A 56,415-nucleotide genomic window follows, 5' to 3' on the forward strand; every position below is an offset into this window, starting at 1 on the left:
CTTAATTCCGACTATTTACAAGTTCAACTACTGCTGCGGGGTTTGCTCCTGTGCTGGCTGTGCCTGTGGGGTCGGTTCCACAATCGGTTCATCATACAGGGCTATGGAAATGCCAAAGGCAATGACCGTAAGTACCAATCCCACCATAAAGATCGAGTAGGAGATGCGCAGGATCTTGTACTTGCGGCTCAGTACTTCGCCCAGGTAGTAAATGTCGGTGATCATGTTGGTGTAAAGCGATTTCTTATCACGCATGATCTCGTGCATGCCATTTTGGAAATCCTCCAGCGGAATATTAGTGAAGTTACCGAAGAATAGCAGGTTCACCTTTTTGCTGTTGATTTTTTTTCGGTTGAAAGAGAAGCTCGTCACTTCCGGCTGCGCTGAGATAATGGCGAAGATGACAGAGCCAAGTGTGGTGAGCAGCAGCATACCGACAGGTATAAGCAGCGAGCGATGCTGGGCAAACTCAGCTCCTGTAATGGAGGTCTTGGTACTGAGGTACGTGATGATGACCGACATGATAATGGCGTTAAGGCTGATCATCATGTTGGCCTTGTTATCGGCAATGGCGCTCAGGTTAAGGTGAGTACGATAGGTGTTGCGAAACATCGTCTCGATACCGCGCTTCGGCTGGGCGAGTGTTTCGCGCTGCTCTTTCTCTTCCTTTTTTGTCTTTTTCGACTCTTTATGCAGCTGGTTGCGCTGCTCCTGTATGTTCAGGCCAAGCTGTGCGGCGTATTTATGCTGGGCTTTGGCGGTATAGAAGGTTGTGGAAAGCAGAAATTCCATCTGAAACTGTGCCCACTCCTGATCTGAGAAAAACTTTTCTTTAAAGATCTCCCACTCCACGCGCAGCAGCTCGGCTGTGGCAAAAAACGTTTCTTTGCCAATGTTGGCCATGTCCGCATCAATAATGATCTCCTGCAGCAGTGTTTCAGGTTTCGTGCCGTGCCTGGTAGCCATGATGCAATCGGTCACGCGGGTAATGCGCTCAGGCGGGTAGTTGTTTTCCTGCAGCCACGAGGTGGCGAAGTGCACGCTCTCCTCTTCGTGTCCGTCGTAAGCGGTTACATAGCCGGTGTCGTGAAACCAGGCCGCCAGTTCCAGGTCTTGCAGCTCTTCCGGGCTCAGATCATATAGCTCTCCCAACTGGCGTGCTTCGTTGGCAGTCTCGAAGGTGTGTTTATAATTGTGATAAACAAGCTTTTTAGACAGTTGTTCCTTAAAAAGCCTGAAAACGTACTCACTGGCTTGTTTGACGATATCTTGTTCTTCCATAACGGTGTTTGCCGCCATTGTCAGGTAGCTCTGCAGTAGATGCACAGTTGTGAGCGGCGGTTGAAGGTGGTGCTAGTATTCTTTTGCCGTTACGGTGAATAGCGCTTTTTGTTGAAAAGAGCAACTTCGGTGCACAAAACGCTCTATATAGTGAAGCAATAACTTAATGCCGCCGCCATACGTTATCTATTTCAGCCCGGTCGCAACCGTGGCGCACTTTCGGGCTCTGATACCAACCATGCACTACCAAACCCAAGCACCGCTTTCAGTCCTCTCCGTACGGCAGCAAACCCATCGCCAGTCGTTGTGTTTATACCGTCACACTTGCTTTTGTTAGACAGGACATCCCGTACACACAGAACCTTATGAAAAACCGTCTTCACCTTATTTCTGTTATCCTGCGCCCCCTGGCTGTGGGCTTCTTCTTAGTACTCCTGCAGGCCTGTGCCACCAAAAAGCCTTACTACAGCCGTGACGTGCTCAACTGGGAGCAGAATGAGCCCAAACCTGACAACAAAGTAAACTACACCGTGTTCCTGATCGGTGACGTGGGCGCTCCTGACTTAAAGGAACAGGAGCCTTCGCTGAAGCTCATGCAAAAGCAGATGAACGAAGTGGGGGCACAGAGCGCGACCATCTTTTTGGGTGATAATGTGTACCACAATGGCCTGCCTGAGCCAGGCCGTTATGACCGGGAGGTATCGGAGCAGCGCCTCAATGCGCAGCTCGATGTGCTGCGGGGCTATAAAGGAGAGAAGTACATGATCCCGGGCAACCACGACTGGAACCACAGCGGCCGCGGAGGTATAGAGTATGTGGTGCGCCAGCAAAACTACGTGAACGAGTACCTCACCGAAGAAGGTATAGTGGTAGGCGGTGATTTTTACGTGCCCGGTGATGCTTGCCCTGGCCCTTATGAGGTGAAGATAAGTGACGACGTGGTACTGATTGCGCTCGACTCTGAGTGGTGGTTGCACCCCTGGGAGCGCCCCTATGGTGCCGGCAGCAACTGCTGGGCCTCTACAGAGGCCGACTTGTTGGTGAAGCTTGAAGACATTATTGAGAAGCACCAGGGCTCTAACATCGTGGTTGTAGCGCACCACCCTTTGTTTACCCGTGGAAATCACGGCGGCTTTTTCACCCTGAAAGATCACGTTTTCCCCCTCACCATGCTACGCGACTGGATCTACCTGCCGCTGCCTGTGATCGGGTCCATCTATCCTTTCGCCCGAAAGTACGGTGGCATCCTGCAGGATATTCCGCACCCACGCTACACGGCTTATATCGAAGGGCTGCTCAACATATTTGACAAGTATGATAACATCGTGTACGCCGCAGGGCACGAGCACTCGTTGCAGCACTACAAGTACAATAACCTGACGCACATCGTAAGCGGCTCGGGCTGTAAGACGCAGCACGTAAAGCCGGGTGGCACAGCCATGTATACCCACGAAGTAAAAGGCTTTGCCAAGTTGCTGTACTATGAAAACGGAGAAGCTTGGGTAGAGTACTGGACGCCGGTGGGCGATGGCTCAGAGGGCACCATGACTTTCCGGACACCGCTCTATGCCAAGGAGCCCCGCCGCAAGAGAGGAGCTGTGGTCGATGAGACCAACTACGCCGACAGCACCATCGTAGTCGCTGCCAATGACGACTACACCGCCAGAGGACTGCGTCGCACGCTGCTGGGTGAACACTACCGCCGCGAATGGGCCACCCCTGTAGAGGTGCCTTTGCTGGACATGCGCAACGAAATGGGTGGACTCACCCCTTACCAGAAGGGCGGAGGCAAACAGACCGCCTCCCTGAAAGTGCGAAACCCGGATGCCCGGGAGTATACCCTGCGCACCGTTGACAAAGATCCGACGATGGCCTTGCCAGAGTACCTGCGCCAAACCGCCGCCAAGGCACTGCTACAGGACCAGGTATCAGCCCAGCACCCTTATGGTGCACTGGCTATACCTCCTCTGGCGGATGCCGCAGGTGTGTTTCATACCAATCCCAAGCTGGTATACATTCCCCAGACGCCCTACCTGCGCCAGTACATGGATGAGTTCAGCAATACGCTAGCCTTTCTGGAAGAAGACGCTGACGAAAACCACGAGGATGTCGAGAGTCTGGGCTTTGCCGAAAACCTGGTGGGTACCGATAAGGTGTTGAAAGAACTGCGGCAGGACAACGACAATCAGATAAATCAGCAGGAGTTCGTGCGGGCCCGCCTGTTCGACATGCTGGTAGGCGACTGGGACCGTCACGAGGGACAGTGGCGCTGGAAAGAGGAGAAGACCGACAGTGGCAAGGTATACATCCCGGTACCCGAAGACCGTGACCAGGTGTTTTTCAAAGCAGATGGCCTTATACCCTGGCTAGCCACCCGTAAGTGGGGCGTGCGCAACGTGCAGAACTTCGATCATGATTACCGCGACATAGTAGGTCTCAACCTGAGTGCCCTCACCATCGACCGCTCCTTTACCCCAGCCATCACACGACAGGACTGGATTCGCATTGCCGAGGAGATCAAAGCAGGCGTGACGGACCAGGTAATAGAAGAGGCCATCAACCAATGGCCGGCAGAGGTGCAGGCGATATCAGGTGATGAGATTAAAGCCAAACTAAGGTCACGGCGCGACAAGCTACCCCAAGCGGCAGAGGCCTACTACGAGCACATCTCTGAGATGGTGGATGTAGCCGGCAGCGACAAGCACGAGCACTTTGTGGTGAACCGCCTGAACGACGAGGAAACGCACCTGACGGTATACAAGATCAACAAAGAAGGTGAGCTGCGCGATACCCTTTACAAGCGTACTTTCTATACCTCCGAAACAAAGGAACTGCGTCTGTATGGGCAGCGTGGCAAAGATATGTTTGAGGTGAACGGGGATGTGAACAAAGGCATTGTGGTGCGCATTATCGGTGGTAACGACGAAGATGTAATCACTGATAATTCACGCGTGGCCGGTCTTAGACGGCACACAGTGGTGTATGACACGAAGGAGGGCAACGTGTTCAACTTCGGGCCAGAAACAAAAGACCAAACCAGCATCAGTCCGGATGTGAACTTCTATGACCGTGATAATCACAAACTGCCTTACCTGGGCCCTCGTTTGTCGCTGGAATATAACGTGGATGACGGGCTGTTTATAGGGGCAGGGGTACTGGCACGCACACATAAGTTCCGCAAATCGCCTTATGCTGCAGAGCATCTGCTGGAGGGAAATTACGCCTTTTACACCAACTCCTTTAACGTGCGCTATGCCGGTGATATCCGGCAGGTATTCGGCAACTGGAACATCGGGGTAAACGCCGCCATACAGGGGCCGCAGTACCAGCGCAACTTCTACGGCTACGGAAACGATACCCGACAGCAGGACGGGCTGGATGACTCCTTTTACCGGGTCCGGTTTAAGCGGGTGAACGTAGGGGCGACGCTCAACAACAACTTAGCGCCATTCTTCAAAATCGGTATAGGTCCGACTTACGACCGCTTCCGGGTGGTGAACTCTGAGCAAGACACTTACCTGGTGAACGAAGCAATGAATGGCCGTTTAGAACCGGGGACCTATGACTTTGAGCAGGACCGCTTTGAGTCGCAGCATTATGTGGGGCTGATGGCTTTTGCTGATCTGGACGTGCTGGGTGAGGGCAATCAGAAGAACCCGCGCATCGGTATGCGCCTGCACAACCGCCTGAGTTACAACAAGCAGACAGACGGCGAAGGACTCAGCTATACCCATGTAAGCTCTGAATTTGCCTTCTACCTGACGCCTAACTTCCCATTCCAGCTAACCTGGGCGGGACGCCTGGGGGCAGTGCATAACTTCGGCGACTTCCGCTTCTACCAGGCCAACACGCTGGGCGGCATGGACAACATGCGCGGTTACCGCCGTACCCGGTTTGCCGGCCGCAGTGCGATCTTTGCCAATGCCGAGGCCCGCCTGTCGCTTTTCGACTTCAACCTATACCTGACGCCGGGCCGACTGGGCGTATTGGGCTTGTATGATGTAGGCCGAGTGTATTACGACGGTGAGCGTGACTCTGCCTTCTTCCGCAGTTTGCACACGGGCATCGGCGGGGGCGTGTGGGCTGATATCATGCAGAAGAACGTGATTGTGCTGACCTATGCCAAGGGCGACGTAGAAAGGCTGTGGACATTAAGCTTCGGCTTCTTATTCTAAAAAAATCGAAAGACGTATAGCAGAAGGTGCCGCAATGCAGGCACTTTTTGCATTTAACGCTATGTAACTAGCCACAAACTATGAAACTGATACTTCCTAAGTTACTCCTTATACCTTTGCTCCTGATAGGAGAACAAGCACTAGCCCAGGAAACTGAACGGGACCTGAAGGATGTGCAGAAGCAAACGATAGATTACGCCAGCCCGGGGGTGCGGGGTATGGGCAGAAGCCGGGGCATTGTGATCGGCTATGAGCGCCTGCCGCAGTTCGATATGGAGTCGGAGTCAGATCACCCGGAGGTGGGCAACGGGCGTGCGCGGGTACGGCGGCACAATAAGTTTTTTGTGCGGGCACTGGCTCCTATCATGAACAAGCCCAACAACAAGCTGATCCTGGGTATAGACCACAAATTTGAGGAGTTCAACTTCGAGAATGTATCACCGGCTTCCTACAGCCTGTACCGCAACCTGGAGGATAGAAACTTAAAGAGCCTGGGACTGCAGCTGGCCTTCCTGCACTCGTTTGACGATGTGCGGTTTATGCTGGTGCGTGCAAAAGGTGAACTGAACGGGGACTATACCCGCGACAATGTCAATGTATCAGACTACCTGAAAACAACCGTGGACCTGGCCTATGGCTGGAAACGCAGCCCTGACTTTGCCTGGGGTGTGGGCCTGCAGCTTGGCTATACCTTCGGGCGGCAACGCATCTATCCGGGCATTATGTACAACCGTACCTTTAACGATCGCTGGGGCGTGGAGTCCATCTTCCCGGCTAACCTGCGGGTGCGCTACAATGTGTCCGAAAAAACACTGCTCTATACCGGCTACCGCATTGAGGGTGCCAGCTACAACCTCTACGCCAGCGAACCACCGCTCTCGCAGTTCAACGACATTGAGCTGCGCCGCACCGACATCAAGGCTCTGTTGCGACTGGAGCAGGAGATCTATGACTTCCTGTGGTTTGCCGTGGAAGGCGGATTTAGGCAGTACTACCGCCACCGGGCTTTTGACGTAGTAGGCTCTCGCGATGAGCTGATCACCAACACCCTGGCTGGCGCAGGCTACATCGGTATAGAACTCTATGCAGTGCCGCCCCGCAAGCTGCTGGAGCGTAGTCAGAACCGTTAAGAAACTCAGGTATAGGTATAGCAAAGCCCGACTTGCAGGTATAGCGAGTCGGGCTTTATTGCTTTGGGGGATGCCTACTTCTATTCGCTTGCCGGTTCCATACCTGCCGGGATCAGGCTGTGCAGATACTCGTAGGTAGCATACTGTGATCGGATATGGGTAGGGCTTGCCTGCTCTACATAGCTGTTGTCGATATCGCGGGCCTTGGTGTCGTCGGCCAGCTGAAAGTCGATGATCGTACGCAATTCCTGAATCAGATCTTTCTGCAGGATTGGGAAAGCCACTTCCACCCGGCGGCTTAGGTTTCGGACCATCCAGTCAGCGGAGGCCACATAGTACTCCTCTTTGCCATTGTTGTGGAAGATGTATACACGCGCATGCTCCAGGTAACGGTCCACGATGCTGCGTACCCGGATGTTCTCGCTCAGCCCCTCTACGCCCGGCACCAGGCAGCAAATGCCCCGCACCAACAGATCTATCTTCACACCGGCCTGGCTGGCGGCATACAGTTTTCTGATCATGCGCTCGTCCTGCAGGGCATTCATCTTGAGGATCATAGAGGCAGGCTTGCCTTTTCGGGCATTTTTGATTTCCCGGTTGATCATCTCCACAAAGCGGTCGCGCATGTTGATGGGCGCCATCAGCAGTTTCTTAAACTTTTTGTCGTGCTGGCGATCGATGAAGAAGTTGAATACCTGCTCCACATCCTGCGTGATATCTTTATGTGATGTAAAGAGGGCATGATCAGCGTAGATCTTAGAAGTGTCTTCATTGTAATTGCCAGTACTCAGGTAGGCGTAGTTTACCAGTTTGCCGTCTTCGTTGCGGGTGATCAGGCCCAGCTTGGTATGTACCTTGAGATCAGGCAAACCCAGTATTACATTAGCGCCGGCCTTCTGCAGCTTGCCTGCCCAGAAGATGTTAGACTCTTCATCAAATCGGGCTTTGAGTTCTACTACTACCGTCACCAGTTTTCCATTCTTGGCAGCTTTGACCAGCGACTTGGCAATGGCTGAGTTATCAGCTACACGGTATAAGGTAGCGCTCATGGCGGTAACTTTCGGGTCTTTGGCAGCTTCATCGAAGAGGCGCAGAACGTAGCCAAAGGATTGATACGGGTAGTGTACCAGGTAGTCCTGCTTTTTCATGGCCTCGATCAGGCTTTCTTCCTGCTCCAGGAGCGGATGCACCAGCGTAGGCTGTGGCGTGTACTTGAGGTCGGGCAGGTTGAAGTCCGGGAACTGAAAGAAGTCACGGAAGTTATGGTACTTGCTGCCTTCCACCAGTTCATCTTCTGATATGCCCGTGTGCGCCATAATGGCTTCGAGCATTGGCCTTGGTGTGACAGGGTCGTACAGGAGGCGGGCCGGATAACCCGTTTCACGCTTCTTCAGACTCTTCTGGATCTTAGCCATCAGGCTGCCTGACACTTCTTCCTCAATATCCAGTTCAGCATCGCGCGACACCTTCACGGCATGCGCCTCAAAGCGGGTATAGTTGGGGTACAGCTCGGGCAGACAGAAGCGAATCACATCGTCCAGGAACATCACATAGCGTTGCTTGCCCACAGTAGGCAACTTCACGAAACGGCTGCCGTGCTTCTTAGTAGGTATTTCGAGCATAGAGAAGCGCTCGGGCTTCAGATCTTTCTTTTTAGGGTCGAATAGATGCACACCCAAGTATACGGTCTGGTCCTTGAGAAAGAAGTGCGTCTCAGTATCGTCAAGCAATAGCGGCAGGATGTGTGGCTGTATGTGCTCGCCAAAGTACTCGCGGACCCACTTCTGCTGCGTTTTGTTCAGGTCGTTCTCGGTGAGGAGGTTGATATGATGCTGGCGCAGGTCGGCCAGTATGCCTTCTCTGAACACCTCCCCGAATTCCTCCTGCTGGCGCTTTACTTCCTGCATCACCTGATCGAATGTGTCGGCAGGGTCCTCGGAGAGTTTGTCACGTGTTTTCTTTTTGAGCTTGATCAGGCGCTTGAGTGTGGCGACACGCACCTTGAAGTACTCGTCGAGATTGGCCGAGAAGATAGCCATAAACTTGACACGCTCCAGCAATGGCACAGTGCGGTCTTTGGCCTCCTGCAGCACGCGGTAGTTGAACGCCAACCAGCTGAGTTCGCGGTTGATCAGCGGAGTGGTGGTCGGTTTTTTATCTTCGGTATTAGTTTCCATGGTTTTGAATGTTGCCCGGTGCGGAGCAATGTGATAAAGGTATAAGCATAGCTTACAGGTGTGGGGTTATACCTGTGAGTTATGCCGGTGTGCTGTGTTATTTGTGGTTTTTAGGTACATCGTAGAACAATAGCTCGGCATTGTCACGCTTGATGTCATACCAGCTGTCGCAGTTAAAGCGCAAGGCCACCACGCCGGCTGTTGGCATGCTGGCCACATGTTTAGGGGAGAGCATGTTGGCAAACTCTGAGATGGATTCATTGTGCCCCACCATCATCATGCTGTCTACATCGGCGGGTGCTTCGCGGGCTATCTCAAGCAGCTCTTCGGCACTTGCCCCATACATACGATCATTTACTGCAATATCATCGGCATCATAATCGAGCTCGCGGGCTACCAGCGTGGCGGTGGTAAGCGCCCGCACAGCAGGACTCGACAGGATGAGTTGTAGTTGGGCATTGTTGGCTGCCAGTTCCTGTCCCATGAGCGGTGCGTCAGTACGGCCGCGTTTGTTCAGTGGTCGGTCATGGTCGCTCAGCTCTTCGAACTTCCAGCTGGATTTGGCATGACGCATGATATATAAGGTTTTCATAAGGTAATTCTCTTTCAGAAAGGTATAGCAAGACGCCAGGTACATAGTACGGTTGCTATGCAAGGTGTTTACTGAAAGCAAAGGAAATTTGTTGTGAGGACGGAGCTTAGATTGTTTTTGGGGAAGGCTTGGCAGGTATAGCTGAAGGATAGACAGGTATAGCTGAAGGATAGACAGGTATAGCAGGCCCTTAAAAACAAAAAGGGAACAGCCCTTGCCGGACCATTCCCCCTTTCTGATGTTTCAAAAATGGCTTACACGTTGTTCGGGTAGCGCTCAAAATGAATCTCTGCTACACGGCGCTGCAGCTCGGCACGCAACTCATCGATGTTGATGCGGTTGGTAGCTGATATAAACAGAGCAGGAGCGTGGATCTTCGCCATGTAAGTAGCTTTCAAATCCTCGATAGAAGGCCGTACATGATGCTCTCCTTCTTCATCATTCCCGCTTTCTTCCTGCATCTCCTGCTCACGCTGCTCCAGGTACTGGTCTATTTTGTTGAATACCAGCAGCACCGGTTTGTCAGCCGATTTAATGTCCAGCAGGGTGTCGTTTACTACCGCGATATGGTCTTCAAAAGAAGGGTGCGACACATCCACTACATGCACCAGCAGGTCAGCTTCACGGATCTCGTCGAGCGTGGACTTAAAGGCCTCGATTAGCTTGGTAGGCAGCTTGCGGATGAACCCTACCGTGTCCGACAGCAGGAAAGGGATGTTGTCGAGCACGACTTTGCGCACCGTGGCGTCTACTGTCGCGAAGAGTTTGTTCTCGGCAAACACATCCGATTTGGAGAGCAGGTTCATCAGCGTGGACTTGCCTACGTTGGTATACCCAACTAATGCCACACGCACCATGCCGGCACGCGACTTACGCTGCTCAAAGTTTTGCTTCTCGAATTTCTCCAGTCTGTCACGCAGCAAGGAGATTTTGTCGCGCACAATACGACGGTCAGTCTCGATCTCGGTTTCACCAGGACCCTTCATGCCGATACCACCCTTTTGTTTGGAAAGGTGAGTCCAGAGGTTGGTCAGGCGGGGCAGCAGGTACTGGTACTGGGCCAGTTCTACTTGTGTGTGGGCCTGGGCCGTCTTGGCACGGAGCGCGAAAATGTCGAGAATCAGTAAGCTTCTATCCACGATCTTAACCTGCAGTTCGCGCTCAATGTTGCGCACCTGCGAAGGGCTCAGGTCATCGTCGAAGATCACCATGTCGATGTTATGCTCTTTTACATAAGCCTGTATTTCTTCGAGTTTGCCGCTACCCACAAAGGTGCGGGTGTCGGGCTTGTCGAGCTTCTGCACAAAGCGCTTCATGGTGACGGCGCCGGCTGTTTCGGTGAGGAAGGCCAGTTCGTCGAGGTACTCGTTGGTTTGTTCGTCGGTTTGCTTATAACCGGGCACAGCTACCAGTATGGCGGTCTCCTGTGGCTTGGCGGTTTCGTAGTATTTTTGTTTACCCATTGTCAGATGTTAAGCGTAGCGGTTTGGTAGCCTTAAATTCGGCTTGAGTCTGTGTACGTAATTGGTCCCGACCCCGGTTGGATGGCGACAGGTATAGCGCTGCAAGCGCATGCAGGACAGATGCAAGTTAGGTGAAAAATTTCAGAAGAAAGGGGAAAAAGCCTAACTTGCTACTCTTATAAGAGAGCCACAGCCTATCCACTAACACCAGCCATGGAGCACAAGACCTATCATATTGAGGGCCTGATCGAGTTTATACCGCGCGTGTTCCGCGACGAACGTGGCTGGTTTATGGAAACCTATAATACCAGCATGTTTAAGCCTTTCGGCATCGACCCGGTATTCGTGCAGGACAACGAATCTGTATCGAAGAAGGGTGTATTGCGTGGGCTGCATTTCCAGAAGCCGCCTTATGCGCAGGGTAAGCTGGTGCGCGTTGCTTCGGGCCGTGCGCTGGACGTGGCGCTCGACCTCCGCAAAAACTCTCCAACCTACGGACAGCACGCCACCTGCATACTCGATGCAGAGCAGCACAACATGCTCTATATCCCGGAGGGTTTTGCCCACGGCTTTATAGCTTTAGAGGACAATTCCAGCTTCCTTTACAAATGCACCAACCTGTATCACCAGCCATCAGAAAGTGGCATTCTCTGGAACGATCCGGCTCTTGGTATAGACTGGGGTATAGTCGAGCCGCTGGTGTCGCCAAAAGACGAAGTATTGCCGCTGTTGCAGGATTTTGATTCGCCGTTTTGAGTGCCTGGGCAAAAGAATTAAGATAGGGGTATTTCGTCTGAAATTTAGGTTGATGACGCGTCTGTATTTAGAAACAACAAGGCCCGCGATTGCAGTCAATTGCGGGCCTTGTTTGTTCAACCGGGTTGGTTACTTCTCTATTATCATTCTTTTGGTCGTGGATTTGCCGTTATGCTCCACCCGGAGCATGTACGTGCCAGCCGGTATGTCCTTGGTGCTCACCTTTGCCTTCTTGCCCTTGGCTTTGCCGGAAAGGCGCTGGTTTCCCTGCAAGTCATATAAGGTATAGCTGTAGCTCTCGTCAGAACTGCCAGAAAGTTCTAGGGTGAACTCGTCTTCTGTAACTGGATTCGGGCTAAACATAGGCTCTGCACCATTGTCGCAGTCGCGGATCTCGTAGAGCATCACAAACTGCTGTGTCCAACCGAGAGGAGTTTCAACCTCTAAGCCGATTGACATGCGGGAGCTAAAGTTAAACCCTGCTGCCGTTACAGTAAGTGTCGAACCTGTTAAGTCGCCATGGCTGCTCACATTACCAACTGTCCAACGGTAGCGCGTTGGCTGCCCCTGATATCCGTTACTGTAAACAGGAGCAAAAGTGTGTTGTTCGTAGGGGCAGGTAGGGTATTTGGCACTGCCAAAATAGCTGAAGTATAAAATTTCTGGTTGGCCTACCCAAACATTTTTGGTAACTGAACTACTACTGCACAGCGCACTATTGGCCGTTACCTTCACCCAGCCTGCACCGCTATGGCCGGGCCTTTGAGTGATTGCTACTGCCGTTGACGTGCTTTGTAGCGGCGAGAGTTGTCCATTGATTAAGATGTTGGGGCTTGCCTCCCAGGTATAGCCGGAAGCACCAGCCACTGGGGTTATGCTATAAGAAGACGCAGTATTGCCTATATCGTAAGGGGCGTTGCTGAACGTCAGCGCGGGCAGGTTGCTGTTGTAGTTGATGGTGATAGGTTTTGAGTTGACCGCCTTGGTTGGGGTGGTGCAGGTAATGTTAGCGGCTACCGATACCTGCCCGCCATTCGTGCCGCTTGGTATGGCTGAGATAGAGTTGCCGGAAGCAGATCCCGAAATCGTCCAGCCCTGCGGTAGCGACCAGGTGTAGGATGTCGCCCCCGTCACAGTCGGAACCGAGAGATTAACAGGGTCTCTGTCGCCGCAGTGCAAATTGGTTTTGGAGGCAATGATTGCGCCTACCTGAGGTTCGCGCGTAACAGTGAGTGTGCTGTAATTGCTGTAGAAGTTTACACGCGGCGAACTGTATATGCTACATTCCTGATTCAGGCCTCTCACCTTTACCTGGCCTCCGGACCCTGCTGCAGGTATAACAGAAATGGAGTAGGAAGAAGTGGTAAAGGTACCCGTCTTATTGTCATTAGTGCGCCACCCCGTCGGTAGTGTCCATTCATACATGTCTACATATAAAGTAGAGGAAAAGAAAGGATTAGAGCTGCTTGGGGTGTTGGGAATTGCAATTCTGTCTATGGCAAGTGTTATAGGGGCTGTGCTGCACCAGTCTATGCTGTGGCTTGATTTTGCTACGTTGTTTACCTTAACTTGTGAGGGGTTAACGCTGTTTATGGATTTTATTATGACGCCACCTGTAGTTGGCGTGCCATCATTAGATTTGTTGTTACAGGACGTGATCGTTACTTTTAATTCTCCTTTATTTGTTACATCGTTCCAGATTACTTCTACAGAACTGTTGGATGTAGTATAATCATCACTGCTGTTAGTAAAGTAAAATTTGCCGTTTGTAATGGACCATTTAAAAGAGCAGCCTGCATAATTGGCAGAAGCAGAACCACCTGCTGGAAAAGCTGTATAAGCAATTCTATTTCCAGGACATTGAGGAACTCTGCCATCAGGCGTTAAAGCTGTTTATGCAGCTAATAAAAATGGAACTACTAAGAATAGTAGTAAGAAGTATAGCTTCTTCATAAGTTTGTTTTATTTGATTTATTAAGTTTTAGAAAATCCAGTTAAGATTTACAAACGTTATTGGGATGTAGGAAAAAACAAGTTTGTTAATAGTGTAGTCAATATAGGTCTTGGGGTTGCCGAAACTATCGTATTCTGGGGAGTATGTTTTGAGGGAGAGTACGAGATCTTGCGAGCTTTTTACTTTGCTTAAGTGGAAAGCTGTTTCTGTCGATAAATAAAGTCTGGTGCCAACATTAGCGCGCAAGCCAATAAACGGCCTTATCCCGTAAGAGGTGGTAGTAAGAAGATCTTTTAAATGTTTCTCTACTACACCATATGGATCCGGTTCACTAAACTCATCCCACATCTCTATATTCCTTCCTTTCTGATTGTAAAAGGCATCTGCTCCGTAATACAGCATAAAAATTTTGGATAGAGGCTTCTGCCATTCGTGGCCAACACTTCCACCTAAAAGGTAATCGGTAATCTCGTCGCGACGATTTGTATAAGACTGAGTAGAGTCGGACTTGGCATATGTCCCCTCCAGCCCGATCCGGATGGCCCCGGTTCGGGAAAGTTGGTACTTGTACATAAGCTGCAGGGGCATGCGGCTGGCCGGGTCAACGATTTTGTCAATAATTACACGTGTATTGATGCCGATGTGGTGACGATAGAATGTTGTGGAATCCTGCGATTGAGCAGACGCAAACTGGCAGACGAAGAGTAGAAAGGCAATTAGAGGATACTTGAATTTCATAAAAGGCAGGAGTTAAAATAAATAATTATATATAATAATAGATATAGTTATGTGTCTAATAAAGGAAAGTTTGCCCTTAAAGGTAACTTGGATGTTATTTATATAAATTATAATTTATATGCAAGTATAGTAATTCAAGCCGTAATCGAGGCGTTTTATAATTGTTATAATGCGTGTTTAAGTCGTATTTGTAACAGAGTGGAAGGCTTGAATTCAAAAGAAGACAATAATTAAAAAAGCGCCTGGTAAAACGGGTCTACCAGGCGCTAACTGCTGTACTAAATAAATACCCATCTCCAACTCTACAGCACCTCCACCAGCGTCTCCAGTCCCATACCTCTTGAACCCTTCACCAGCACGTAACTTTCCGAAACCCGATTAGCCTCCAGCCAATTTTGCAATTCAGGCTTTGTAGCGAAGTAGTGGAAACGGCTGTCAGTTTCGGCAGCGTGTTTCATCTCCGGCCCACATAGCAGCACGGTTTCAAAGTTCTGTTCCGCGATGATCTCACCGATGGCTTTGTGCTCTGCGGCGCTTTCGGCACCCATTTCCAGCATATCACCCACGATAACCACCTTGCGCGGCGCGTTCATGCCACCGAAGTTGCGGATAGCCGCCGCCATGGAGGTTGGGTTGGCGTTGTAAGCATCCAGAATCAGGGTGTTGGAGCCTTTCTGCATCACCTGCGAGCGGTTGTTCACGGGGCTATAGTTTGCGATGGCGGCATTGGCTTTCTCCAGCGGCACACCAAAGTACTTGCCAATGCAGGCTGCTGCGGCCATGTTCTCGTAATTGTAGCTGCCCACCAGTTGGGTATGCACCACATGACCCGCTTCGTCTTTGTACACTACATAAGGCGAGGCCTCCAGCAATTCGCTGTGGTAAAAGTCGCCAGATGCAGGGTAGGTTACTTTGTCTTCAATGCGGCGGCTCATGCGCATGAGGTGCTCGTTGCCGGTGTTCACGAACACAGTGCCGCCATGCTCGAGCAGGTGCACGTAAAGCTCACTCTTGCCACGGGCCACGCCCTCCAAACTGCCAAAGCCTTCCAGGTGCGCCTTGCCGATGTTGGTGATCATACCGTGTGTAGGCTGAGCGATGCTGCTGAGCAGGGCAATCTCGCCGATGTGGTTGGCGCCCATCTCGATGATGGCCATTTCGTGCTCCGGCTTGATGCGGAGCAATGTAAGTGGCACCCCGATGTGGTTGTTGAGGTTACCCTGGGTATAGAGCGTGTTGAATTTCTGGCTCAGCACCGCATAGATCAGTTCCTTAGTGGTGGTTTTGCCGTTGCTGCCCGTGATGCCGATCACCGGTATGCTCAGTTGCTTGCGGTGGTGGCGAGCCAGGTCCTGCAGTGCCTGCAGCGTGTCTTCCACCACAAACACATTATCAGACGCCAGGGCAGGGTCGTCAACTACCGCGTATTTGGCACCTTTGTCCAATGCGCCTTGCGCAAACTTGGCACCTTTAAAGTTAGGTCCGTTCAGGGCGAAGAACAGGCTTTGGTCCTGCGGGGCGCGGGAGTCGGTGCTCACGTGGCGGCACTCGAGGTTTTTTTGGTAAAGAAAATCGATGCTGTTCGGCATGAAATGCGTATTTTTAGTCTATGATTGAGGCAGCTGCCCGTAAAGAGGTATGGTCCGCCACTGTCATGGCAATATACACCCAAAACGGCAAAAGCAACAGCCCAATTGCCTAACAAACTGTCTATGCGCTACCTGTTGTTCCTTCTCTTTTTCTTCCTGCTGGTGCCTGCCGTATCAGCTCAGGAGCCTTTGCGTTTCAGCCAACGCAGTGATATCCCGGTTACGGCTAATGGTGCCCAGCTGCAAAATCCCTGGGGTGGTGGGCTCAACACCCCGCAATTCTCGACCATCGACCTGAACAAAGACGGCCGCGACGACCTGTTTGTCTTCGACCGCATGTTGCGCAAGGTCTATACCTACCTGGCGGTGCAGCAGGGAGGTCAGTGGCGCTATCAGTATGCGCCCGAGTATGAAGTCATGTTTCCGGCCGAATTGGAAAACTGGGTGCTGCTGCGCGATTACAACTGCGATGGCCTGAAAGACATTTTCACAAGCACACCCCTGGGTATACGGGTATACCGGCAGGAGGCAAGCAGCAACAAGTACCCGACTTTTGTGCTGGCACAGGATGCTCTCTTTTACCGGAGCCGCAATGGCGTGAACACCATCAACATGCAAATGAATATCTCTGATATACCTGCCATCGTGGACATGGACGGCGACGGTGATCTGGATATCCTGCTGTCGGAGTTTTCGGGGGGCTATACCTTGGAGTACTACCAGAATATGCAGGTGGAAGAAGGCAAGCCCTGTGGTACGCTGGAGTTTGCGCTCGGCTCCGATTGGTGGGGGCAGATCACCGAGTGCCATGGCTGCAATAATTTTGGGTTCGGGATACAGTGCCGTATGGCCACACCGCTGCACTCCGGCCACGACGGCTCGGCGCTGCTGGCTATAGATCTGAATGGTGATGGCGCGAAAGACCTGATGATGGGAAGCGTGGAGTGTCAGGACCTGGTGATGATGGAAAACAAAGGGACCAGCACACTGGCACGCATGGAAAGCTTTGAACCTGCATTCCCCATTGGCCCAAAGCCAGCGAGTTTTAATCTGTTCCCGGCGGCTTACTACGAAGATGTAACATTTGATGGCAAACCTGACCTGCTCGTAGCCCCAAACAGCAACGAGAACATGGGGAACCTGGAGCTGCAACGCTCCTCCTGGCTTTACCGCAACACAGGCACCACAAGTCAGCCGAACTTTGAGTTTACGCAGGATAACTTTCTGCAAAGTCAGATGATCGACTTGGGCGAAAATGCCTACCCTGCCTTTGCGGATATAGATGGCGACGGCCTGCTTGACCTGGTAGTCGGCAACGGACGGTCGGATCGTAACGGCCGATTTGTGGCGACGCTCAGCCTCTATCGCAACACCGGTGCTTTAACTGAGCCCGCCTTCACGCTTGTCACAGACGATTACCTGGCCCTCTCCAATAAGAACATGCTCTCACTGAAGCCATCGTTCTTTGATATTAACCAGGACCAGGTGCCGGATCTTGTTTTAACTTACAAGGAGCATGAGACAGGACATCATGGAGGAAGCACAACGCAACTAGCGTACTTCATAAACGATGCGAAAGCCGGGCAACCTGTCGCTTTCAATACGTCCCGTCTACTACCGCTGCATACGCTGGCTGATGGCGATACTCCTCACTTATTTCAGGTAGATGGCCAGCGCGTTGACATGCTGGTTGGAAAAGCCACAGGTACGCTGGATTACTACCGCTCTTCTGGCAATGGTTTCGTACTGGAGAAGCAAAGAATCGGCGGAATTAAATTTGACTTTTACCGCCGCAACCTGGCACCGGTTGTGGTGGACATAGACGGCAACGCCAAGCTTGATCTGCTCACCGTGGATGACAGTGGTGCCTTGCGCATTTATAATGATTTTCTGGACCATCTGAATGGCGACTTTACCGAAACCACTGAGGTCTTGGAAAACGAGCTGACAGGAGAAGCACATGCCACCCGTTTTGGTCGCGGACTCGGTTTGGCTGTGGCTGAACTGGGCGGACCTTACAAACTATACCTGGCCATTGGCACGCAGGGAGGAGGACTATACCTGTTGCAGCAAACGGCCGGCAACTACGGTAATCCAAATGATAAGACAAGCGGCCTGGGACTGAAGGTATACCCGAATCCGGTGGCTGGTGCGCAGGAGCCCGTGCAGGTACAGGCGAATGAGTCCGTATCGCTGGTGTTGCACGACATGATCGGGCGCAAGGTATACGATGCAGCCGACAGCTACAACCGCCGCCATACCCTAAAGCTGGGCCATCTGAAAGCAGGCGTATACCTGCTGCGCGCCACTTCCCGCGACGGCCGCCACGAAACCCGCAGACTGGTAGTACACTGATGCAGGCCTTTCTGTTAATAGATCTTTCGGAGGAAACCGCATTCAAGAAGCCCATCCTGCAGTTGGTGCGGCAGTACGCCCCGGCTATACCTGTTTTTGATGTAGACACCCAGTCTGATGCCACTTTGCAGCAATACGCCGTGCGCTTGCTACAGGAAAATCCAGAAACTATCGTGTGTGTAAAGAGTGGGACAGGAGACCTGAACCGGCTAATGCCCTTGCTGGAAGAACTGCTTTTGCCGCATCCGCAGCGTCGCTTGCTGCTTGTCGGTGAGCAACCCCGATTACAGCGCATATTGCAGGCTCGGCAAGGTATAGCCTATACCTTGCTGGCTGACGAAGAGGACCTGCGGCAGTTCTTAATAGAATCAGCTTAACGTAAAATCATCGGCATCGAGGTGCGCCGGAAAGGCTTCCCGGAAATCCGTAAGCTCTTTTTTGTTCAGCGTAATGGTGTGTATTCCTTCCACCTCCGCCGTCTCGAGAAGTTTATACCCTTTCGGGTGGATGACGGCTGAGTCGCCGGAGTAGGGGTGTCCGTTGCCGTCCGTTCCAACCCTATTCACACCCACCACATAGCTCAGGTTCTCGACGGCACGAGCCTGTAACAGAATGCTCCAGGCATTGGCTCGTGGCTTAGGCCAGTTAGCTACGTAGAGCAGCAAATCATACTCGCTACCTACGTTGCGGCTCCATACCGGGAAGCGTAGATCGTAGCACACCAAGGGGCAAATTTTCCAGCCTTTCAATTCCACCAGCAGCTTCTCTTGTCCCGGGGTATAGGTATGGTGCTCCTTCGCCATCCGGAAAAGGTGGCGCTTGTTGTAGTGCTGATAAGTGCCGTCAGGACGAACCCAGTACAGCCGGTTGAAATACTGCTCACCCTCTTGCACGATTACGCTGCCCGTGATTACGGCGTTATACCTGGCTGCTTCTTCTTTCATCCATTGCAGGGTGGGACCTTCTGCGTCTTCTGCTAGTCCAGCCGCATCCATGCTGAAGCCTGTCGTGAACATCTCAGGAAGCACGATCAGATCAGTAGCGGGTGCTACAGCAGCAAGCTTTTCCGAGAACATGGCTCGGTTTGCAGCTGCGTCTTGCCAGTGCAGGCTGGTTTGGATGATGGTAACGCGAAGATCTTGCATAAGGTGGAAAGTATTAAAAATAGCTTTTTACGATTGTATTAACATTCTATTCCAAGCTAACCCTTTTGTCATACTGATAGAATCTTGTGTAAAAGTTAGATGAGCTCTTGCTACGTAGTTTCTGCTATTGGTCCTCAATAATCTGGCATTGTTTTATAGCTGGCTTTTGCCCTGGCCGGGCGGGCCTTACTTTTTTCCTTGATGAAAAAATCGAGGGCCCCTACCCCCAGTAAGCAAAAAAATCAAGACGCTCCAAACTCGCTGAACGCTCAAACAGTGGAGCGCCGCAAAGCGCACTTGGCACCGCTGCTTATTTCATAGCCAGCGTGCGAGTTGGTCTTGCTATACCTGCCAGTGGTTGTGTTGTAAAAGGCTTTTATCTGTGTCTGCGTACTTGCATTAGCTGAACAACAATTTAACCTTCAACAATCAACAACTAGCAATCAACAATTTAACCATCAAAGTTTCACCAACCTCTCCGCTGCTTGCCTTAGCGTATCCTCACTTTTGGCGAAGCAGAAGCGCAGGTAGTGATGGTCGGTTTTGTTGTGGTAGAAGGATGAAACGGGTACGGAGGCGACACCGATCTCCTGCGTCAGGCGCTTGGCAAAGTCCAGGTCGTGCTCCTGTGAGATTGCATCGTATTTCAGCAGCTGGAAGTAAGTACCTGCCGAAGGTATAAGCTCAAAGCGGGAGGACTTTACTAGCTCGCAAAACAGGTCGCGCTTGGCCTGGTAGAAGTCGGGGAGGGAGCGGTAGTGCTCCTCGTTGTCCATGTAGTCGGCAATGGCCAGTTGCAGCGGCGTAACGGAGCAGAACGTGATGAACTGGTGCATCTTGCGCAGTTCTGCCGTTAGGGCCGGTGGCGCTACGACATAGCCTATCTTCCAGCCAGTGGTATGGTAGGTTTTTCCGAAAGAGGAAATCACAAACGCACGCTGCCGCAGCGACTCAATCTGCAGGGCGCTCACATGCTCCTTTCTGTCAAATACCATGTGTTCGTATACCTCGTCGCTCAGGACCAGAATATCCGTGCCATCGGTCAGGTTAGCCAGCTTTTCCAGGTCTTCGCGCGGAATCACGGCACCTGTCGGGTTATGTGGCGTGTTGATGATGATCATGCGGGTACGACGCGAGATATTTTTCTTCAGCAGTTCCCAGTCAATGCTGAAGTCAGGTATAGCCAACGGAACATAGATCGGGATGCCGCCCGCCAGCCGAATCGCAGGAGCATAGCTGTCGTAGCAGGGTTCCAGTACCACCACCTCGTCGCCGGGTTTTACCACAGCCGTAATGGCTGCAAACAACGCCTCGGTAGCGCCGGAGGTCACAGTCACTTCTTGGTCCGGGTCTGGACGATAGCCGTATACCTTCTCCGTCTTTTCGCTGATCTTGTGGCGTAGTGCCGGCATACCGGGCATGGGGGCGTACTGATTGTAGCCTTCCTGCATGTACTTGGTCACCAGCGCAATCAGCTCGTCGGGACAGTTAAAATCCGGGAAGCCCTGCGACAGGTTGATGGCTCCGTGCTCATTGGCCAGCGCCGACATCACAGCAAAAATACTGGTGCCGACATCAGGAAGTTTGCTGCCTGGGTAGTTGATCATAAGGTGGTTTTATTGCTGATGAACGAAGATAATATTTACGGGGTAGATACCAAGTAAAATTTAGCCAAGTGTCTGGGCCACGAGCTGCTGCAGGACAGGTATAGCCTCCTGCTCAAACCAGGGGTTTCGGCGCAGCCAAAACTGGTTTCGTGGCGAGGGGTGAGGCAGCGGCATATACCTGGGGAGGTAGTCTGCCCAATGCGTTACGGTTTCGGTGAGGGTCAGTTTGGCCGCTCCGCCCAGAAAGTAATCCTGCGCGTACTTGCCTACCAGTAAAGTGAGCTGGATATTGGGAAGCAGCGGCAGAAGTTGCTGGTGCCAGTGCTGGGCACACTCAGGTCGGGGTGGCAGGTCACCGCTTTTGCCTTTGCCGGGGTAGCAAAATCCCATTGGGACGATCGCCACTTGCTGCTCATCATAAAACACTTCCGGATCAATGCCCATCCACTGCCTGAGGCGCTTGCCGCTCTGGTCGTCCCAAGGCACGCCACTGGCGTGTACCTTCGTGCCTGGCGCCTGCCCCACAATGAGCAGTCGTGCTGAAGGAGCCGCCCGCAGCACTGGCCTGGGGCCATGTGGCAGGTGCTCAGCACAGAGTCGGCAGGAACGTACTTGGTCCAGTAAAATGTCAAGCGAAGTGGTCATACTGTGTGCAAAGGTACAGCGATCTGCTAACAAAATGCGCTCTAAACTGTATATAGTGGGGTATGCAGCAGCTTTGTCGAACTTTACTGTTATTTCTCTTCAGCTTTTCGCTCCTCCTGCCGGGGCATGCCCAGGAGCAGCCCGCCTATAAGAACGCCTTCACTGTAAAATTCTTCGGTCTATCCATGCATTTGCGCCCAACGCCATACCCAGAGCTTTTCAAGAACCGGCTTGACCGGAAAGGTATAGCCGTGCTGAATTTTGGAGGTATAGTAGGCTACGACCGGTTTGTGGTGCGCGAAGTTATTAGTGTGCGGGTAGAGCAAGGGCTATACTCCGACTGTGCCTCCTCGCTGGCAGGCTTCACACACTTGGGTTGGCGCGGACAGATATTCAAGGCAGGGCGACACTCCCTGAATGGTGGCTTTGGCCCCACGCTGGTATACCGCCGCGACTGGAACCGACTGCAGGGCTACGAAGATGATGGTTACTTTAACCGCAGCGGTGACTGGCAGTACAAGTTTTACTGGTACGGCGGAGAGTTTGAGTACAACTACCAGCTGAAGGGGCAGTATGATCTGTCGCTAAACCTGGTGCCCGGCATACCCGAACTGGTGTCGTTTGGTGCCGGGTTCAGGAAGCGTTTCTAGATTTTACAGGGAAGATCGCTACCAGCCGCGTTGATCCCAATCCTCGTCGCGGCGGCTCTGGTGCCGGCGTCGCTGCTCTCGCAGCGGAGGGAGCTGCTCATGCTGTTGCCACCGGTCCCGGGCATGCTGGTTCTCAGGGCTATAATGCTCATTGCCATCGCGCCATTCCCTGAGTTCCTCTCTTCGGTGTTGTGGGTGGTGATCATCTGAAAAGCCGTGCTGGTGTCGGTTTATATTTTCATGCTGCCGCCGCTCGTTTTGCTGCTGCCTATACTCATGCCGCTCCCGCTCTTCCCGTATGCGCATCTCTTCTTCGTACTGCCTTCTTTCACGGTCATGCATAAAGGGTCTGGGCTCTTCCCAGCGGCTGCGAAAGTTCTGCTGCTCTACTTCGTGCCGCGGGTGCGGACGGCGTGGGCGATCATGCCGCTCATGATGTCTTTCTTGTTCCTCGTGATGCATTTGTTTTCCTTTTGTTTTCTAAGATGTCTAAAAAATAAGCACTGGTGCCGCAGGAGGCTGTAGGACATAGGGGCCACAGTCAGGTATGTGACAGCACCGGATTTTATGTACGGGCACACGGGCCTGATGTTTAAAGCGTTTGAATTCAGCACAAAAAAAGGCAGCCCGCCGTTGCCGGTGGGCTGCCTTCATTACTAATCTACTACCAAAGTAACCTAATCTGTCTGCTATACGCATTAGCGACGGTTACGTTGGCTTCTGTCAGTGCCTTTATAATAATCATCGTTTCCAGAGTCAATCTCGTCGGCCCAGCGCGGCCCACCTTCGTAGCCACGGTCAAAATCACGGTCACGGTAAGACTCCCCGCTGTAACGGTTTCGGCTGCTCAGTTGCTCGGCTCTGCGCTCAGAGTCGTAGCGGTTGCGCGGCTGGTAATCCGGGTCATCAGAGTGCATGATATCATCCCAGGTGTCGCGTACACGCTCAAAGAAGCCACGCTTGTCGCGGTTGTCCGGTTCCACGTCAGGCGAGTAGCGACCTTCGTTGTACCAGTTGTGCGAGCCGCTGCCGTAGCGGTAGTCGGTTTCCTTGTAGCGGCTGCGGCTGCCTGGCCCTTCACGCCACAGACTGTCCTGTGAGGTAGGTGGCTCGTTGTAGTTGCCGGGCTGCGAACCACCGCCCATTTGCGAACGGTAAGGCTGCTGGCTACCGCTGCCCTGGCCTCTGTAGCCATGGTTCAGGTACTGGCTCTCATTGCGGTAAGGGCTTTCACTGCGGCTGCCATAGTGCCCGCTCTGGAAAGAGCCTTGATTGCTCTGATAGGTAGCAGGTCTGTTGCCTAAGTAGTGACGGCCACTTTCAGCCTGTCGGTCGCGGTCCTGTGCTCCTCTCGGGCTAGGGCCGGTGTGGAAGTAATTGCCCTCATCCCATTTTCTTTCATTCTGGTCCTGGCCTCTGTAGGCGTAGCGCTGTGGTTGGTTCTGTTCTCTATCTCTGTTGTATAGTTCCCGGCCAATGCGCTGGTTCTCATCACCAGGCCTTCCGTAGTTTTCTCCTCTGTTTTCCATAATTCTATTTTAGTTTTAATAAGCGATGTAAAAAGTGTAGCCTTGCGGCGGCGTTATTTTTTACGGCTTACAGGGGCTATTGTTGGCAAAGCCTCAGGTATAAAAAAAGACGCCCCTTGTGAGGGCGCCTCCTAAACTATCAGATAAGGTGCTGTTAAAAATAGGTTTCCATGATCTCGCGCACATCGGCCTCAGCCAGTGGCTTGGAGTAATGTCTGCGTACCTCCGGATATTTCTTGAGACGTTCCAGGTCATAGAAGCTGGCTGAAGAAGTGAGCATTAGCATGACAGTGCGCAGCTTGCTTTCTTCGTCAAACCGCTGATACTCGTCCAGAAACTCAAAACCGTCCATCACAGACATCTTGATATCAACAAAAATAAGGTCCGGCTTCGGATAGTTCTCCTCGCCGCTAAAAGCCCTGTTGAGGTAGTCGAGGGCTTCTTCACCGTTGGTTACCACCCTGATGTCCGATGCAGCTTCCATGCGGGACAGCAGGCGCTGGTTTAGGTAATTGGTTGTATCGTCGTCGTCTATAAGCAGGATAGTCTTTACAGATTTCATAATTGGTATTTTGAGTTCTTTTACAAAGTATAGCCTTTTTTGTTTTAAAAAAGACAAAAAATAGATGTGTCAGGATTCACCTTTGGCTAAAGCCTCCACTCTCTGCCTGGCTCTTACCAGACTGGTAACTTCTATCGCTGAGATCATGATGCCTTCTACGCAGGATGTGCTGTCAAAAAGGGGCTGGTACTTAAAATTGATATAGGCATCGCGCAGCCTGCCATTTAACTCATCATCGATTTTGGTACGGAACTCATTGATGTAAACCGTACGTCCTTTGGTGTATACTTCGTCTAGCAGGTCAAAAAAACCAAGCGGTTTGAGCTCTGGCCAAAGCTCACGGGCGGAGCGGCCTATGTAGTTCCTGTTGCCGTAGAGTTTGTAAACTCCGGGTGTCACATACTGGCACACATGATCCGGTCCGTGCAACATGCACAGGTGCACCGGCGCCAGGCGCAGCATGTTCTCCAGCCTGTCATCTTCGCGATGATCTCCCTGATTTTTCTGGTCGTCTATGTCGGTGTAAGTACCTATCCAGAGCGTGATGTTACCGTCTGAGTCACGCATAGGCAGGCCACGCTCCAGAAACCAGCGGTAGCTGCCATCTATGTGGTGGCGTATGCGATACTCTATCTCGAAGCTACTGCCTGAAGCCACTGCGTTGTGCCAGCTGGTGAGCACCATGGCTGAGTCTTCGGGATGTACCGCGCTGATCCAGCCATCGGTCTGGCCGGGACGCATACCTGTGTAACTGTACCAGTTGTCGTTGAAAAAAAGCACTTTGCCTTTTGGAGAGGCCGTCCAGGCCATGTGCGGGAGCACCTCCAGCAGGTGACGGAAGCGGGCGTCACTTTCCCGAAGCGCCTCCTGTGTGTCTCTGTTTTGCGTGATGTCGATAATAGAGCCGATGGTCCGGATAGGGTTGCCTTTGGAGTCATAGGCCGTGTAGCCCTGGTCAAGTATATAAGCATAACTACCATCCGCTTTCTGAAAACGGTACTCTCCCGTCCAGGTGCTCTGCTTGCTGGCCAGTGCCTGCTGTATGCTGCGTTGTACTTCCTCAAAATCATCCGGGTGCACGCGTGAATCCCATGACTCGCCACCTGGACCCATTTCTTCTGGCGTATAGCCCAAAACTTCTTGCAGCCCCTCGCCCCATGTCATGCGGTTGTTTACAATGTCGTATTCCCAGGCAACAGCCTTGGTTGCGTTAGTGAGCAGGTTTAGCTGTTCCTGACGCAGCTGATGCACACGATCGATCAGGACCTTGTCGGTTATGTCGCGTACCTCCTGCAACAGATATTGCACTTCCCCAACTTCATTCATGATAGGGATGGTGGTTGTATTCCAGTAGCGTTCCTCAAAACCGTTTTCTGAGGGAATGTCGTAGCGAAGCACTTCGATATGATAGGGTTCTTTATGTACCAGCGCATGCTGCATACATTGGTGCATAGAGCCCTCTGAGTCTACCTGTAGGTTATCGGGGTTGTTCGGGAAAATCTTAAACACATGCTGTCCTATGGTCTCGTCGCGCTTTACATGCGTTTGCTTCAGCAAAGCATCCGTAGCATCCACGATGACTAAGTCAGGCGTCAGGACAAGGTATAGCCCAGTCAAAGCCCTGAAGATGGGCTCTAGTGTAGGTACGGATGTCGGAATTTTAGAATGCACAGGTATAAATTTAGACTTAAGTTTAGTTTTCGTAGCATAGGAATTACTAAAATAGCAAAATTTAGTCTAAGAATTACCTAAATCGTTTTACTTCCCAAAAAATTAGTCAGCCGCACAGAGCCATGCTATTTATGATGCCCTGTGCAGCTGATGAAGCATTATGGGAATATCATTCTGACGTTTACCCCTTCACGGTAGCTTTTACGTCAAGGCTGTCAAAAACATCCCGGGCATCAGCGATGCTCTGGATGTCCTCTACAATTACGATGAGCTTATCTTTGGCTTCCTTAAGTCGTGAGCGGCGCGAATGCTGCTGCACATACTTGAGGATGTTGCCAAAGGTCTCAGACTGGAAGTAGGCGTCGTTGTTCTCGCTGGGCAGGTAGCCTTTCATCACTTCTTTCTTGATGGTGAGCTTCTCGAAACCCAGCTGCTGGGCCTGCCAGCGCAGCTTCACGATCTCCACCAGCTTCTGCACCTCTTCCGGCAGCGGCCCGAAGCGGTCGATGATACTGGCCTTCAGCTTCTCCAGGTCCTGCAGGTCTTTGGTGCTGTCAAGTTTGCTGTAGAGGTTGAGTCGCTCGGAGATGTTGCCCACGTACCAGTCAGGTATAAGCACCTCCATGTCGGTTTCGATGTTACAGTCGCGCACCGGCTCTACAAACTCGGCCAAATTGTCTTTCAGGAACAGGTCGCGGAACTCGGTTTCTTTAAGCTCTTTGATGGCATCGTCGAGCACCTGGTGGTACATCTCAAAGCCAAGGTCGTTGATGAAGCCGCTTTGCTCACCACCCAGCAGATTGCCGGCCCCCCGTATGTCGAGGTCACGCATGGCAATCTTAAAGCCTTCGCCCAGGTCGGAAAATTCCTCCAGCACGCTCAGGCGCTTGCGGGCGTCAGTTGGCAGTCCGGCTACCGGCGGTGTAAGCAGGTAGCAATAGGCTTTTTTGTTAGAGCGACCGACACGGCCTCGCATCTGGTGCAGGTCCGACAAGCCGAACATGTGCGCCCGGTTGATAATGATGGTGTTGGCGTTAGGTATATCCAGACCCGACTCAATGATATTGGTCGAAACCAGCACATCGTACTCGCCCTCCACGAACTTCATCATGCGTTTTTCCAGCGTTTCGCCGTCCATTTGGCCATGGGCATAGGTGATGCGTGCATCTGGTACCAGTTTCAGGATCATGTTGGCGATCTCCTCGATATCCTTCACGCGGTTGTGCACAAAGAACACCTGTCCGCCTCGTTTCAATTCTGCAGCTACAGCGTCGCGGATCAGGATCTCGTCGAACACATGCAGCTCCGTTTTCACCGGCTGGCGGTTAGGTGGCGGTGTGGCGATCACGCTCAGGTCGCGGGCACCCATCAGGGAGAAGTGGAGGGTTCTAGGTATAGGTGTTGCTGTGAGCGTAAGCGTATCCACGTTCACACGCATCTCCTTGAGCTTCTCCTTGGTCTTCACACCAAACTTCTGCTCTTCGTCTATCACCAGCAGGCCGAGGTCTTTGAACTTGACATCCTTGCTGGCAATGCGGTGTGTGCCGATCAGGATATCCACCTTGCCCTCGGCTACCCGTTGAAGGGTGTTCTTGATGTCCTTGGCCGTCTTGAAACGGTTGATGTAGTCCACTGTAATCGGGAACTGCTCCAGTCGGTCGCGGAAGGTCTTGAAGTGCTGCATAGCCAGTACGGTGGTCGGCACGAGCACGGCCACCTGCTTGCCGTCGCAGGCCGCTTTGAAGGCGGCGCGTATGGCCACCTCGGTTTTGCCGAAGCCCACGTCGCCGCACACAAGGCGGTCCATCGGGTGGGGCTGCTCCATGTCGGCTTTCACGTCCTCGGTGGCCTTGCCCTGATCGGGCGTGTCTTCGTATATGAACGACGACTCCAGCTCGGCCTGCAAAAAGCCATCGCGGGTATAGGCGTAACCTGGCGCAGCTTTGCGCTTGGCGTATAGTTGTATGAGCTCGGCGGCAATATCTTTTACCTTGCTCTTTACCTTCTTCTTTTTGTTCTCCCATTCCGGCGAGCCCAGCTTACTCATGGTCGGCGGGCCACCTTCCTTGCCGCTATACTTGCTGATCTTGTGCAGCGAGTGAATGGACACATACAGCAAATCATCGTCGCGGTATACCAGTCGGATGGCTTCCTGCAGACGTCCGCCTACTTCCACTTTTTCCAGTCCCGCAAAGCGACCCACACCATAATCCATGTGCGTGATGTAGTCGCCGGGCTGCAGGGTGCGCAGCTCTTTCAGCGTCATCGCTTTGGTTTTGGAGCGGCCCTCTTTGGCTTTGTGCTGGTAGAAGCGGTCGAAAAGCTGGTGATCGGTATAGCAGGTAATCTTGAGCTGCTCGTCTATAAAACCCTCCCGCAGCGATACGGCCAAATGCTGGAAACGCATGTCGTGGTCCAGCTCGTCGAAGATGGTGGTAAGGCGGTTGATCTGGCGCGGCGACTCGGTGGCAATGATGTTCACAAAGCCTTTGCTCTGTTGCTCGTGCAGGTCCTTTACCAGTCGGTTGAAGTCCTTGTTGAACGAGGGCTGCGGCTTGGATTGCAGTTGCAGGACCTCCGTGTCTTTGTAGTTAAAGCGCTTGCCAAACTCCACGATGCTGAACTTTTCGAGCAGTTTCTTAAACTGCTTTTGGGTCTGGAAGAGCTGCTCCGGGTCTGATACGATCTGGGTACCGCCGCTACCTTCCATCAGTTTGTCAAAGGCATGTGACGCCTTGTCGAAATACTCGTCGATCACGTCTAGCGTCTGTCGCACATCTTTAAACCAGATGGCTGTGTTCTTGGGCAAGAAGTCGAGGAAAGCTTCACGTGTTTCCTGCAGCAGTTTGGTCTGCACGTTGGGTATGATCGAGATGCTTTTCTTCGTCTCCACCGACAGCTGCGTGTCGGGATCGAAGGAGCGGATACTCTCGATCTCGTCGCCGAAGAGTTCAATGCGATAGGGCAGGTCGTTCGCGTATGAGAATACATCCACGATACCACCGCGCACGGCGTATTGGCCCGCTTCATACACAAACTCGGTGCGCTCAAAACCGTACTCAGCCAGCATTTCGCTGAGGAAATTCACGTCCAGCTTTTCACCCACTTTGGCTCCCAGCGTGTTCTCTACCAGCGATTTTTTGTTGATTACCTTTTCGGTCAGCGCCTCCGGATAAGTGACGATCAACTCGCCCTTATCAGACTTGGTATTGAGGCGGTTGAGCACCTCGGCCCGCATCAGGATGTTGGCATTCTCGGTATCGTCGAAGCTGTAGGGGCGCTTGTAAGACGTCGGGAACAGCATGACCTCCTTCTCGTCGCCGAGCAGGTTCTTGAGGTCTGTATAAAAATAAGCCGCCTCCTCCTTGTCGTGCAACACGAAGAGTTGGTGCTGTGGGTGCAAGGTATAGACCGCCGAGGCCATCACGGCATCCAGACTGCCCGCCATGCCTTTGAGTTGCAGGCGGTAGGGTTTATCGGCTTTGAGTCGCTCGGCAATGGTCTGCACCACCCCATCGAGTCGGTACAGCTCTAAAAAATCAGTTACTTTCATTCAGTTCAAAAAGTCACAAAACAGCAAAGGCAGAACACAGGACTTTTCGATAGTCGTGTTCTGCTGGTTGTAGTTTACAAAGATACGGAAGTTATGGTTTTTTGGGGGAGGGGGAATATGTACTATATGCGTGATGAATATTATTATATTTGTTTCATGACCATTATATTTGTTTTAATAATTATTGTTGCTGGCTATCATATAGTAACAAATTGGCGAAAGAAAGTTAAAGTAAAGTCTAATTACGAAACTGTAGTGCCAATTTATACTTCAGCAAAGTATCCAAACTCAAGCGTTGAAACCTACTATGAAAGTCACTGTTGGAGTTGTAAAAGCGAAATAGATTCCCGTGGCAATTCTAGGTGCTATAAGTGTAAAAGATTTTGCTGTAAAACATGTGGGGCATGTTTGTGTGGTAAAGGGTATAGTTCAAAGTCAACTTACCAAAGCTCAAAATGGGTAACTCAAGGCTATCTTAGTAATAATAATAAAGGTTATTACACTTCGAATTATTCCTCAAAAAAGTCAGGATATAAAAGTTCTAAATCCCCATATGGACATTGTAAGAGATGTAGCAAAAAACTTAGTGGTGATAAATCTAAATCTCTATGCTATGCATGTTGGAAAAAGGATAGTTAACCTTCTAGGCTAATTTATTTCTATGAAATCAACCATCATATCAATAATCATAATATGTAGTATTGATACAAGTAACAAAAGCTACAGGAATAAAAGTAGGCCTTCTGCCTATGTTCATTATTTTTATCGGTATTTCATATTTGGTTAAGTTAATAGTCAACAGCTCAAAAGAAAAAGAATGAGGATATTTATTGGAATACTCTGCTTTTTAGGCCTTTTGATGTCAATAATAATTGTGCCATATGATTTATCAAAAAATGGATTACTTTATGAAGACGGAGTGGCTTATGCTATGGTGAATGGAAGCAAATCATTTGGGTTCATAGGGATTTACAATTATGGGAAATTTAAGGCTTATGCTCTATTAAATGAGCATCTCTGGAATTTTATAGATTGGAATAGGTTAAGATTTCATCTAATCATTTTTGGACTCCCTTTACATATAATATTTAATCATGATAAATAAGTAAAATTAGCACTAAAGATTAATTAAATTAGAGCATTCGATGTTTTGTCATTCATTTCCCTTGCTTCAATAATATATGAAATTATATCTAATTACTGCTTGTATAGTATTACTGATAAATACACAGGCTTATAGCCAGTCTCAATCATATAGGGATAAAGTAATTAAAATTACATCCTTAACTGTTAGCGAGGAAGCTAAGCAAATGATGATAGAAAAGGCTATTGATAATTATTCTTGGATGAAAAGTAAGGAGACTTATAGCTTTTGGGATGAATTTACTTATGAGATGAGAAAGGTTTCAATAGTAGAATTAGCAGAGATAACAATACCTGTATATTATAAGTATCTTTCAGAAAAGGAACTAGATACCTTTATAGATGGAATTAATCTTCCTCGCAGTAAACTAGGATTAGAACATAAGATGTTGCTTCAAAAACTGTCTTCTATTTCAAAAAAATTTAATGAAGAAATGCATGATGCAGGTATTGTTTGGGGTAATAATAAGGCTGAATCTCTAGTACAAAAAATTGAGCAAAGAAAATCAAATAGTATAGGTCAATCACATGCAAAGCAAAGTATTAGTGATAAGCACAGTTTTAGAGAACAAGTATATACTTTTGTTGATGAAATGCCCCAATTTCCAGGGGGTGAGGAAAACATGATGTCTTACTTAGGAGAAAACATAAAATATCCTTTTGTTGCACAACAGGCGGGAATTGAAGGCCTAGTAGTTGTAGCTTTTGATATTACTACAATGGGAGATATTGTTAATAGTGAAATTATTAAATCATTAGGAGCTGGAACAGACGAGGAAGCTATTCGTGTCGTAAAAAGAATGCCAAAGTGGATTCCTGGTAAGCACAAAGGAAAAGTTGTACCAGTACGTTATACCTTACCAATACGATTTTCGATTATAGAGTAATAGTAGCGTTACAACTAGCAAGGATTTGCAATCCGACTTTTTGTGAACTAAGCGATTTGAATTGCTATAGCCCGACTTTAAAAGCAGATTGAAAATCCTCAAAGAAAACCTTCCTAAACACCTTTCAACTATTACATTCCTCCTAAAATCCGTATATTGCTTTACAAATCAAGTATTAAGCAAAATGACACCAGCCATAAAACTTCAGTATGTGTCGAATGAAAAAGGGGAAGTGACAGCTGTGCAGATTCCGATTGAAGCCTGGCGCTCCATTGAGCAGAAGTTGGAGAGCGCTGAGCAGCAGGATTGGCAGGGTATGTCAGTGGAGGAGATTGCGGCTGTAGAAGCTGGTCTACGTGATGTTGAGCAGGGAAGAACAGTTACTAACGATAGCTTACTCCAAAGAAGCCGTGAACTTAGAAAAAAGCGGGCTTAAATGCAGTTAGGTCAGAAAGAGGTAATCTGGTCTCAAAAAGCGTCAGATGAATACTTGGCTACTTTATCCTACGTCTTAGAGGAGTGGGGCGATAGTGCAGCGGACAAGTTTGAAACGACTATACAAATGCAAATCCAGCGTATTGCGCAGAATCCACAACAGTTTCCTGTTGTTTCAAAAAGCAAGAATGTACGTAGATGCGTTGCCACACCACATAATTCACTTTTCTTCCGTGAAACTGAAACACAGATTCAAATTTTAACCTGTTTCGACAATCGTCAAAATCCTGATAAACTAGAACTGTGATTTATTCATGATAGCAGCCTACAGCCAAGTCATACTAACAGAAGCTATACCTAACACCAACCTAAAGCAAGGTGATTTGGGTACAGTAGTAGAAGTATACAATAATGGTGAGGGGTACGAAATAGGGTTCTTCGATTCAAATGGCAATACAATAGTAGTAGAAACACTGCGTGCAGCACAGATAAGAGAGGTTTAGGAATAACAAAGCACAGTTTTTTCTCACTGCTTTTCCCGTTAAAAACTTTATATCTTGTATACCTATGGAAACACCTTTACTCCGCTATAGACTGACTGACCCAATCGGCTTTACGACGAAGATATACGCCGTAATCATTGTCGCTGGTGGCATTTGGCTTTTTACGCTCTATCCTGTAGTTGGTGTCCTCATGATCCTGTTCGGGATTTTTCCACTGGTCCAGTACAAGTGTCTCGAAATCGATCTATACCATGGTACTTATTGTATAGGTGTCAATATATTGGGACACACCATCGGAGACCGAGAACCGTATTCCGGCCCGAAGTGCATTTTCCTTAAGAAGAACAGACACTTTTCTTCCAGCTCGCGCCGTTCCTGGCGGCCTACCGCATCCATTTCGTTTGACAGTTATTTATGGCTGGAGGATGGTACTAAAATTCCACTATCGTGTGACGGCAGCAAAGAAACAGCGATGCTGAGAATCCAACCTCTCGCGCAGGAATTGCAAACAGAAATCAGGGACCTGACAGAAGGAATCCCACATTCTTAACTCACCTTTCGTTGTTGTATCAGAGTTAATCTCCAAAACGATTATCCTGCTATATGAAACTTGCCTTCCTCTCTATATGCAGTGATGGTAACTAAATCTCTCTATATAATTTGTTTTAATCCAAATTAAAATTCGTATAGGTATAATATAAGGTTTGCGTTATAGCTATAAAGAGCGGTAGAGAAAAGTAGATGGTAAGGGGATGCCATGAATGTGATCAAGCGAAATAATATCAACGTTTTCGGGAAAGGAGAGCAACCGCTCATGTTTGCACACGGCTTTGGCTGCGATCAGAATATGTGGCGCTTTGTTACGCCTGCTTTCCAGCAACACTATAAGATTGTGCTGTTTGATCATGTAGGGGCAGGCAACTCTGATCTTAGTGCTTATGACGCCAGTAAGTATAACACCCTCAACGGCTACTCAACTGACATACAGGAAATATGCCATGAGCTTGACTTGCAGGATGTAATCTTTGTAGGGCATTCAGTAGGAGCCATGATGGGAGTGCTCAGCGCAATCGAGTCCCCGGACTTATTTAGCAAATTGGTATTGATCGGGCCTTCGCCGTGCTATATCAACGATGAGAATTACATTGGAGGGTTCGATCGCGCCGATATACTGTCGATGCTGGCGTATATGAAACACGATTACACACTTTGGGCAGATACCTTTGCTCCGCTCATAATAGGAAACCCGGATAAGCCTTCGCTAGGAGAAGAGCTAGTAGAGAATTTTTGCAATACAGACCCGGAGATTGCACGCCATTTTGCCCAAGTCACTTTTCTATCAGACAATCGGCTAGACCTTCCAAAGCTCAAAACTGATTCACTGATCATGCAGTGCTCTGAAGACGTGATAGCTCCTATCGAAGTAGGTAATTACGTGCATCAGTCAATCCGGAATTCTACGTTAGTGCAAATGAAAGCGACAGGCCACTGTCCGAACCTGAGTTCTCCCCTGGAGGTGATCGAGGTCATGGAGAACTACCTGTAGGTATGGTTGTCGCTTAAGCAGAATTTAAGAGAAGAAATAATGTAATAATATAGATGAACTTATATATATTTAGACTGCAATTAGTGCAATAGTCAATATAGCTTTCGTTCATGCTCCATTCTTTTACACTTCAGTTAAAGCAAACTGCCTCCGACATCTGGTTTTTCCTCAAAAATCCCAAAGACCAGCCCGCTACCGAAAATAGCCGCTCCTTTAAGTTACGCATCCTGTTGTATGTGCTCTTGATCGATATGGCGCTTATGTTTGTACTCACTGGTGTCATCAATTTGGTTGAGTTGATGGGATGGCATAGTAACAACAGCCATGCCGTCATCGAAATGATGCGGTCTTTCCCGGTCTGGGCCTTCCTGCTACTGGGTGTGCTGGCGGTTCCTCTGCTAGAGGAGCTGGTTTTCCGTTATGGCCTGCGGTTTAAAAGCGGGTACATGGCGCTGCTAGCGTTCGTGGCGACCATTGCACTGGGTGTTTTGGCCTACTCATTGCTGCCTTTAGAAGGAGCAATTGGGGTCTGGGTTATATCTGGTATGGCGCTGGTGCTATACGCGCTAAACGCCGATGCCATAACTGGTTTTCTTAAAAAGCTATGGGATAAGGTATACAGTGTCTTCTTTTACTTTATGGCCTTTGCTTTTGGCCTTATTCACATTACCAATTTCACCGACTTTGACTACGCCTCAGCTGCTGTTTTACTGATCCCGATTTTGATTGCGCCTCAGGTTGTGGGGGGTATGCTGATGGGGTATATGCGTGTGAAGTATGGCTTTTTCTGGGGCTACTTCCTGCATGCGAGTCACAATGCGCTGTTCTTTGGACTGGCCCTAGCTACAATGGGTATGCTAGACGAGAAATTACACATCCAGGATGAAAACTATACCCTGCAGGTGGAGGAACACATGCTCTATGACCAGACTGCCCTTTCCTCCAAGCACATAGGCAGTGACTCGCTGGGATTTGAGAATCAAAGGCTGCACGACGTTATCCTGGCGCTGCTGGATAAGGATGAGTCTTTCGTAGAGCTTGACAAAAAGAAGCATCAGCACACGGCGATAGACCTGAAGTTTAAAGACCACAGCGCTTCCAGAGATACAAAGCAAAACAAGCAACTGGTGCTACAGCAACTGCAGGAGGTGTATAAGTTTGAGGTAACCTACCGCTCACAGCAAAGGGATGCCTGGGACGTAGCGATTGCCGACTCCATCCTGCTGGCTGCCCATGCGGTAGCTGACCTCAAGAGGTCTACCGTCAGGTATAGCGAGGAGGCGATCACGTTCGAGAATGTAACGCTCGGAGAGTTGGTAAGTGCCGTCGAGAAAAACTTTAAAGTGGGACTTATCTCTGAAAGAAAACTGCTGGAGTTGGGTAAGTACGATTTCAAGCTACCCAAGAATGATTTTGAGCAGGCAAAAGAAGACCTGAAAACGAAGTACGGGATTCTGCTGCAGTCAAGGATGGAGCTGGCCGATCTGGCGGTTGTGACTTTTCTGTAGGAAAGCCAGGACTATCTCCCAGTCGCTCACAAGTCTCCTGAAATGCTTAGGTAAAGTTGACCGATGCTGTGAGGAGCTGCAAGCCAAGTCTTACTTCAAAATCACCTTAATCTGAACCGGGTCCTGCAGCACGCGCAGGTTCTGCTTCAGCTGCTCCAACTCATAGGTCAAACTTTCCTTCACCTGTTTAAATTTCTGATTCATCTGCTTCGAGCTTCCGCAGAAGCGGTCGTAAAATGTAGCGTTGGGTCCGAAAATGAAAGCATTGAGCTCTGTTTGTAACTCGCTCACCTGTTCATCCAGCAGCCTTACGTAGTATTGCAGCTGCTCGTCGGGCAGTTTGTCAAGTGTCTGGCCCTGCTCCTGCATAAACTCCATCTGAAGGCGCAGCAACTCGAAAAAATCATCCTGGTGGTAGGCTTGGGTCACGCGTTTCATCGCTTCTTCTTTCCAGGCGCGTTTAGTTTCATCTTGCTCTTTGTCAGGATGTAGCTGCTTGGCGAGGTTAGTATACACACGGCGGCTGGCTTTGCTGATGTTGCTGAGCTCAGCCTTAGCTTTTGCCTCTTTTTCTTTCTGTACTTTGGTTTTGCGGCCTTTCTGGCGGTTTTGCCTGGCCCGTTCCCGTTCTTCCTCTTCCCGGTCCAGCTGGGCCTGCAGGCGCTCAAACTCGTCAAGCTCATCCCAGTTGTCAGGTATAGCGGCCTCTTCCTCGCTGATTATGTCTTCCTCTGGAGAATCTTCCTCGTCAGCTGCGTATACCGCCCGCTCGGCATAAGGGACCTCGGCATAACGGTCGTGCAGGGCGATCAGGTCCTGGCGCTCGTAGTTCTGGATCAGGTCCAGTGCGATGTCGGCAATGAGCAAGGCGAGCTTTTCTTTCTCTCTGAAACTGAATAGCGGGAGGGCAAAGGCCTCGTCCAACAGATGGGCCAGTTCTGCCCGCTGCTCCACCTGCTGCATGATAATGGGGCGCAGTTCCTTCTCAATCCGCTTCTGGGCAAGGTCCATGCTGTCGCGTCGCGAGGTTAGTTCCTGCTTCAGCTGCTCTATCTGCGCTACTTTCTTATTGAAGTCCTGCTGCAGTTTGCTTAGCCTGCGCTGGTCTTCAGAGGAGATTTGTGGAGTGAGCGAGGGAACAGGTTTGTCAGACTTAGGAACAGGCATAGACTAGTAGTAGGTATAAAAAGAAGATATAGCGCCTGCAATTTACGGATTAACTAGTGCTATACCTTACTGCTGGGCGTCGAAAGGTATAAACCGGTTGTTCTGAAGCAGGTATAGGGTGGTGCGGTTGCCGTCGAGCACAGACACGCCATCAGTTTTGAGGTTTGTGAACTGCTGCTGGCGCGGGTTGCGAACAAGCGAATCCTGCGGGGCTAGTTTGAGCTGCAGGGTGCTATACCTGCGGTCGTTCAGCTGCTGCGACGGATAGGAAGCCACTTTCATTTCGCGGACCTGCGGTGTGCCGTAATCCAGAAAAGCGAGGATGTGAATGGAGTCGTTCTGCAGCACCTGCACTGCGTAGTCGGGGTTACGGTTGCCGTTGAGGTTGCCACGCAGGTATAGTGGGTTGTCTACATGCAGGCGGCGGTTCGACATAGTCTGGTCGGTGAGCACTGCTACCTCGGCCTGCGGCTGGCGCTGTTGCAATAGGGTTGTCAGCGTGTCGGGCAGTGGGTGCAGAATAGCGCCTTCGTCGGTGGCACGGGCCACGCTGTCGATAGAGGCTTTGGTGTCGGAGTCGATTTGCTTGTCGATCAGTTCATCGTCTGCAGCGCGGTTGTAGTTGCCGTCGGCGGAGTCGGAGCCGCAGGAGGCGAGGGCCAGCAGGCAGGTGATTGCAAAGAGGTATAGTTTCATAGGTATAGTGTTCTGCTTTAATGTGTTGCTTTGCATACCGCGTGCGCTGGCAGAAAGTTGCAAGGCATCTACCGGATCAGCTCCACCTTACGCTCGCCTATCTGCTGGCGCCACATGGCGTAGTACAGACCTTTTTGCTCCACTAATTCTGCGTGGTTTCCCTGCTCTATGATCTTTCCTTTTTCCAGCACATAAATGGTGTCGGCGTGCATGATGGTGCTGAGGCGGTGGGCAATCAGGATGGTGATCTGCTCCCGCAGGGCAGATATTTCTTTCACAGTAGCCGTGATCTCCTCTTCGGTGAGTGAGTCGAGGGCGGAGGTGGCTTCATCGAAGATGAGCAGGCGCGGGTTGCGGATAAGGGCGCGGGCGATGGAAAGGCGCTGCTTCTCACCACCCGACATTTTCAGTCCACCTTCCCCTATCTGGGTGTGGATGCCCTGCTCGGAGCGGGAAAGCAGGGTGGTAGCGGAAGCCTTTTCCATGGCCCGGACTACTTCATCGTCGGTAGCGTCCGGTTTCACATACTGCAGATTCTCCTTGATAGTGCCCGAAAACAGATTCGTTTCCTGTGTCACAAAGCCCAGTTGCCGGCGTGCCTCGTTCAGCCAGATTTCTTTCACGGGTGTGCCGTTGTAGTAGATCTCCCCACTGGCCGGCAGGTATAACCCCACCAGCAGCTTCACTAGCGTAGACTTGCCCGAGCCTGACGGTCCTACAAAGGCAATCGTATCGCCGGTGTTGGCTTCAAATGAAATGCCATCCACGGAGTTCTGCGGAGCGCCCTTGTGCCGGAACACTACGTCCTGAAAACGCAATTGCTGCAGCGGTCCCACATCAATCGCCGACTCAGGCCTGGTCTCGACGGGCTTGTTCATCAGCTCAGCGAAGTTGTGCAGCGAAGCCTCGGCCTCCCGGTAGGTCAGGATGATGGTACCCATGTCCTGCAGCGGACCAAATATGCTGACGGAAATGAACTGCATCGAGATCAGTTCGCCCGTCGTCAGCACATCCCGGAATATCAGCCAGAGCAGCGTGAAGAGGATGGATTGCTTGAGCAGATTAAGGGCAGTGCCCTGTAGAAAAGAGAGCGTGCGCACCCGCTTTACCTTGGCCATCTCCAGCGAAAAAATCCGCTCGGTGTGTTCGCGCAAACGCCGTATTTCGGGGTAGGTCAGCCCGAGGCTTTTCACCAGCTCAATGTTGCGCAGCGACTCCGTGATGACCCCCGACATTTTGTTCGTGGCCCGGTTGATGGAGCGCTGCATGGTCTTGATCTTCGCGCTGAGCAGACTGGTAAGGCCGCCGAGCACGACCATCCCGATAATGAAAATAGGTACCAGCGCCCAGTGTTTGGTGATGGCGTACCATACCAGAAAGCCCACACCCACCAGTGATGAAAAGAGAATGTTGATAAACGAGTTGATGAACCGCTCCGTGTCACGGCGCACCCGCTGGAGTATAGAAAGTGTTTCGCCACTGTTCTGGTCAGCATACTCCTGGTAAGAGAGTTTAAGGGTTTGTTTGAGACCGTCGTTAAAGATCTGCACCCCAAATTTCTGCACGACCAGGTTGGTGAAGTACTCCTGGAAAGCCTTGGCCAGGCGAGAGAGCAGTGCGACAACCACAGCCAGCAGCATCAGCCACAGGGCACCTTTTACCCGCTCTTCGCTGGTTATGGTAAAAGGCGGCGTGGCGTAATCGTCGATGATCTTGCCGAAGATGATGGGGTCGACGAGCGCCAGCACCTGGCTGATGCCGGCAAGTACTAAAGAGAGTATAACAAGTCCGCGATGGGGCTGCAGGTAGTTCCAGAGTACGCGCATGGGCCATAAGGTAAGTTCAGGTTCTCCTCCTACGCGGGTATTTGGCGCAAGTATACAGTTCACCTATATCTCCCCTAAGAACTGTATGTCATGAGGAGGCAAGTATAGGCTCTTTTGGGGCATAGGTAAAAGAAATGCCCGAAGCATAGCCCCGGGCATTTCTTTTAAGATTTAGAAGGCAAGTAGTTAGTCCCAATAAGCTAGGTCCGTTACTTCTTTTCCATCCTGTGACAGTACAACCTTTTTATCCTGAGGCTTCTGTTCAAGCTCTAACTGATAATAGGTGTTGCCGTCTTTCTCCACCTGCTCGATGTCGTCCAGGCGCATGCCTTTATACTTCTGGCTGATGGCAGTGCGTATATTTTGTGGCAAGTCTTTCTCCTCTATATCACGCTTGGTCATCAGTATCTTACCAGATGGGTCAATCATCACAGTATGGTCGATACGGTCTATATCAAAATCAGCCTCGTAGTTCTCACCGTGCTTTTCCCACTCAAGGTCAGTGGCGTTGGTATACTTTTGCGACAGCGCACTTTTCATAGCTTCAGGTACATCCTTTTCGGCTACATCCTGCGCCTCAACCGCTACAACTGAACCTATTACAAAGGCAAATCCAACTAATATCTTTTTCATAACTCCTGATTTTTAAGTGTTAAAAATTGGTATGTTACAAGTTTACGGTACAATTCTGAAGCAAATCTGAGCTTTGCAGGTTTCTGATAGTAAATTAGTTGTGGTTTAAGATTCACTCTTATTGCTGGGGTTGGCTTTTGTAGGAATGCCATCCGGATTGATAAACTGCACCTGCTGACGTGGGTATACCGGAATGATCTTTCCAACATACTCGGGTTTGCTCAGTTCGTTGGTGATGCGCAGGGTAAGTTCGCTTTTCCACTTGCGTCGCTCACGCGCCCCCACCAGGTAGCGGATGGTCACATTAGTCCACGACTCGTCCATTGACACGAACACCTGTGGCTTGTCAGGCACAGCGTCGTCCAGCCCCGCCCGCTGCAGGAGTTGGGAGTAGGAGGCAGCCGGAGTCTTCATGTAATTGCCTAGCAGGCCTAATGCCACACTCTCCAGCACCTCCATGGCCAGCGGCACGTCAGACTCGTTGGCAACGCCAACATCCAGCTCGTCCCATACATAAGGGAAGTCGCCGGTCAGGTTAATGACCGTTCCCGTCAGAACTTCGTTATTTGGGAAAGTGACCAGGCGGCCGGTTGGCTGCTCTGCCCGTACGAAGCCCGGCTGATAAGGCGCCCCGATCTCCCACACAGTAGTTGTCAGAAAGTCGATGCGGTATACGTCGCCAAACACCTCGCCTACCCGGATACGGTCACCCACACGGTAGTAGCCCTGGTAGGAGTTCATGAGCCAGCCCGTAAAACTTTCAATAGGCGTTTGCAGCGACCATGACAAGGCCAGGCCGATGAGGCCAAATGAACCAACCAGCGCCCGTATGTCGCCGGCCACGACGCTGAGCGCTACGCCAACTGCCAGTAGCCAAACCGCGATAGAGACAAGCGAGATGATGGCGCTGGAGCTTTGCCATTTGCCGATGGTGCGCTGCAGGATAGCCCGTAGCATACGCACCAGCAGCCAGGCCAGCACCAGCGTGGCCAACGCAATCAGGATCTTGGGCAGGTTGAAGATGAAACTTTCCCAAAGACCCTGCAAGGCCCCAATAGCTTCCTCTGCGGCTTCTTTGGTAGAGCCATTCTGGGTTACCGCTTCTAAGGTTGTATCACCGGGCACCAGCTCTTCTACCGCCACTTCCTCCACCACGGCCACTGAGTCCGGGCCGTTTTCCTGCGCAAGGCCAGCTTCGCTTGGAGCAAACATCAGGAGGATAAAACCCGTGATGGCAACGGCCAGAGTAGAGGCCTGGCGGAAATTGCGAAGCCGGTTCTGGGCGCCTTTCACGGCAGATCCCCTGGCTGGCTTTCTTCTGCGGGCTTTGGTGCGAACGTTTCTGCGGGTGGGAGCAGTGGTATAGGTTTGCGGCTGACCGGTGCCCTGTGCGCTGGTACCCGTTGTGGAGACGCGTAGTCTTCGTGTAGAAGTTCTTCTGTTTCGGTTAGTGGAAGGCATAGGCTTCGCGGCTTTCTCAATTGTCCTGCCATCTTGTAGCAGTTTTTCTCTATACGGAAGAAAGACGGGTATGCTGCAAAGGGCTTGTAGCGAAGGGCCAAACTCTTTGCTTCGGTCACACAATTTGGAGCTGCTGCTGCTCGTTAGCTAATTGGTTGATAATCTTGTAGTAGAGTATCGATCTATTGCCTATCTTTTTGCCTAAATCAAAATAAACTACTATGAAAAATCTACGATTTCTGAATGTGCTTGTGATGCTGTTCATCGGCATAATGGTATCATCCACAGCCTGTGCCCAGGATGCGAAGCAAAAGGCCAGTCCGCCAGCCACCGCCTCCGGAAAGGTGGGCGATGCGACCATCACCATCAACTACAGCAGCCCGTCTGTAAAAGGGCGTACCGTCTGGGGCGAACTGGTGCCTTATGGCAAGGTATGGCGTGCCGGGGCAAACGAAGCGACCACCGTTACCACCGACCGTGATGTGATGGTGGAGGGGCAAAGGCTGCCAGCTGGCACCTACAGCTTCTATGCTATACCTGGCGAGGACGAGTGGACAGTTATTTTCAATAAAACCGCCAAGCAGTGGGGCACACAGTACGACGAGGAGCAGGATGCGCTGCGTGTGACGGCCAAGCCGCGCCAGGCTGACACGATGAACGAGCGACTGGTGTACGATGTGACCAATGAAGGAATTGTGCTCCGGTGGGAGAATCTGGAAGTGCCCGTGATGATTCAGGCGGCTAAGTAAAGCGCTCCATCTTATTGGAAGCCCTGCTGTGTGTTCAGGTATAGCATGGAAGGTAGCAGGGCTTTTTTGTGCCCCTTGGCAGCGGGCTATACCTGTAGTGCTTGTCGTGGCAGGTCTTTTAGCTCAAACTGCTGCAGAAAACTTTGTGCGTCGGCTATACCTGCGTTTTGCCAGCCCAGCAGCTCGGCCAGCTTTTGCCAGAACTGCCTCGGAGTAAGGCCGGCCTTGCGCATTTCGGTGAGTGAGAGAGCGTCATGCGACTTGGATAGTTTGCTGCCCTCAGCGGTAATAAGCGGGTGGTGTACAAAAGCTGCATTGGTAAATGCCGCGACACCTGTGCGCTGCGCCAGGTATAGCTGAGCTGCTGTAGAGAGCATCAGGTCCTCGCCCCGCACGATCAGGTTCACGCCCATCGCCAAGTCATCCACAATCGAAGCAATCTGGTAGGCAGGTATACCGTCTTTGCGGCGCACCACGAAGTCAGGCATCTCGAGGGCCAGCGCCACCGTGCAGTTGCCGAGCAGTTGGTCCTGGAAGGTGATGGTGGTTCCTTCCGGTATACGCACACGCCAGGCGGCATTGGGGGTATCGAGCGGCAGCTGGGTGTTGCGGCAGGTGAGCGGGTAAAGCCCTTGCGGCGACAGGGCTGCTATCTGGCTGCGGGAACAGGGGCAGGCATACACCATACCCTGCTGCACCAGTTTGTCGAGTTGCGCCTGATAAGCCGGAAGCCTGAGCAGTTGGGAGTAGTTCTCCTGAAAATCTTTGGGATTGCGCGGTCCTTCGTCGTAGTCGAGGCCCATAAAGTCGAGCGTGTCGAAGATGTCCTGCAGGTACTCGGGGCGGAAGCGGGCATTGTCGAGGTCGTCGATGCGCAGCGCTACTACGCCTTGCTGCTTGCGGGCCAGTGCCCACGTAATGGCAAACGACAGCGCATTGCCCAGGTGCAGGTAGCCGCTGGGAGTCGGGGCGATGCGGGTTTTTATGGATGGGGTCGTTTCCACAGGTATAGCGCTGGGTTTGATGAGGCCAAAGGTATAGCTGCTATTTATCAAGTCAAATCAGAAACTGTTAAAATACCTGAAGTTAAGGTGGATGAGTTCCGGAATTTCGTTATGTTTGATCATATACAGATAAGTATATGTTTAAGCTTTTGAACACGTTGGGCGTAAGTGTCCCCAACTCCTGAATGATTAACTGAAAACTACCAAAATGAAAAAATGTACTTACGCAATCCTGGCGATTCTGCTGATTACCCTATCTAGTTGCTCAGAAATGACCGGGGAATTTAAATACATGAATCAACTAAAAGAAACTATCTCCAAAACATACGAAACCGAGAAAGTTGAAATTGACATCAAAAACAAAAGTGAATTGACTGTATCGCTTTTAGACTCAAAATTTGATCATTACAGTCAAGCAGAAAAAGAGTAAATATCCCGGGAAATTGGAAAGATGGCGCAGGAGCTCAGAGAAGGTGAGGAAAAGATAAAATCAGGTGTGGTGAATTTCCGGGATGAAGAGAATTATGGCATTGCTAAAACAAGTAGCACGGAAACTTTCCAGATGTACGAATAAGGGAATGAGAAAAAGTTTATCAAGTATCCTTGCAGTTGCAATTGTGTGTCTTTTGAGTGGCTGTGCAGCAAACACCTATGTTTCCCAGGTGAAGCAAAATAATTTACCGCCTTTAAATTTAGCTTTTAGCGTTCAGGAAGTTCAGATAACAGACAGCAGAAAAGATCAATCTATTGAGGATATAAAACTGCCACTCGTCTCAAAACCAAACTCTTTGATTAAGCATGTGCCAACTTTAACAGCGACCCACCAACAAATAATAGAAAACGTAATCAAGGAAAATACAACTAATGCTGGCATCCCTGTAAAAGCAGTCATAAACATACCCGACAGCTACAAGGAATTCTCAGCTACATGGAGTAGTGAAAAAGAAAGAGGATTTGCGCAGGTTCAAATCAATCTGGTTAATCAGGAATCGGGTGAATTGATTACAGCATGCGATTCAAGTGGAGAACTATTTGTGCAATCAATAGATGCTACGAACGAAAGGATGGAGGAAATTTATCAGCTTACCATTAAAAACGTCATCTATAATTGTCTGAAATCAATGTCAGGTCAATCAGAAAAATAACGCAAGCCAACATTGTGTGAATTTTACGCTTCGGTCGACCGACTGGCACGCATGGTTCCTTGATACCAAAACAGTCCCTTATTATCGAGCAATAGTCTAAATTCAGCCTGTGGTGTCAGTAATATAATCCTCACCAAGGTTCTTAGGCTTGTTCTCCATCATAACAGGGTTTTCTGCGATAAAGTAATGTATGGGGCTGTTGCCAAAATCCTACCTTGCCATCATCCTTAACGCATAAGTCCATTGATGAACCTGCCTATCAGTAAAGCCAAGTTTCTCACGGTATAAGTTTTAATTCTATTACTTCTTTAATTCTATTACTTCCGCTGTTAAGTAAGTCCAGACTATTATTATTCGGGTTAATAACTGAAGGTGAAGTCATTGGTTATGAAGAAGCATACACTAGGTCGCTACGATTCTCTGGCAAAACGACTTGCGCAATTGTAGAATTTACGACCGCAGAAGACGTGATTACGATGCTAGGCCCTCCTAATTCTAGCTATGAATTTGGGGAAAAGGTCAACGTTATCTACCTTCAGAATGATCCTGATAACTGTGCTATTATGAGCTTCTCAGATATCTATATAGGATTAAATGCTGTGCTGCCAGCGATGCTTTTACTGCTTTGGGTATGCCTGTATGTTTCACTAAAAGAATACGCTGCTCAACATACTAAATCCAAAAGATCGGTACCCTTATAAAATTGCCTCAAAATGAATGCCTTATACAATTGCATATCGCAGTACCACCCCATTTCTCCAGGAGCGTGGGAGGCGCTTTCCAAAGCATTAACGCGGGTTGAGATGCCAAGGAATTCATTTTTGGTACGGGAAGGAATGGTGTGCAGTAAGCTGTACTTCCTGGAGCGAGGTTGTCTGCGAGGATATTATAACCTGGATGGGAAAGAAGTGACGTATTGGTTTGGCTTCGAAAATAATTTCATTACCTCTTTCTACAGCTTTATCTCCCGGAAGCCAGGTATAGAAAACATACAGATCCTGGAAGACTCCACTCTGTGGGGAATAAGTTTCGAAGCCTTGAACGAGCTGTTTGATCAGCACCAGGACTTGGAGCGCCTTGTGCGGATCATAAACGAGCAGTACTACATCAGACTGGAAGAGCGTTTGATGGCCATGCAGTTCAAGACGGCCCGGGAGCGGTACGAACAGCTATTGGAAACATCACCCCACATTCTGCAGCGGATTCCGCTCGGGCAAATTGCGTCCTACCTGGGCATCAGCCAGGAAACCCTGAGCAGAATCCGAAGCCAGGTTTGATAGGCTTCCTTTTTTGACAATTGTCAAAAGAAAGTTTTAGGGGCTGCTATACCTTTGATTCATCACTTAAACGAAAGAAAACATGAATCAGAAACCATCCAACGCATTCGTAGCAGCCTCCTGGGCTACTTTATTGACAGGTATGACTGCCTATATCATTGGACTGTGGAACGCCGAAATGATGCTGAACGAGAAGGGCTATTATTTTGCCATCCTGATGTTTGGTCTGTTCTCAGCCATCTCACTTCAGAAAAGCGTGCGCGACCAACTGGAAGGTATACCGGTTACCAATATCTATTATGCGCTCAGCTGGTTTTCTACCCTTTTGGCAATCGTGCTGCTGACTGTAGGGCTTTGGAACGCCGATCTGCTCCTGAGCGAAAAAGGCTTTTACGGTATGTCCTTTCTGCTAAGCCTTTTCGCTGCGATTGCGGTACAGAAAAATACCCGTGACAGTATGAGCAGAGAACTGCCCATAAATCATGAAGCGGAGCAGTACTACTAAAGGCCACTTTACAGCAGCCTCAGAGCGCATCAGTTTGGATTCTATTATGAAAGCCTCTTTTCAATTGATTCTATGAAACCACACCTCTCCCGCGAAATCGTTTACAGCATCGCCAGGCACAGCAACTGGCGCGAGACAGGTATAGCCAACTGGCTCCGCAGAGGGCTGGTATACGCCGGGGCGCAGGACTGGATCAGGTTTGTCCGGCTGTTCTTGCTGGGGCTTGGAGGCAGCTTTCTGATCTCGGGTATCATCTTCTTTTTTGCCTATAACTGGGCTGACATGCACAAATTCGTGAAACTGGGCCTGATCGAGTTGCTGATACTGGCAGTGACGTTTGCGGCAATGTTTACAAAACTTAGTGGCACGGTGAAGAATGTGCTGCTTACAGCTAGTACCATGCTTGTCGGCGTACTCTTTGCCGTATTCGGGCAGATCTACCAGACCGGGGCCAATGCCTACGACTTCTTTCTGGGCTGGACGATGTGCGTTGTGCTGTGGGTTGTTGTGGCTCGGTTTCAGCCGCTCTGGTTCATCTTCCTGGTGCTGCTCAACACCACCTTCGTGCTCTATACCCAGCAGGTAGCTACGCACTGGAGTTTTGCTGTGGTGATGGACATGCTGTTTATCATCAACGCAGCGGCTGTTGTTGTCTGGGAAGTACTGGCCGCGAAAGGTCATGTAGGTATACAACACCGCTGGTTCCCGCGTTTGGTAGGGTTAGCGGCGATCACGGTCATCACCATTAGCATGATCTCCACTCTGTTTGCAGGTATAAACTGGGATTACGGACTAGCTTATCTGCTCGGTGCGGCTATGTATGGCGCAGGTATAACCTACGGTCTGCGGGTGCGCGACATCTTTTACCTGACGGCTCTGCCCTTTAGCGCCATAGCGGTGGTCACGGCCATCCTGGTGCGGATCGGGGAGAACGTGCCGGAATTTATGCTGTTGCTGGCCACGATCTTTGTGGTGGGCAGCATTACCTTACTGATTCAGTACCTGGGCAGACTTAACCGACAGTGGCATGGCCGATAAAGAACCAATACAACTCGAAACCCTGTTGCATGAGATCGTGCAGGAGCAACCCGACTTCAGCTACGACGAAGCGGCTATTAAAGCAGAGGTAGCACATTCGACTTCGCTGCTCAAACGCTGGCCAGTAAAGGTGCTCACCATTCTGGGCGGTTTGCTGGCTATGGGTACTTTAATGGGAGCCATCGCCGGGACGCAGCTACTCAGCTCAGGTATGGCCATGCTGCAGTTGGGCGTGATCTTATTGATTGTAGCTGAAATAGTAATCCGCATGAAGCAAGACACGACCACTGACGCCTTGGGTATTGCTATGAACATTACAAGCTACGTGATGCTGGCGTTCGGTACGGGTCAGCTCACGGATGATACCACTTCAGTAGCCGTAGTCTTAGGTATAGCCGCTGTGCTTGTACTGATATTCTCGAAGAGCGCGGTTTGTGTGTTCATCTCAGTACTGGTGCTCAATGGCAGCCTGCTGAGCCTGATCTTCCTACACAAGGTATACAACCTGTCGCATGCACTAATCGTGGTGCTGGCTGCTCTGCTTACTTTCATCAGTCTGTACGAAGCAAAGTTGCTGGCCATGTCGCGGCGCTTTGCGCTGGTTTTCGGGCCGGTTCGTATGGGATTGGTCTTCTCTCTGATTATCACGCTGGTGCTGTTTGTGCATCAGAAATTACTCTCCACCAACATCACCCATTTCTGGTTATCGGGTTTGTTTCTGATCGGCTGTCTGTTGCTGTTGTTACACCGTGTGCTGCGCGAGAGCGGGATGAAGGACAAAAAGACGCTGACTATTTTCTATACCTGCTGCTCGGTGGTGTTGCTGCCGACTGTGCTGGCGCCTTCGGTGCCGGGTGCTTTACTGGTGGTACTGTCCAGTTTTTACATCGGGCACAGAACAGGCCTCTGGGCCGGACTGCTGGCACTAGCCTACTTCTTGGTGCTTTACTACTACGACCTGAACATGACCCTTCTGGCCAAGTCCGGGGTGCTGGTGCTCACGGGTGCCTTGTTTTTAGGTGGCCTATACCTGTTGAACCGTTATCTGCGAAACCATGAAGCGTAACCTCAAAAGCATAGTCGTGCTGGTCAACCTGGTGGCGGTGCTGGCTTTTTTTAACCTGTCGGTGGTGGAGAAGGAGGAGATCCTGGAAGATGGCCAACTGGTGCTGCTCAGCCTGGCCCCGGTAGACCCGCGCTCGCTCATGCAGGGCGACTACATGGTGCTCAGCTATGCCATCAGCCAAACGCAGGAACTGGAAAAGCTGCCCAGCCGCGGCTATGCTGTGGTGCAGTTAGACTCCCAGAATGTGGCGCAGCAGGTGCGTTACCAGCCGGAAATGGAACCGCTGAACGAAGGGGAGATCCTCCTCAGGTATAGCAAAGGGCGTTGGTCGCTCAACCTCGGGGCGGAGTCTTATTTTTTTGAAGAAGGGCAGGCAGAGACTTTTGAAAAAGCGGAGTACGGCGGCCTGCGAGTAGATGGTAAAGGCAACAGCGTACTGGTAGGATTGTATGACGAAAACAGGGCGTTAATTGTGCCGAATCGGGAGCGAGTTTCTCAGAAATAAACTTTATATTGACTATCATTTCAGAAGCCTATGCCAGCGACTTTACACAGCTATAACACAGGACATTACTTCAGCGCAAGCGCACGGGTATTCGGCTGGATCACCACCGCACTTGCGGTCACGATGATTGTAAATGGCTCAGTAGCAGCATATGCCTTTCTTCCAACAGTTATCATCACGCAGTTTGCGCACTATCGCACAGAGTTTGATCTGGCCCAAATGACCTACCGTGAAGGGGTGCGCTTTGCAGGTATAACATTCGGTAAAATGCTGCCGCTCGCTGGTATTGATTTCCTCTTCCTGAAAAAGAACAACTACAAGCAGGTGAGTGAGTCGAGGGCATCGATGAGTACTTTCCAATTTGTGAAATATGATGGCTATATCAAGCTGTCGGACAACCTGAAGCTGCACCTGCTGCAGCGCAAATCAAAGGAGCAGGCCATGCAGGAGATGCAACAAATCGCACAGGACCTGCAGGCAGAACTGCGTGACTTAACCGAAATGAAAATGCAGTAAGGATATGCGTATTAAGAATAATCTGATAGCAGGTATAGGACGTGGGCTGGCTTACTATGCAGGAGGTTTTGCGCTGGTTTGGCTCACTTACCTCGTGTTTGGCTGGGAGTACGCACATGCTCCGGGGCTACACCATTTGGTAGGTTTATTGGTGCTGGTGATTGGAGCTTTGATGCTGATACGGCGCATCATTATCGTATTTGCAATTCCGGCTGATACACATAACAAAGGAGCGCTTCTGGTCCATACTGTGGCGGTGGTCAGTTTTATCTTCTTCATCAAACTTATCATCCTGAATGGAGCTATCAAACGAGACACCGGCGATCTGGAAGCTTCTGAAACCCTGTCACTCGACCACAATACCCAGACCCTGGCTCTCACAAACGAACTGCAGGATACGCTATTTTACCAGGTGGCAGACTCAGTACATGTGAAGATCCAATAACAGCCTTTTACCAATCCATCCTTTTCTTTAGTTCAGTGATATGCGCCAGGTGGTGCTCACCGTGCCAGGCGTATAGCCCAATGTGCTGCCGTATGGTTTGCTGGCCAGAAACCGGGTGAACAAACGTGCGGTTAAGCTGCTCGGGAGAAAGTTGGTGCAGCATCAGGACCCAGCGCTGGTGCAAGGCGTGCAACAGTGTGAGCGAAATGCCTGGGTCTGCTGTTTTAGCCTCTGGAAGCTCTGCCCAAGCCACCTCATCATAAGGTCGGATAATTGGATTCTCTTCTGTCAGGGCCAGTTTTTGGCGGGTATAGCCATTCAGATGACTGTCTGGTAGGTGATGCACAACCTGGCGCACAGTCCAGCCTCCGGGTCGATAAGGCGTATCCAGTTGTTCATCCGACAGGTTGGCTACGGCTTGTGCCAGTTTTGTAGGCAGGCTGCCAATAGAGAGGATATAAAGGTTCAGTTGGTCTTCTGAAATGCTTGCGTCGAGGTCGAACTGACCGATGGGGTAGCGAAGTTTGTCCATAGTTTGTTAGAGAAGAACTTAAATATAGAGAATACCGACAGACCTTATACCTGTTCCCCACATATATTTCTACCCTTAAAGTAAAACGCCACTTCCAGTTTATGAAGGTGGCGTTTTACTTTAGGTATAGAGTTTTCTAGAACTCTACTCTGTAATTCAGAATCGGCAGCATGCCCACCATGTAGCGGGTTACGACTTCTTCTTTTATGCGGTCGTACTGCACGCCAAACACGTTCTGGCGGTTGGTGAAGTTCTGGATGTCAAGCGACAGGATATAGCTGGCGTTCGGTCTGTTTTTGCGATAGCTCACCCGGATGTCGGAGCGGAAGTAATCGGGCGTCTGTACTCCGAAACGATTGTCCACATCCAGCACCTCGTACTTCATCTCTTTCGATGTCTCCAGGTCGATCGGGGTATAGCGGTTGCCGCACGCCCACATCACTTTGCCGTTCAACCCGATCAGATTTTGCTTGTTGCTGCCTACCTTGAACTCCTTGCCAGCCAGCAGGTTCACGATGTGGTTGCCGTTGAAACGGGTGTCGCGCTCAATGCCTTTGATTGTGGTGTATTTAGAGTCGTAGAGCGAGGTGGTGAGCAGGAAGTAGTAGTTGTTTGTGAAGAATTTCTCCAGTGTCATCTCCACGCCGTAATTGCGTCCGGTGCCCTCGTTCACCAAGGTTTCGCGGCTGATGCCACGCTCATAGTTCAGGGCAGAGTAGGTGCTGTTTTCGGCCGCGCTCACCGGCACGTTGAAAAGGTGCTGGTAATAAGTCTCGACTTTCAGGCGCAGGTCTTCTCGCAACATCTGGTCATAACCCAGCACGTAATGCGCGGCGCGGGTAAAGCCCAGTTTTCGGTTTGGCTGGGTATAGCTGCCGTCGGGCTGGCGCTGCTGCGCAAAGTAAGACGTAAGGGCATCGTGGCGGCTGTGCAAACCAAAGGCAGCGCTGAAAGATTTAGCAGCATTTACCTGGTACTTCAGGCCCATACGCGGCTCCACCACGGTATTGCCATTTAGCCCAAAATATAGGCTGTGCAGACCGGTATTGAGGGTGAGCTGCTCCGTGAAGCGATACTTCCACTGCGCAAAGGCCTGCATCATTTGTGTGCTGCCGCGCTGGTTCACAAACTCGCCTTCTTCGTACTCTATGTTTCGCCCGCCTGCATAAGAATCATAACCCAATTGGCTCAGGATAAAGCCGGTGCGCAAGGTATGGCGGTTGTTGAACTTGCGGTTGTAAAGTGACGAGAAGCGGGTAGCCTGCTGCGCAAAATCGTGGCGGTAGAAAGGTATAGCCGTGTAGTCAGTTGACAGCGAGTCGACCCATACCTTATTACCGCTCGTGGAGAAAGAAAGCGTAGATTCGATGTAATCGTCTTTGCCTAGAAACAGGATGTGGCTGATGCCTGTAGAAGCCATACGCGCCTGAAAGCGATCATCGAAGCGGTCAAGATAGCCTTCCCACAGCTCGGCGTCACGTTCGGCCTTTACATTCTGCTCACTCAATCCGCCCAGCCCCCAGAAAGAGAGGTAGCCTGCCTTAGATGTAGGGAGGTATAGCTTAAAGGAGAAATCCTGAAAAACAGGTACGGCATCACCTGATATTTTCACACCGATCTTGTTCAGCATGGCCAATGTCGAGTAGCGGTAGTTGGCCAGGTATGAGGCCTTGGAGCCGGCCTTAAAAGGACCTTCGGCGGCAAAGTCTATACCTAGTATACCTGCCTGCAGCGCATACTCACGTTTCTCGTTGTTGCCGTTGCGCAAGCGGATGTCGAATATACCGGAAAGGGCATTGCCATACTCCGCCGGGAAAGCGCCTGTGTTGAAGTCAGAGTTATCGAGCATGTTCACACTCAGGATGCTCACGGCACCGCCGGCTGCACCCTCTTCAGCAAAGTGACTCGGGTTAGGCACCTCTATACCTTCCACCCGCCAGAGCACGCCGCGTGGAGAGTTGCCTCGCACCACGATCTCATTGCTCATATCCTGGCTGATGCCTACGCCGGCATAGTTCTGGGCGGCACGGGCCGGGTCGTTCACACTGGCGGCGTAGCGCTTGGTCTCCTCCACCGAAATGGAGCGCGAGCTGATCATGGCCATCTCGTTGAGCGGGTTTCCTTTGCTCTGCTGCTCGGCGCTAATCACCACTTCTTGCAGTTTTCTGAAGGATTCGCTCAGACCTATGTTTAGCACTAGTTCCTTGCCCGAACCGAGCAGCAACTCAGGCAATACCTGCTCCTCATAGCCCAGGTAACTGATTCGCAAGGTATGGCGTCCCACTGGTACTTTGTCGAGGCGGAAAGTGCCGTTTATATCAGTAGTTGTGCCCATCGGTGGGTCGATGGTGAGGATGGCCACCGTGGCTCCGATCAAAGGTTCCTGTGACTCTTTGTCGATGATTTTGCCCCGGATGGTTTGGGTGAGTTGCTGACCCAGCACAGTGAGTGGGGTACTAAAAAGTAAAAGCAGTAGCAAGGCTGCTAAAGCAGTTAACGTGTTGAATTTCATGGTTTTATTTTGTGTGGTTGTGGTTGCGGTGTCAAATCAGGGCGCAAAGGTATAGACTTTTATTTTAGATTCATATAATCTATTCATAATATACTTCTATTTTAGATGAGCTAGCCTATTTCACCGACTAACTGGGGTTACACCCTGCTTACTGGTACACTCGTATGAAAAGAATATGGGAAAGCAAGTGATGAAAATAACTGTACTTTGTCTGGTATTTCTGCTCCCGTTTTTGACACAGGCACAAAAGAAAAAAGAAATGAATCTGGAGGCTTACAAGTGGGAAAACCGGCTATTGCTGCTCTTTGCAGCATCAGAGAATAATGCGGAATTGATCAGGCAGAAAGAATTAAACCGCAAAAACATGCATGGCGTAGCGGCAACTAGTGGTGCTAGAGTTGGTACCGGGTGGTAATGCAGCTAATATGCGGGAGGATCTGCTGAAGAAATTCGAGGTAGAAGCGGATGGCTATACCTTGCTTTTGCTGGGGAAAGATGGACTGGAGAAATACCGGAATCGGACAGCGGTGCCCCTGGAAGAGGTGTTCAAAATAATCGACCAGATGCCGATGCGCCGGCAAGAAATGCGTAAACAGGACTAAAACGATTGCCATGACCTTTGACCATCGTCCCCTTCGACACGAAAAACGATCGCTGATAGCTGATGTGCGTTACCAGCTCATCTCTTTTATCAGATCTTTCACACTGGTGCTTTATGTCGCGTTGGGTATGGCCTTGGTAGGTGTTGCCATGAAGTTTATAGGCCTGACGGGCGGCAGTTTTGTGTTTGTTTTCGCCATGGCTGTACTGATATTGCTATTTCTGGTGCAGGTAGGCCTTTCATTTTTCTACATAGTTTCGAACGTATGGCTAGCCCTGCTGGGAGCACTCAGTAGCTTTTCGCTGGTTACAGGGCTGCTGGCGCTTATTTTCCGCTACCAGAACTGGTATGGCTGGCAAGTGATCTTCTATGCAGTAGTTCCGCTTTACATACTGGTAGGCGTATTGCTCTTCTTATACCTGAAACGATTCCGGAAGCTGCACGAGCCATTGCGTGATTTCTTTTATCGTAACCTGGTATTTCCGTTTGTTTTTGTACTGCTGCTAGGCATCGTGTCCTTTATGTTCAGCGCCGACCGCTTTAATAAAGAAGAGGACCCCATGCTGCAAGAGTCACCTATACCTGCCGATGGAGCCGCCGCTGAGGACACCACAGGTATGTGGCGGGCTTACTGAGTGCGGATCAGGTATAGGTTTGATTATTGGGGGAAATATTGGTAGTTTCAGATATATGAAACAAACGCTCCTGATCTCTCTGTTCTTTTTGATTTCGATTGCAGTGCAAGCCCAGACGCTGAAAGGCCGCGTAGTGGATGCTGCTACCAATGATCCCCTGGAGTATGTGTCGGTATACCTGAACACTACTACCAGAGGCACCACAACAAATGATAAGGGCGAGTTTGCGCTTGCAATGCCGGCAGGCACCTACGAGGTGATTGTCTCATCCCTGGGCTACGAACCGCTGGTATACACAGCGCCAACCGATAGCATGCCTTCAGCCATCCTTTTTAAACTGACACCCAAGGCCCAGATGCTCGGAGTAGTAGAAGTGCAGGGCAAGCGAGATGCCCAGTGGTACGACAACCTGGAGGTGTTCAAAGAAAACTTTCTGGGCAGGAGCTGGATCGCTAAAGGCTGCAAGCTCTTAAACCCGGAGGTACTGACTATTGATTTTGATCATAGCAGTGGTGTGCTATCGGTAGCAGCCCGTGGCCCGCTGTTGATCGAGAACAGTTTGCTGGGGTACAAGGTGGAGTACCTGCTGACAGACTTTACCTACCGGACAAAAGAAGGGTATGTGACATTTGAGGGGTATCCGCGCTATGAACTGATGCAGGGAAGCAAAGGCAAGCAGCGCAAATGGGAAAAGAACAGAGAAGCGGCTTACCGTGGCTCTGCCATGCACTTCGCCAGAGCACTTCAGCAGAAGCGACTGGAACAAGAAGGTTTTAACCTGCGCCGCCTCTATCGCTTGCCTAACCCTAACAGGCCAACAGACGAAGAAATAGCAGAGGCCCGTGCCCACCTGCGAGCGAACGGTAACACAACCACTATTCCCGATAGTATCAGCGACATCCTGAGGCGGGCCCGGCTGCCACGTTTTGTGGAGCAGTTAGACATGAATCCTGTGCCTTACAGCGAGTACCTGACATTAGCTGAAGGCAAGGCCCGTTTATCTTTTGAGCAGTTTATGCAGGTCGTGTATACTGGTGAGCAGGAAGAACCTGCTTACGTCAGGAGCACCTCTGATTTTCTCAAGGGTGCCACTGCCCGTAAGCCTACATTCCAGACATCAGTTTTCTCTTTGCAAGCAGACACGGTAGGAGTAGAACCCGCTGGGAATTTCCTGAATCCGCTGGATGTGCTTTTTGAAGGATACTGGTCATGGGAAAAAGTAGGTGACATGCTGCCGCTCGACTATCAGCTTTAACACTGGCCGCTATTCTGCGCAACGTTGTTCGGTCATCTGCAACTGCTCCACCGGAAAGCCTTTGCTCTTGGCTAACTGCTTCAGCCTGGCATAAGTGGCTTCGTCCATGGTGGGGGTGCGGGAGAGGAACCAGAGGCTTTCGCGGTCAGGTGCACCTACCATCACATACCTGTAATCAGGATCGAGCTCCAGTATCCAATAGTCGCCTTTGAAGGGCCAGAAAAACTGTACCCTGAGTTTGCTGTTACTGCTGCCCTCCACCGGAAAAGCTTTTCCTTTCACATCACTCACCTTACCCTCTTTCAGACAGGAGTTGTAAACCTCCACATAACCCTCGTCGGCATTGAGTTTATAGTCGGCCGTGGTGCAGGTGCAGCCTTTGGTGAAGCGCTGAGGTATAGAAGCGATTTCATACCATTTGCCCATGTAACGTTTCAGGTCCACTACGGGCACTGTTTCGAGTGGGGCATTTGTGCTGCTGCAACTGCTGATAATAATAGTGCCTAACAAGACTGCTCCGGCGGTGAGAAGGAGCTTATTCTTTTTATTGAAGGTCATTTTCGCAACGTTTTACAGTTGCTTGGTCATCTTATAGTGCTGAATGGAGCCAAACAACAGGTATGTTTTTTCTACTATTTCATACCCGTTGCGGCGGTAAAAGTTTACGGCATTTTCGCGGGCCTGCAGCGTCATGGAAGTAGCTCCAAGTTTTCGGGCGCGGTCTTCGAGGTAGCTGATCAAGTGGTCGCCGAGGCGCTGGCCCTGCTTGTCGGCCCGCACTCCCATGAAGCGTATCTGCCCTTCCTCTGGCATGTTCAGGTGCAGACGGCAGACTCCCACGGCCGCATCCGTATCATCGACCAACATGGCATGTATGGCCTGGTCATCGTCATCGGCACGTTCGCTGCCCTCAGGCTGGTCCCAGGGCTTGCGCAGGGAGTCGTAACGCAGTTGGTAATACTGTTTGAATTGCTCAGGTGTAGTGGGCTCAATGACTTTCATTTGTTTGTTGATTGCTGGTTATTAATAGGGTGGAATGAAAAATACTGCCCTGTCCTCTCAAGAGAGGCTTTTGACTGCATCGTTAGAGACAGATTGCCAATAAAGATCTGTAGACGGTTCAGTGAGGCAATTTAGCAACCAGTCACCAGCAATTACCAATCAACGAACAACAATTTACTGGCCAACAATCATCAATTAGAAATTCAATCATTAAACCACTTCAATAAAAACAAGCAACAATTAGCAATCAA

General features: G+C 50.5%; 53 protein-coding genes. 28 read left to right on the forward strand and 25 right to left on the reverse strand.

The features are described 5' to 3' along the window. Positions 1–27 precede the first annotated feature (27 nt). Positions 28–1,281, reverse strand: a complete 1,254-nt coding sequence (locus Q1A54_RS01100) for a Pycsar system effector family protein (RefSeq protein WP_299984427.1) — start codon at positions 1,279–1,281, stop codon at positions 28–30. A 365-nt stretch (positions 1,282–1,646) separates the two neighbouring features. On the opposite strand from Q1A54_RS01100, the gene Q1A54_RS01105 reads away from it, so the two are divergent. Both Q1A54_RS01105 and Q1A54_RS01110 read left to right on the forward strand, forming a co-directional pair. Beyond that, on the forward strand, positions 1,647–5,456 hold the full coding sequence (locus tag Q1A54_RS01105; RefSeq protein ID WP_299984429.1) for a metallophosphoesterase: 3,810 nt from the start codon (positions 1,647–1,649) through the stop codon (positions 5,454–5,456). An 80-nt stretch (positions 5,457–5,536) separates the two neighbouring features. Beyond that, entirely contained in the window at positions 5,537–6,586 is a 1,050-nt protein-coding gene (locus Q1A54_RS01110; RefSeq protein ID WP_299984431.1) for a DUF6268 family outer membrane beta-barrel protein, read from the forward strand. 80 nt (positions 6,587–6,666) lie between these two features. Here the strand turns inward: Q1A54_RS01110 and ppk1 are convergent, their stop codons facing one another. The 3 genes from ppk1 to hflX all read right to left on the reverse strand — a co-directional run bounded on the left by ppk1 (position 6,667) and on the right by hflX (position 10,818). Continuing rightward, positions 6,667–8,763, reverse strand: coding sequence for a polyphosphate kinase 1 (gene ppk1 / locus Q1A54_RS01115; RefSeq protein WP_299984433.1), 2,097 nt, complete (start codon positions 8,761–8,763; stop codon positions 6,667–6,669). 97 nt (positions 8,764–8,860) lie between these two features. Then, the gene (locus Q1A54_RS01120) at positions 8,861–9,355 is read right to left on the reverse strand and encodes a histidine phosphatase family protein (RefSeq protein WP_299984435.1); all 495 of its coding nucleotides are present in this window, start codon (positions 9,353–9,355) and stop codon (positions 8,861–8,863) included. Between the two features lie 254 nt (positions 9,356–9,609). Beyond that, positions 9,610–10,818 carry a GTPase HflX gene (gene hflX / locus Q1A54_RS01125; RefSeq protein WP_299984437.1) on the reverse strand — a complete coding sequence of 403 codons (1,209 nt, stop codon included), beginning with the start codon at positions 10,816–10,818 and terminating at the stop codon, positions 9,610–9,612. 213 nt (positions 10,819–11,031) lie between these two features. Between hflX and rfbC the strand changes: the two genes are divergently transcribed. After that, a complete protein-coding gene (gene rfbC, locus Q1A54_RS01130; protein ID WP_196118913.1) occupies positions 11,032–11,574 on the forward strand; it encodes a dTDP-4-dehydrorhamnose 3,5-epimerase in 543 nt (180 codons plus the stop codon). A 129-nt stretch (positions 11,575–11,703) separates the two neighbouring features. Here the strand turns inward: rfbC and Q1A54_RS01135 are convergent, their stop codons facing one another. Further along, positions 11,704–12,999: a T9SS type A sorting domain-containing protein gene (locus tag Q1A54_RS01135; protein WP_196118911.1), complete on the reverse strand. Its 1,296-nt coding sequence runs from the start codon at positions 12,997–12,999 to the stop codon at positions 11,704–11,706. Here Q1A54_RS01135 and Q1A54_RS01140 point away from each other — a divergent pair. Further along, complete coding sequence (locus tag Q1A54_RS01140) at positions 12,998–13,306, forward strand: hypothetical protein (RefSeq protein ID WP_196118909.1); 309 nt, start codon at positions 12,998–13,000, stop codon at positions 13,304–13,306. The genes Q1A54_RS01135 and Q1A54_RS01140 overlap by 2 nt on opposite strands. Before the next feature lie 249 nt (positions 13,307–13,555). Here the strand turns inward: Q1A54_RS01140 and Q1A54_RS01145 are convergent, their stop codons facing one another. Together Q1A54_RS01145 and murF are read right to left on the reverse strand one after the other, a co-directional pair. Then, positions 13,556–14,266 (reverse strand): hypothetical protein, encoded by a 711-nt coding sequence (locus Q1A54_RS01145; protein ID WP_196118907.1) that lies wholly within the window; start codon positions 14,264–14,266, stop codon positions 13,556–13,558. 302 nt (positions 14,267–14,568) lie between these two features. Beyond that, the gene (gene murF, locus Q1A54_RS01150; protein ID WP_196118905.1) at positions 14,569–15,855 is read right to left on the reverse strand and encodes a UDP-N-acetylmuramoyl-tripeptide--D-alanyl-D-alanine ligase; all 1,287 of its coding nucleotides are present in this window, start codon (positions 15,853–15,855) and stop codon (positions 14,569–14,571) included. A 105-nt stretch (positions 15,856–15,960) separates the two neighbouring features. Between murF and Q1A54_RS01155 the strand changes: the two genes are divergently transcribed. Then, positions 15,961–18,210: a T9SS type A sorting domain-containing protein gene (locus tag Q1A54_RS01155; RefSeq protein ID WP_299984443.1), complete on the forward strand. Its 2,250-nt coding sequence runs from the start codon at positions 15,961–15,963 to the stop codon at positions 18,208–18,210. Continuing rightward, entirely contained in the window at positions 18,210–18,587 is a 378-nt protein-coding gene (locus Q1A54_RS01160; RefSeq protein ID WP_299984445.1) for a hypothetical protein, read from the forward strand. Before Q1A54_RS01155 ends, Q1A54_RS01160 begins: the two co-directional genes overlap by 1 nt. On the opposite strand, the gene Q1A54_RS01165 is transcribed toward Q1A54_RS01160, so the two are convergent. The 3 genes from Q1A54_RS01165 to Q1A54_RS01175 all read right to left on the reverse strand — a co-directional run bounded on the left by Q1A54_RS01165 (position 18,579) and on the right by Q1A54_RS01175 (position 21,607). After that, positions 18,579–19,355, reverse strand: a complete 777-nt coding sequence (locus Q1A54_RS01165; RefSeq protein ID WP_299984447.1) for an amidohydrolase — start codon at positions 19,353–19,355, stop codon at positions 18,579–18,581. The genes Q1A54_RS01160 and Q1A54_RS01165 overlap by 9 nt on opposite strands. Positions 19,356–19,813: 458 nt before the next feature. Next, positions 19,814–20,962, reverse strand: a complete 1,149-nt coding sequence (locus Q1A54_RS01170; protein ID WP_299984449.1) for a pyridoxal phosphate-dependent aminotransferase — start codon at positions 20,960–20,962, stop codon at positions 19,814–19,816. A gap of 60 nt (positions 20,963–21,022) precedes the next feature. Further along, complete coding sequence (locus tag Q1A54_RS01175) at positions 21,023–21,607, reverse strand: uracil-DNA glycosylase family protein (RefSeq protein WP_299984451.1); 585 nt, start codon at positions 21,605–21,607, stop codon at positions 21,023–21,025. 62 nt (positions 21,608–21,669) lie between these two features. On the opposite strand from Q1A54_RS01175, the gene Q1A54_RS01180 reads away from it, so the two are divergent. After that, positions 21,670–22,257: a hypothetical protein gene (locus tag Q1A54_RS01180; RefSeq protein WP_076421070.1), complete on the forward strand. Its 588-nt coding sequence runs from the start codon at positions 21,670–21,672 to the stop codon at positions 22,255–22,257. A gap of 18 nt (positions 22,258–22,275) precedes the next feature. On the opposite strand, the gene Q1A54_RS01185 is transcribed toward Q1A54_RS01180, so the two are convergent. The 5 genes from Q1A54_RS01185 to mfd all read right to left on the reverse strand — a co-directional run bounded on the left by Q1A54_RS01185 (position 22,276) and on the right by mfd (position 29,572). Continuing rightward, complete coding sequence (locus Q1A54_RS01185) at positions 22,276–22,719, reverse strand: acyltransferase (protein ID WP_196118893.1); 444 nt, start codon at positions 22,717–22,719, stop codon at positions 22,276–22,278. A 236-nt stretch (positions 22,720–22,955) separates the two neighbouring features. Further along, complete coding sequence (locus tag Q1A54_RS01190) at positions 22,956–23,786, reverse strand: hypothetical protein (protein WP_299984454.1); 831 nt, start codon at positions 23,784–23,786, stop codon at positions 22,956–22,958. A gap of 154 nt (positions 23,787–23,940) precedes the next feature. Further along, positions 23,941–24,348 carry a response regulator gene (locus Q1A54_RS01195; RefSeq protein WP_299984456.1) on the reverse strand — a complete coding sequence of 136 codons (408 nt, stop codon included), beginning with the start codon at positions 24,346–24,348 and terminating at the stop codon, positions 23,941–23,943. A 69-nt stretch (positions 24,349–24,417) separates the two neighbouring features. Next, a complete protein-coding gene (locus Q1A54_RS01200) occupies positions 24,418–26,019 on the reverse strand; it encodes a PAS domain-containing protein (RefSeq protein ID WP_299984458.1) in 1,602 nt (533 codons plus the stop codon). 181 nt (positions 26,020–26,200) lie between these two features. Next, positions 26,201–29,572 carry a transcription-repair coupling factor gene (mfd, locus tag Q1A54_RS01205; RefSeq protein ID WP_299984459.1) on the reverse strand — a complete coding sequence of 1,124 codons (3,372 nt, stop codon included), beginning with the start codon at positions 29,570–29,572 and terminating at the stop codon, positions 26,201–26,203. 1,181 nt (positions 29,573–30,753) lie between these two features. Here mfd and Q1A54_RS01210 point away from each other — a divergent pair. The 6 genes from Q1A54_RS01210 (at position 30,754) to Q1A54_RS01235 (ending at position 35,594) form a co-directional block, all read left to right on the forward strand. Then, positions 30,754–31,602: an energy transducer TonB gene (locus Q1A54_RS01210; RefSeq protein ID WP_299984461.1), complete on the forward strand. Its 849-nt coding sequence runs from the start codon at positions 30,754–30,756 to the stop codon at positions 31,600–31,602. Between the two features lie 184 nt (positions 31,603–31,786). Next, positions 31,787–32,038, forward strand: a complete 252-nt coding sequence (locus Q1A54_RS01215; RefSeq protein ID WP_299984463.1) for a hypothetical protein — start codon at positions 31,787–31,789, stop codon at positions 32,036–32,038. Next, entirely contained in the window at positions 32,039–32,344 is a 306-nt protein-coding gene (locus tag Q1A54_RS01220; protein WP_299984465.1) for a type II toxin-antitoxin system RelE/ParE family toxin, read from the forward strand. It abuts the gene before it with no gap. A 7-nt stretch (positions 32,345–32,351) separates the two neighbouring features. Further along, complete coding sequence (locus tag Q1A54_RS01225) at positions 32,352–32,540, forward strand: DUF4926 domain-containing protein (protein WP_299984467.1); 189 nt, start codon at positions 32,352–32,354, stop codon at positions 32,538–32,540. A gap of 757 nt (positions 32,541–33,297) precedes the next feature. After that, positions 33,298–34,086, forward strand: a complete 789-nt coding sequence (locus Q1A54_RS01230) for an alpha/beta hydrolase (protein ID WP_299984469.1) — start codon at positions 33,298–33,300, stop codon at positions 34,084–34,086. Between the two features lie 110 nt (positions 34,087–34,196). Further along, positions 34,197–35,594: a CPBP family intramembrane glutamic endopeptidase gene (locus tag Q1A54_RS01235; protein WP_299984471.1), complete on the forward strand. Its 1,398-nt coding sequence runs from the start codon at positions 34,197–34,199 to the stop codon at positions 35,592–35,594. Between the two features lie 90 nt (positions 35,595–35,684). On the opposite strand, the gene Q1A54_RS01240 is transcribed toward Q1A54_RS01235, so the two are convergent. From Q1A54_RS01240 to Q1A54_RS01260, 5 genes are all read right to left on the reverse strand, one after another. Then, positions 35,685–36,761 carry a J domain-containing protein gene (locus Q1A54_RS01240; protein WP_299984473.1) on the reverse strand — a complete coding sequence of 359 codons (1,077 nt, stop codon included), beginning with the start codon at positions 36,759–36,761 and terminating at the stop codon, positions 35,685–35,687. 66 nt (positions 36,762–36,827) lie between these two features. Next, complete coding sequence (locus Q1A54_RS01245; RefSeq protein ID WP_299984475.1) at positions 36,828–37,457, reverse strand: hypothetical protein; 630 nt, start codon at positions 37,455–37,457, stop codon at positions 36,828–36,830. A 68-nt stretch (positions 37,458–37,525) separates the two neighbouring features. Then, positions 37,526–39,283, reverse strand: coding sequence for an ABC transporter ATP-binding protein (locus tag Q1A54_RS01250; RefSeq protein ID WP_299984477.1), 1,758 nt, complete (start codon positions 39,281–39,283; stop codon positions 37,526–37,528). 186 nt (positions 39,284–39,469) lie between these two features. Next, positions 39,470–39,916, reverse strand: coding sequence for a PepSY-like domain-containing protein (locus Q1A54_RS01255; RefSeq protein ID WP_299984479.1), 447 nt, complete (start codon positions 39,914–39,916; stop codon positions 39,470–39,472). A gap of 105 nt (positions 39,917–40,021) precedes the next feature. Further along, positions 40,022–41,377, reverse strand: coding sequence for a mechanosensitive ion channel domain-containing protein (locus Q1A54_RS01260; protein WP_299984481.1), 1,356 nt, complete (start codon positions 41,375–41,377; stop codon positions 40,022–40,024). A 221-nt stretch (positions 41,378–41,598) separates the two neighbouring features. Between Q1A54_RS01260 and Q1A54_RS01265 the strand changes: the two genes are divergently transcribed. After that, positions 41,599–42,126 (forward strand): DUF2911 domain-containing protein, encoded by a 528-nt coding sequence (locus tag Q1A54_RS01265; RefSeq protein WP_299984483.1) that lies wholly within the window; start codon positions 41,599–41,601, stop codon positions 42,124–42,126. 86 nt (positions 42,127–42,212) lie between these two features. Here Q1A54_RS01265 and Q1A54_RS01270 read toward each other — a convergent pair whose 3' ends face one another. Continuing rightward, positions 42,213–43,130 carry a glutamate--tRNA ligase family protein gene (locus tag Q1A54_RS01270; protein ID WP_299984486.1) on the reverse strand — a complete coding sequence of 306 codons (918 nt, stop codon included), beginning with the start codon at positions 43,128–43,130 and terminating at the stop codon, positions 42,213–42,215. 208 nt (positions 43,131–43,338) lie between these two features. On the opposite strand from Q1A54_RS01270, the gene Q1A54_RS01275 reads away from it, so the two are divergent. The 10 genes from Q1A54_RS01275 (at position 43,339) to Q1A54_RS01320 (ending at position 49,627) form a co-directional block, all read left to right on the forward strand. Further along, positions 43,339–43,560: a hypothetical protein gene (locus tag Q1A54_RS01275; protein WP_299984488.1), complete on the forward strand. Its 222-nt coding sequence runs from the start codon at positions 43,339–43,341 to the stop codon at positions 43,558–43,560. Between the two features lie 21 nt (positions 43,561–43,581). Next, on the forward strand, positions 43,582–43,704 hold the full coding sequence (locus tag Q1A54_RS01280; RefSeq protein WP_299984490.1) for a hypothetical protein: 123 nt from the start codon (positions 43,582–43,584) through the stop codon (positions 43,702–43,704). Positions 43,705–43,708: 4 nt separating this feature from the next. Further along, on the forward strand, positions 43,709–44,275 hold the full coding sequence (locus tag Q1A54_RS01285) for a hypothetical protein (protein WP_299984492.1): 567 nt from the start codon (positions 43,709–43,711) through the stop codon (positions 44,273–44,275). A gap of 803 nt (positions 44,276–45,078) precedes the next feature. Next, positions 45,079–45,552, forward strand: coding sequence for a Crp/Fnr family transcriptional regulator (locus tag Q1A54_RS01290; RefSeq protein ID WP_299984494.1), 474 nt, complete (start codon positions 45,079–45,081; stop codon positions 45,550–45,552). Between the two features lie 82 nt (positions 45,553–45,634). Beyond that, complete coding sequence (yiaA, locus tag Q1A54_RS01295; RefSeq protein ID WP_299984496.1) at positions 45,635–46,057, forward strand: inner membrane protein YiaA; 423 nt, start codon at positions 45,635–45,637, stop codon at positions 46,055–46,057. Positions 46,058–46,129: 72 nt separating this feature from the next. After that, positions 46,130–47,095 (forward strand): DUF2157 domain-containing protein, encoded by a 966-nt coding sequence (locus tag Q1A54_RS01300; protein ID WP_299984497.1) that lies wholly within the window; start codon positions 46,130–46,132, stop codon positions 47,093–47,095. Further along, the gene (locus Q1A54_RS01305) at positions 47,085–48,161 is read left to right on the forward strand and encodes a DUF4401 domain-containing protein (RefSeq protein WP_299984498.1); all 1,077 of its coding nucleotides are present in this window, start codon (positions 47,085–47,087) and stop codon (positions 48,159–48,161) included. The genes Q1A54_RS01300 and Q1A54_RS01305 overlap by 11 nt, the downstream gene beginning before the upstream one ends. Further along, positions 48,151–48,666 carry a GDYXXLXY domain-containing protein gene (locus Q1A54_RS01310; protein ID WP_299984499.1) on the forward strand — a complete coding sequence of 172 codons (516 nt, stop codon included), beginning with the start codon at positions 48,151–48,153 and terminating at the stop codon, positions 48,664–48,666. Before Q1A54_RS01305 ends, Q1A54_RS01310 begins: the two co-directional genes overlap by 11 nt. Positions 48,667–48,696: 30 nt before the next feature. Continuing rightward, positions 48,697–49,182, forward strand: a complete 486-nt coding sequence (locus Q1A54_RS01315; RefSeq protein ID WP_299984500.1) for a hypothetical protein — start codon at positions 48,697–48,699, stop codon at positions 49,180–49,182. A 4-nt stretch (positions 49,183–49,186) separates the two neighbouring features. Then, positions 49,187–49,627, forward strand: coding sequence for a hypothetical protein (locus Q1A54_RS01320; RefSeq protein WP_299984502.1), 441 nt, complete (start codon positions 49,187–49,189; stop codon positions 49,625–49,627). A 7-nt stretch (positions 49,628–49,634) separates the two neighbouring features. On the opposite strand, the gene Q1A54_RS01325 is transcribed toward Q1A54_RS01320, so the two are convergent. Both Q1A54_RS01325 and Q1A54_RS01330 read right to left on the reverse strand, forming a co-directional pair. Continuing rightward, the gene (locus Q1A54_RS01325) at positions 49,635–50,159 is read right to left on the reverse strand and encodes a YfiT family bacillithiol transferase (RefSeq protein WP_299984504.1); all 525 of its coding nucleotides are present in this window, start codon (positions 50,157–50,159) and stop codon (positions 49,635–49,637) included. A gap of 136 nt (positions 50,160–50,295) precedes the next feature. Beyond that, on the reverse strand, positions 50,296–52,671 hold the full coding sequence (locus Q1A54_RS01330) for a TonB-dependent receptor (protein WP_299984506.1): 2,376 nt from the start codon (positions 52,669–52,671) through the stop codon (positions 50,296–50,298). 175 nt (positions 52,672–52,846) lie between these two features. On the opposite strand from Q1A54_RS01330, the gene Q1A54_RS01335 reads away from it, so the two are divergent. From Q1A54_RS01335 to Q1A54_RS01350, 4 genes are read left to right on the forward strand one after another with little or no spacing between them, the layout of a single operon-like run. Next, positions 52,847–53,086 carry a hypothetical protein gene (locus Q1A54_RS01335; protein WP_299984508.1) on the forward strand — a complete coding sequence of 80 codons (240 nt, stop codon included), beginning with the start codon at positions 52,847–52,849 and terminating at the stop codon, positions 53,084–53,086. Between the two features lie 10 nt (positions 53,087–53,096). Beyond that, positions 53,097–53,273, forward strand: a complete 177-nt coding sequence (locus Q1A54_RS01340; protein WP_299984510.1) for a DUF4174 domain-containing protein — start codon at positions 53,097–53,099, stop codon at positions 53,271–53,273. A gap of 10 nt (positions 53,274–53,283) precedes the next feature. Then, complete coding sequence (locus Q1A54_RS01345; RefSeq protein WP_299984512.1) at positions 53,284–53,907, forward strand: hypothetical protein; 624 nt, start codon at positions 53,284–53,286, stop codon at positions 53,905–53,907. 55 nt (positions 53,908–53,962) lie between these two features. After that, a complete protein-coding gene (locus tag Q1A54_RS01350) occupies positions 53,963–55,162 on the forward strand; it encodes a carboxypeptidase-like regulatory domain-containing protein (RefSeq protein ID WP_299984514.1) in 1,200 nt (399 codons plus the stop codon). A gap of 9 nt (positions 55,163–55,171) precedes the next feature. Here Q1A54_RS01350 and Q1A54_RS01355 read toward each other — a convergent pair whose 3' ends face one another. Together Q1A54_RS01355 and Q1A54_RS01360 are read right to left on the reverse strand one after the other, a co-directional pair. Continuing rightward, complete coding sequence (locus Q1A54_RS01355) at positions 55,172–55,720, reverse strand: lipocalin family protein (RefSeq protein ID WP_299984516.1); 549 nt, start codon at positions 55,718–55,720, stop codon at positions 55,172–55,174. Between the two features lie 12 nt (positions 55,721–55,732). After that, on the reverse strand, positions 55,733–56,164 hold the full coding sequence (locus Q1A54_RS01360; protein WP_299984518.1) for a GNAT family N-acetyltransferase: 432 nt from the start codon (positions 56,162–56,164) through the stop codon (positions 55,733–55,735). Between the last annotated feature and the right edge of the window lie 251 nt (positions 56,165–56,415).

This window comes from uncultured Pontibacter sp. (assembly GCF_947502515.1).
GTDB lineage: Bacteria > Bacteroidota > Bacteroidia > Cytophagales > Hymenobacteraceae > Pontibacter.

What these genes read in the sequence shown, in the direction of transcription:
- Q1A54_RS01100 (WP_299984427.1), bottom strand. Translation starts at nt 1,281, where the DNA reads ATGGAAGAACAAGATATCGTCAAACAAGCCAGTGAGTACGTTTTCAGG.
- Q1A54_RS01105 (WP_299984429.1), top strand. Translation starts at nt 1,647, where the DNA reads ATGAAAAACCGTCTTCACCTTATTTCTGTTATCCTGCGCCCCCTGGCT.
- Q1A54_RS01110 (WP_299984431.1), top strand. Translation starts at nt 5,537, where the DNA reads ATGAAACTGATACTTCCTAAGTTACTCCTTATACCTTTGCTCCTGATA.
- ppk1 (WP_299984433.1), bottom strand. Translation starts at nt 8,763, where the DNA reads ATGGAAACTAATACCGAAGATAAAAAACCGACCACCACTCCGCTGATC.
- Q1A54_RS01120 (WP_299984435.1), bottom strand. Translation starts at nt 9,355, where the DNA reads ATGAAAACCTTATATATCATGCGTCATGCCAAATCCAGCTGGAAGTTC.
- hflX (WP_299984437.1), bottom strand. Translation starts at nt 10,818, where the DNA reads ATGGGTAAACAAAAATACTACGAAACCGCCAAGCCACAGGAGACCGCC.
- rfbC (WP_196118913.1), top strand. Translation starts at nt 11,032, where the DNA reads ATGGAGCACAAGACCTATCATATTGAGGGCCTGATCGAGTTTATACCG.
- Q1A54_RS01140 (WP_196118909.1), top strand. Translation starts at nt 12,998, where the DNA reads ATGTCTACATATAAAGTAGAGGAAAAGAAAGGATTAGAGCTGCTTGGG.
- Q1A54_RS01135 (WP_196118911.1), bottom strand. Translation starts at nt 12,999, where the DNA reads ATGTATGAATGGACACTACCGACGGGGTGGCGCACTAATGACAATAAG.
- Q1A54_RS01145 (WP_196118907.1), bottom strand. Translation starts at nt 14,266, where the DNA reads ATGAAATTCAAGTATCCTCTAATTGCCTTTCTACTCTTCGTCTGCCAG.
- murF (WP_196118905.1), bottom strand. Translation starts at nt 15,855, where the DNA reads ATGCCGAACAGCATCGATTTTCTTTACCAAAAAAACCTCGAGTGCCGC.
- Q1A54_RS01160 (WP_299984445.1), top strand. Translation starts at nt 18,210, where the DNA reads ATGCAGGCCTTTCTGTTAATAGATCTTTCGGAGGAAACCGCATTCAAG.
- Q1A54_RS01165 (WP_299984447.1), bottom strand. Translation starts at nt 19,355, where the DNA reads ATGCAAGATCTTCGCGTTACCATCATCCAAACCAGCCTGCACTGGCAA.
- Q1A54_RS01170 (WP_299984449.1), bottom strand. Translation starts at nt 20,962, where the DNA reads ATGATCAACTACCCAGGCAGCAAACTTCCTGATGTCGGCACCAGTATT.
- Q1A54_RS01175 (WP_299984451.1), bottom strand. Translation starts at nt 21,607, where the DNA reads ATGACCACTTCGCTTGACATTTTACTGGACCAAGTACGTTCCTGCCGA.
- Q1A54_RS01180 (WP_076421070.1), top strand. Translation starts at nt 21,670, where the DNA reads ATGCAGCAGCTTTGTCGAACTTTACTGTTATTTCTCTTCAGCTTTTCG.
- Q1A54_RS01185 (WP_196118893.1), bottom strand. Translation starts at nt 22,719, where the DNA reads ATGCATCACGAGGAACAAGAAAGACATCATGAGCGGCATGATCGCCCA.
- Q1A54_RS01190 (WP_299984454.1), bottom strand. Translation starts at nt 23,786, where the DNA reads ATGGAAAACAGAGGAGAAAACTACGGAAGGCCTGGTGATGAGAACCAG.
- Q1A54_RS01195 (WP_299984456.1), bottom strand. Translation starts at nt 24,348, where the DNA reads ATGAAATCTGTAAAGACTATCCTGCTTATAGACGACGACGATACAACC.
- mfd (WP_299984459.1), bottom strand. Translation starts at nt 29,572, where the DNA reads ATGAAAGTAACTGATTTTTTAGAGCTGTACCGACTCGATGGGGTGGTG.
- Q1A54_RS01210 (WP_299984461.1), top strand. Translation starts at nt 30,754, where the DNA reads ATGAAATTATATCTAATTACTGCTTGTATAGTATTACTGATAAATACA.
- Q1A54_RS01215 (WP_299984463.1), top strand. Translation starts at nt 31,787, where the DNA reads ATGACACCAGCCATAAAACTTCAGTATGTGTCGAATGAAAAAGGGGAA.
- Q1A54_RS01220 (WP_299984465.1), top strand. Translation starts at nt 32,039, where the DNA reads ATGCAGTTAGGTCAGAAAGAGGTAATCTGGTCTCAAAAAGCGTCAGAT.
- Q1A54_RS01225 (WP_299984467.1), top strand. Translation starts at nt 32,352, where the DNA reads ATGATAGCAGCCTACAGCCAAGTCATACTAACAGAAGCTATACCTAAC.
- Q1A54_RS01230 (WP_299984469.1), top strand. Translation starts at nt 33,298, where the DNA reads ATGAATGTGATCAAGCGAAATAATATCAACGTTTTCGGGAAAGGAGAG.
- Q1A54_RS01235 (WP_299984471.1), top strand. Translation starts at nt 34,197, where the DNA reads ATGCTCCATTCTTTTACACTTCAGTTAAAGCAAACTGCCTCCGACATC.
- Q1A54_RS01240 (WP_299984473.1), bottom strand. Translation starts at nt 36,761, where the DNA reads ATGCCTGTTCCTAAGTCTGACAAACCTGTTCCCTCGCTCACTCCACAA.
- Q1A54_RS01245 (WP_299984475.1), bottom strand. Translation starts at nt 37,457, where the DNA reads ATGAAACTATACCTCTTTGCAATCACCTGCCTGCTGGCCCTCGCCTCC.
- Q1A54_RS01250 (WP_299984477.1), bottom strand. Translation starts at nt 39,283, where the DNA reads ATGCGCGTACTCTGGAACTACCTGCAGCCCCATCGCGGACTTGTTATA.
- Q1A54_RS01255 (WP_299984479.1), bottom strand. Translation starts at nt 39,916, where the DNA reads ATGAAAAAGATATTAGTTGGATTTGCCTTTGTAATAGGTTCAGTTGTA.
- Q1A54_RS01260 (WP_299984481.1), bottom strand. Translation starts at nt 41,377, where the DNA reads ATGCCTTCCACTAACCGAAACAGAAGAACTTCTACACGAAGACTACGC.
- Q1A54_RS01265 (WP_299984483.1), top strand. Translation starts at nt 41,599, where the DNA reads ATGAAAAATCTACGATTTCTGAATGTGCTTGTGATGCTGTTCATCGGC.
- Q1A54_RS01275 (WP_299984488.1), top strand. Translation starts at nt 43,339, where the DNA reads ATGAAAAAATGTACTTACGCAATCCTGGCGATTCTGCTGATTACCCTA.
- Q1A54_RS01280 (WP_299984490.1), top strand. Translation starts at nt 43,582, where the DNA reads ATGGCGCAGGAGCTCAGAGAAGGTGAGGAAAAGATAAAATCAGGTGTG.
- Q1A54_RS01285 (WP_299984492.1), top strand. Translation starts at nt 43,709, where the DNA reads ATGAGAAAAAGTTTATCAAGTATCCTTGCAGTTGCAATTGTGTGTCTT.
- Q1A54_RS01290 (WP_299984494.1), top strand. Translation starts at nt 45,079, where the DNA reads ATGCCAAGGAATTCATTTTTGGTACGGGAAGGAATGGTGTGCAGTAAG.
- yiaA (WP_299984496.1), top strand. Translation starts at nt 45,635, where the DNA reads ATGAATCAGAAACCATCCAACGCATTCGTAGCAGCCTCCTGGGCTACT.
- Q1A54_RS01300 (WP_299984497.1), top strand. Translation starts at nt 46,130, where the DNA reads ATGAAACCACACCTCTCCCGCGAAATCGTTTACAGCATCGCCAGGCAC.
- Q1A54_RS01305 (WP_299984498.1), top strand. Translation starts at nt 47,085, where the DNA reads ATGGCCGATAAAGAACCAATACAACTCGAAACCCTGTTGCATGAGATC.
- Q1A54_RS01310 (WP_299984499.1), top strand. Translation starts at nt 48,151, where the DNA reads ATGAAGCGTAACCTCAAAAGCATAGTCGTGCTGGTCAACCTGGTGGCG.
- Q1A54_RS01315 (WP_299984500.1), top strand. Translation starts at nt 48,697, where the DNA reads ATGCCAGCGACTTTACACAGCTATAACACAGGACATTACTTCAGCGCA.
- Q1A54_RS01320 (WP_299984502.1), top strand. Translation starts at nt 49,187, where the DNA reads ATGCGTATTAAGAATAATCTGATAGCAGGTATAGGACGTGGGCTGGCT.
- Q1A54_RS01325 (WP_299984504.1), bottom strand. Translation starts at nt 50,159, where the DNA reads ATGGACAAACTTCGCTACCCCATCGGTCAGTTCGACCTCGACGCAAGC.
- Q1A54_RS01330 (WP_299984506.1), bottom strand. Translation starts at nt 52,671, where the DNA reads ATGAAATTCAACACGTTAACTGCTTTAGCAGCCTTGCTACTGCTTTTA.
- Q1A54_RS01335 (WP_299984508.1), top strand. Translation starts at nt 52,847, where the DNA reads ATGGGAAAGCAAGTGATGAAAATAACTGTACTTTGTCTGGTATTTCTG.
- Q1A54_RS01340 (WP_299984510.1), top strand. Translation starts at nt 53,097, where the DNA reads ATGCGGGAGGATCTGCTGAAGAAATTCGAGGTAGAAGCGGATGGCTAT.
- Q1A54_RS01345 (WP_299984512.1), top strand. Translation starts at nt 53,284, where the DNA reads ATGACCTTTGACCATCGTCCCCTTCGACACGAAAAACGATCGCTGATA.
- Q1A54_RS01350 (WP_299984514.1), top strand. Translation starts at nt 53,963, where the DNA reads ATGAAACAAACGCTCCTGATCTCTCTGTTCTTTTTGATTTCGATTGCA.
- Q1A54_RS01355 (WP_299984516.1), bottom strand. Translation starts at nt 55,720, where the DNA reads ATGACCTTCAATAAAAAGAATAAGCTCCTTCTCACCGCCGGAGCAGTC.
- Q1A54_RS01360 (WP_299984518.1), bottom strand. Translation starts at nt 56,164, where the DNA reads ATGAAAGTCATTGAGCCCACTACACCTGAGCAATTCAAACAGTATTAC.